General features: G+C 62.9%; 32 protein-coding genes and 1 tRNA gene (1 of these 33 running past the window's edge). 13 read left to right on the top strand and 20 right to left on the bottom strand.

The features are described 5' to 3' along the window. On the top strand, window positions 1-3,249 hold the 3' portion of the coding sequence (locus OJ996_RS10570) for a hypothetical protein (protein WP_264513527.1). 531 nt of this gene lie to the left of the window's left edge; the window shows 3,249 of its 3,780 coding nt (coding positions 532-3,780); the start codon falls outside the window, past its left edge; its stop codon occupies window positions 3,247-3,249. On the opposite strand, the gene OJ996_RS10565 is transcribed toward OJ996_RS10570, so the two are convergent. From OJ996_RS10565 to OJ996_RS10540, 6 genes are all read right to left on the bottom strand, one after another. Next, window positions 3,246-4,268, bottom strand: coding sequence for an ABC transporter permease (locus tag OJ996_RS10565; protein WP_264513526.1), 1,023 nt, complete (start codon window positions 4,266-4,268; stop codon window positions 3,246-3,248). The genes OJ996_RS10570 and OJ996_RS10565 overlap by 4 nt on opposite strands. Continuing rightward, window positions 4,265-5,197, bottom strand: coding sequence for an ABC transporter ATP-binding protein (locus tag OJ996_RS10560; protein WP_264513525.1), 933 nt, complete (start codon window positions 5,195-5,197; stop codon window positions 4,265-4,267). The genes OJ996_RS10565 and OJ996_RS10560 overlap by 4 nt, the downstream gene beginning before the upstream one ends. Window positions 5,198-5,254: 57 nt before the next feature. Then, the gene (locus OJ996_RS10555; RefSeq protein WP_264513524.1) at window positions 5,255-5,596 is read right to left on the bottom strand and encodes a hypothetical protein; all 342 of its coding nucleotides are present in this window, start codon (window positions 5,594-5,596) and stop codon (window positions 5,255-5,257) included. Between the two features lie 16 nt (window positions 5,597-5,612). After that, window positions 5,613-6,446, bottom strand: coding sequence for a hypothetical protein (locus tag OJ996_RS10550; RefSeq protein WP_264513523.1), 834 nt, complete (start codon window positions 6,444-6,446; stop codon window positions 5,613-5,615). After that, complete coding sequence (locus tag OJ996_RS10545; RefSeq protein WP_264513522.1) at window positions 6,443-11,737, bottom strand: cadherin domain-containing protein; 5,295 nt, start codon at window positions 11,735-11,737, stop codon at window positions 6,443-6,445. Before OJ996_RS10545 ends, OJ996_RS10550 begins: the two co-directional genes overlap by 4 nt. Before the next feature lie 376 nt (window positions 11,738-12,113). Next, the gene (locus OJ996_RS10540) at window positions 12,114-20,837 is read right to left on the bottom strand and encodes a Calx-beta domain-containing protein (RefSeq protein ID WP_264513521.1); all 8,724 of its coding nucleotides are present in this window, start codon (window positions 20,835-20,837) and stop codon (window positions 12,114-12,116) included. 191 nt (window positions 20,838-21,028) lie between these two features. Between OJ996_RS10540 and OJ996_RS10535 the strand changes: the two genes are divergently transcribed. Then, window positions 21,029-23,020: a sialate O-acetylesterase gene (locus OJ996_RS10535; RefSeq protein ID WP_264513520.1), complete on the top strand. Its 1,992-nt coding sequence runs from the start codon at window positions 21,029-21,031 to the stop codon at window positions 23,018-23,020. Window positions 23,021-23,030: 10 nt separating this feature from the next. On the opposite strand, the gene OJ996_RS10530 is transcribed toward OJ996_RS10535, so the two are convergent. The 3 genes from OJ996_RS10530 to OJ996_RS10520 are packed head-to-tail and all read right to left on the bottom strand — an operon-like array spanning window position 23,031 to window position 25,522. After that, window positions 23,031-23,684 carry a phosphoribosylanthranilate isomerase gene (locus tag OJ996_RS10530; protein WP_264513519.1) on the bottom strand — a complete coding sequence of 218 codons (654 nt, stop codon included), beginning with the start codon at window positions 23,682-23,684 and terminating at the stop codon, window positions 23,031-23,033. After that, on the bottom strand, window positions 23,684-24,595 hold the full coding sequence (locus OJ996_RS10525) for an alpha/beta hydrolase (protein WP_264513518.1): 912 nt from the start codon (window positions 24,593-24,595) through the stop codon (window positions 23,684-23,686). Before OJ996_RS10525 ends, OJ996_RS10530 begins: the two co-directional genes overlap by 1 nt. Window positions 24,596-24,655: 60 nt before the next feature. Next, window positions 24,656-25,522 (bottom strand): hypothetical protein, encoded by an 867-nt coding sequence (locus OJ996_RS10520; protein WP_264513517.1) that lies wholly within the window; start codon window positions 25,520-25,522, stop codon window positions 24,656-24,658. A gap of 64 nt (window positions 25,523-25,586) precedes the next feature. Here OJ996_RS10520 and OJ996_RS10515 point away from each other — a divergent pair, with 64 nt between their 5' ends. Together OJ996_RS10515 and OJ996_RS10510 are read left to right on the top strand one after the other, a co-directional pair. Then, window positions 25,587-27,644 carry a DUF5722 domain-containing protein gene (locus OJ996_RS10515; protein ID WP_264513516.1) on the top strand — a complete coding sequence of 686 codons (2,058 nt, stop codon included), beginning with the start codon at window positions 25,587-25,589 and terminating at the stop codon, window positions 27,642-27,644. A 255-nt stretch (window positions 27,645-27,899) separates the two neighbouring features. Beyond that, window positions 27,900-34,775, top strand: coding sequence for a PA14 domain-containing protein (locus tag OJ996_RS10510; RefSeq protein ID WP_264513515.1), 6,876 nt, complete (start codon window positions 27,900-27,902; stop codon window positions 34,773-34,775). Between the two features lie 15 nt (window positions 34,776-34,790). Here OJ996_RS10510 and OJ996_RS10505 read toward each other — a convergent pair. Further along, window positions 34,791-34,866 (bottom strand) — tRNA-Thr (locus OJ996_RS10505). A gap of 223 nt (window positions 34,867-35,089) precedes the next feature. On the opposite strand from OJ996_RS10505, the gene OJ996_RS10500 reads away from it, so the two are divergent. The 5 genes from OJ996_RS10500 to ald all read left to right on the top strand — a co-directional run bounded on the left by OJ996_RS10500 (window position 35,090) and on the right by ald (window position 41,861). Beyond that, on the top strand, window positions 35,090-36,874 hold the full coding sequence (locus OJ996_RS10500; protein WP_264513514.1) for a family 78 glycoside hydrolase catalytic domain: 1,785 nt from the start codon (window positions 35,090-35,092) through the stop codon (window positions 36,872-36,874). Window positions 36,875-36,987: 113 nt separating this feature from the next. Further along, window positions 36,988-37,746 (top strand): hypothetical protein, encoded by a 759-nt coding sequence (locus OJ996_RS10495; protein WP_264513513.1) that lies wholly within the window; start codon window positions 36,988-36,990, stop codon window positions 37,744-37,746. Window positions 37,747-37,855: 109 nt separating this feature from the next. Continuing rightward, complete coding sequence (locus tag OJ996_RS10490) at window positions 37,856-39,331, top strand: LamG domain-containing protein (protein ID WP_264513512.1); 1,476 nt, start codon at window positions 37,856-37,858, stop codon at window positions 39,329-39,331. After that, on the top strand, window positions 39,259-40,584 hold the full coding sequence (locus tag OJ996_RS10485) for a sensor histidine kinase (protein WP_264513511.1): 1,326 nt from the start codon (window positions 39,259-39,261) through the stop codon (window positions 40,582-40,584). The genes OJ996_RS10490 and OJ996_RS10485 overlap by 73 nt, the downstream gene beginning before the upstream one ends. Window positions 40,585-40,751: 167 nt before the next feature. Beyond that, entirely contained in the window at window positions 40,752-41,861 is a 1,110-nt protein-coding gene (gene ald, locus OJ996_RS10480; protein ID WP_264513510.1) for an alanine dehydrogenase, read from the top strand. Between the two features lie 45 nt (window positions 41,862-41,906). On the opposite strand, the gene OJ996_RS10475 is transcribed toward ald, so the two are convergent. From OJ996_RS10475 to OJ996_RS10450, 6 genes are all read right to left on the bottom strand, one after another. After that, on the bottom strand, window positions 41,907-42,248 hold the full coding sequence (locus OJ996_RS10475; protein ID WP_264513509.1) for a hypothetical protein: 342 nt from the start codon (window positions 42,246-42,248) through the stop codon (window positions 41,907-41,909). Continuing rightward, window positions 42,245-43,228 (bottom strand): COX15/CtaA family protein, encoded by a 984-nt coding sequence (locus OJ996_RS10470; protein WP_264513508.1) that lies wholly within the window; start codon window positions 43,226-43,228, stop codon window positions 42,245-42,247. The genes OJ996_RS10475 and OJ996_RS10470 overlap by 4 nt, the downstream gene beginning before the upstream one ends. A 52-nt stretch (window positions 43,229-43,280) precedes the next feature. Further along, window positions 43,281-44,456 carry an AI-2E family transporter gene (locus tag OJ996_RS10465; RefSeq protein WP_264513507.1) on the bottom strand — a complete coding sequence of 392 codons (1,176 nt, stop codon included), beginning with the start codon at window positions 44,454-44,456 and terminating at the stop codon, window positions 43,281-43,283. Window positions 44,457-44,558: 102 nt separating this feature from the next. Next, window positions 44,559-44,762: a hypothetical protein gene (locus OJ996_RS10460; RefSeq protein WP_264513506.1), complete on the bottom strand. Its 204-nt coding sequence runs from the start codon at window positions 44,760-44,762 to the stop codon at window positions 44,559-44,561. A 27-nt stretch (window positions 44,763-44,789) separates the two neighbouring features. Further along, on the bottom strand, window positions 44,790-45,806 hold the full coding sequence (locus tag OJ996_RS10455; protein ID WP_264513505.1) for a TIGR01777 family oxidoreductase: 1,017 nt from the start codon (window positions 45,804-45,806) through the stop codon (window positions 44,790-44,792). A gap of 83 nt (window positions 45,807-45,889) precedes the next feature. After that, on the bottom strand, window positions 45,890-46,429 hold the full coding sequence (locus OJ996_RS10450) for a GbsR/MarR family transcriptional regulator (protein WP_264513504.1): 540 nt from the start codon (window positions 46,427-46,429) through the stop codon (window positions 45,890-45,892). A 182-nt stretch (window positions 46,430-46,611) separates the two neighbouring features. Here OJ996_RS10450 and OJ996_RS10445 point away from each other — a divergent pair, with 182 nt between their 5' ends. Continuing rightward, the gene (locus OJ996_RS10445; protein ID WP_264513503.1) at window positions 46,612-49,791 is read left to right on the top strand and encodes a hypothetical protein; all 3,180 of its coding nucleotides are present in this window, start codon (window positions 46,612-46,614) and stop codon (window positions 49,789-49,791) included. Window positions 49,792-49,950: 159 nt separating this feature from the next. Next, on the top strand, window positions 49,951-51,258 hold the full coding sequence (locus OJ996_RS10440) for an SGNH/GDSL hydrolase family protein (RefSeq protein ID WP_264513502.1): 1,308 nt from the start codon (window positions 49,951-49,953) through the stop codon (window positions 51,256-51,258). Window positions 51,259-51,272: 14 nt separating this feature from the next. Here OJ996_RS10440 and OJ996_RS10435 read toward each other — a convergent pair whose 3' ends face one another. The 4 genes from OJ996_RS10435 to OJ996_RS10420 all read right to left on the bottom strand — a co-directional run bounded on the left by OJ996_RS10435 (window position 51,273) and on the right by OJ996_RS10420 (window position 55,720). Next, window positions 51,273-52,196 (bottom strand): ThuA domain-containing protein, encoded by a 924-nt coding sequence (locus OJ996_RS10435; protein ID WP_264513501.1) that lies wholly within the window; start codon window positions 52,194-52,196, stop codon window positions 51,273-51,275. A gap of 92 nt (window positions 52,197-52,288) precedes the next feature. Next, window positions 52,289-53,449: a Gfo/Idh/MocA family protein gene (locus tag OJ996_RS10430; protein ID WP_264513500.1), complete on the bottom strand. Its 1,161-nt coding sequence runs from the start codon at window positions 53,447-53,449 to the stop codon at window positions 52,289-52,291. Window positions 53,450-53,574: 125 nt separating this feature from the next. Continuing rightward, complete coding sequence (locus tag OJ996_RS10425; RefSeq protein WP_264513499.1) at window positions 53,575-54,654, bottom strand: Gfo/Idh/MocA family protein; 1,080 nt, start codon at window positions 54,652-54,654, stop codon at window positions 53,575-53,577. Between the two features lie 13 nt (window positions 54,655-54,667). Continuing rightward, a complete protein-coding gene (locus tag OJ996_RS10420) occupies window positions 54,668-55,720 on the bottom strand; it encodes a sugar phosphate isomerase/epimerase family protein (RefSeq protein ID WP_264513498.1) in 1,053 nt (350 codons plus the stop codon). Window positions 55,721-55,911: 191 nt separating this feature from the next. Here OJ996_RS10420 and OJ996_RS10415 point away from each other — a divergent pair, with 191 nt between their 5' ends. Next, window positions 55,912-57,114 (top strand): bifunctional 3,4-dihydroxy-2-butanone-4-phosphate synthase/GTP cyclohydrolase II, encoded by a 1,203-nt coding sequence (locus OJ996_RS10415; RefSeq protein ID WP_264513497.1) that lies wholly within the window; start codon window positions 55,912-55,914, stop codon window positions 57,112-57,114. Further along, window positions 57,111-57,425 (top strand): L-rhamnose mutarotase, encoded by a 315-nt coding sequence (gene rhaM, locus OJ996_RS10410; protein ID WP_264513496.1) that lies wholly within the window; start codon window positions 57,111-57,113, stop codon window positions 57,423-57,425. Before OJ996_RS10415 ends, rhaM begins: the two co-directional genes overlap by 4 nt. Window positions 57,426-57,671: the final 246 nt, after the last annotated feature.

The raw sequence follows: 57,671 nt of genomic DNA, 5'->3' as shown, positions 1-57,671 counted from the left end.
GGTTTCGAGCATGAGGATGCCATCCGGATCAATGTGAAGCTGGAGGGCGTCGAGGCTCGGACAGACGGCGACACAGGGGATCTGGTTTTCGATTCGAGCGAGGGCAAGCCATCCTTCCGCTACTCCGGGCTCAAGGTGACGGATGCGGATGGCGATCTTCTAGCCGCGAGAATGCAGCCGGGCGATGAGGGGATATGCTTCGTGGTGGATGATCGCGGGGCCCGCTATCCGGTAACTATCGATCCTCTCATCACGAACTTCCGGCAGGAGCTCCGGCCGGAGAGTCCGGGGAGCGGTTCACCTTGGAATCATTTCGGTGCATCCGTGGCGATCGACGAGGATGTGGCTGCGGTGGGCGTGCCGCAAGATCGAACCCGGAGCGACGGAGGAACAGGCAGCGTCTACCTTTTCACGCGGCAGGGGGAGACTTGGACTCAAAGTGGATTCATTTCGCCACCCGAGAATGCCGCATCCGGTTTCGGTGCCTCGGTAGCGATCGAGGGTGACCGTTTGTTGGTCGGAGCTCCGCTCTCGAATCCCGGGGGAGTCACCTCGGCGGGCAGGGCGTATCTATATGTCGAGGAGTCCAATGATTGGCACTACCGCCAGATCATCAGCGTCTCCAATCTCCAGAAGGAGGCACGCTTTGGATACTCGGTGTCGCTTTCGGGTGACCAAGCATTGATCGGAAGTCCGGGGCCTGGCGGGTATGGAGATCCTTTCAGTCAGGGAGTGCCGACAGCGGGTGCGGCCTATGTGATCCAGCGGCAATCGTGGGGATGGGAGACCGTGACCCAACTGCTCCCCCCCGGGGGTGGCGAGCACGGCGACCTGTTCGGGTTCTCCGTGGCCTTGGACGGGAGCCACGCTTTCGTCGGATCGCCTGGCGACATCGCCACCACGACGGAGCATCAGGGGAGCGCCCACATCTTCACCAAGTCCCAGGAGACTTGGGATCTTGCAAGCAGCATCCGTGTTCCGGGAGGCTTCAATCAAGCGGCCTTCGGCTGCGCGGTGGCGGCCGAGGGTAACACCCTGGTGATCGGGGCTCATGGGATTGCCACAAGCTCGCAACTGCCGGATGCACGGGGGAACGTGTACATCTTCACCGGGAGTCTCTCCACTTGGTTCCTGCAGCAGAAGCTCTCCTCAACCCATCCAGCCGATGCTCGCCTTGGTTTCTCCGTGGCCATCGATGGCGACACGGTGATAGCAGGAGCAACCGCGCGACATCCGCAAGAAGCCCATCCTGCAGGGAGTGCCTTGGTCTACACCCGTAGCGGCGTGACATGGACACAGGGGATGCGCTTCGATTCTCAATCGGGACAGGGAGGCGGTAAGTTTGGTGCGGCAGTGGCCATCTCCGGGAACAATCTTTTGATCGGGGCGCCGCAGGAGAGCAGCACGGCTCAGAACCATGCCGGCCGCGTGCACACCTACCGGAGCAGCGGTTCCGACTGGAATTCCTTCGGCACTCTGGTGGCGGAGGAAGGCGGAGATGACTTCCAGTTCGGCTCCTCGGTCGCGATCAGCGGGAATCGGGCCGTGATCGGAACGCCTCAAGAGGATAGCCTGAGCGGTGCGGACGCAGGATGCGCCTATGTCTTCCGGGATGAATCGGGGAGCTGGGTTTTCGAGGACAGGCTGGATCCGGGCGGAGTGATCCAGAAGCAATTCGGTATCTCGGTGGCCTTGGACGGTGACCGTGCCTTGGTGGGGGCTTCCGACTTCGCGGTGGTCTACAAGCGAACTGAAGCAGGATGGAGCCTCGAGGATGCGATCGTTCCGACTGGAGCAACGGGCGGGTTCCTCGGCAGTTCGGTAGCCCTCCTCGGGGGCCGGGCTGTATTCGGCATTCCGTCCACCCTGCCCTTCGGAGTGGATCGTGGCCGGGTGTGGATCTTCGAGCGTGATGAAGATGAGTGGATCCAGAGCGCCGAACTGGTAGCAGCGGGGAATGGCGAGGATGACCATTTCGGGATGTCCGTGGCCCTACGAAGCGGAACCGTGCTGGTCGGCCGACCCGGGCTCGGTGCCGGCAGCGTGCATGTTTTCAGCAAGACGAACGGGGTATGGGGTGAACGAACGAAACTTCAGGCGAGCGATGCAAGCGCCGGGGACCGCTTCGGCTATGCCCTGAGCATAATGAACGGTCGGGCGCTGATCGGCGCACCGTGGAAAGACATCGAAGGAAGCTACGATGCCGGGGCGGTTTACCTCTTCGAGGAAAGTGGAACCAGCTGGTTGCAGCGAACACGTCTGAAGGCACCGGTTCCGGCGCAGTCGGCAAGCTTCGGCGCCGCCGTAGCGGCAGGACATGATCGGGCTTTGATCGGATCACCGGGATATCTGTCTCACCAATTTGTCCTTCCTACCGGCAGAGGTACGGCCGACCTGTTTACTCTGGAAGGCGGGCTCTGGAGCCATGAGATGCGTTTCGCGGCTTCCCATGAAAGCGGGGATTCCTTGGATGGGTTCGGACGTAGCGTGGCCCTAAGCCGGGGAACAGCCTTGGTCGGGGCTTCGCACATGGATCGGACCGATATCGACCAGTCTTATGACAAGCGGTCTGCGGATCAAGGGAGCGTCTTCATCTACCAGTTGGGTTCAGAGGAGGCCTACCTCGTCGAGACTTACGACATGGATCAAGATGGCGGGCTGTCCTTGGCGGAGTGGCAGGAGATTCCCGCGGTGAAGCCGAAGAAAGAGACTGCCTTCCCCCTGATCGATAGCGATGCTTCGGGTTCGCTTTCGGTGGAAGAAATCCTGGCGGCACGATCTGACAAGAAGTTGGCGAAGTCACTGGGGCTCTGGTTGCAGAGGACGGAACTCTTCGTCGAACTTGACGTGTCACGGGATGACGTGATCAGCCGCGCGGAGATCGCGGTGATGTGGAAGCCCGGGACGGCGGAGAAGACGATCGCCAGCTTCTGGAGCCGGATGGGAGGCGGCAGCGGGATGGAGCTGAAGGCATGGATCAAAACCAAGGCAATCCCGAGCATCCCGGGCTATGCGGTGGCGAAGGCAATGAGGACGCAGCGCCGTGAGGTGGCGGCGGATATCGATACGGACGAGGATGAGCGAATCAGCCGCGAGGAGTTCGCGATCCTCTTCAAGCTAGGGACGCCAGCGGCGAAGATCGATGTGGCGTGGATGGCGGCGACTGCAACGCCGAAGGGCGGCGTGGCTCGGGGATCGATTTCGATCCCGGAGTTCGTGGAAGCCGCGAAGCTACCGAAGCTTCCCTAGTAATCGCGGCGACAGAAGATCCAACCGGCCAGGCCGAGGATGCAGGCACCGAAGGCGGCGGAAGTGCCGAAGACGTACCACGCGGAGTGGCGCTCCTCGGCCTTCTTCTGGGCGCCGGCTTGCATGCGGTTTGGCAGGGTACCGGTCATCAGATCGCCCAAGGTGACGCCGGAAAGGAGCGAATCCCGTTTCTCCATCTTGATGAGACGCTTCAGGTAGAGCGTGCAATCCCGGGTCTTGGGAAGCGGACTGCCGATGGTCTCGATGGTGGAGTGAGCCTTCACGACCCAGTCCACCTTCTCGCCCTCCTTATCGGTTTCCTCGACATCGCCCTTCGACCAATCGACCGAGATCCCTGCCTCCGGCACGGTGTGGGCGAAGGTGTAGAACTGCTGTTCGGTAAAGTGGACCAGCCACGAAAGGGCCCAGACCCCGCAAGCGGAGAGCAGGGCGAAGAGGGTGGAACGCGTCCAGATGCCGACGAGGACGGCCACCGAATAAAGCAGGCCGAAGACGAAGGTGACAACCGGCACCGCCCAGAAGATGGTGAGATTCCATTCACCCACACGCCAGCCGATGGCGAGGAAGACCATGAGGGTGAAGAGAGCGACCTGAAGCGCGACAAACAGAAGACCGCCAGCGAACTTGAGCAGGAAAAGCCGGAAGCGGCCCACGGGCTTGGACAACGAGATTCCGATCGAGCCATCCGCGATGAAGTCCGGGAAGATGCCTGCGGTGGACACCACGGCCAACCCCAGGGCAAACCACGCGAGCCAGAGGCCGACGATCCAATCGGTGAAGATCATCACGTAGAAGGCTGCGGCTTCCGGGCTGCCGGACTTCAGGATGGGGTTCTCGAATTCCTTCCAACCGAAGAACATGGTCATGCCCTTCTCGTTGAAACCAATCGAAGCATAGGCCAAGGCGACCAGCATCGAGATGCCGAAGGTGATCCAGAAAAGACGCCGCGCCTGGAGGAGGCGGAAGGAGTCCATGAAAATGGCGATCAAGGCGCTCATGCCGCACCTCCCTTCACTGCCTCGCGGGCGCTGTTCACGGCGGAGAGGAAGAGTTCCTCAAGAGATTGCCGGGCTTCCTTCAACTCGCGGATGATGACACCCGAAGCGCGGAGGGCATCGATGACGCCCTGAATCTCGGAGGCGTCCGAGGCGGGAATGGTGAGCCGATCTCCAGCAACCTGCATGCCCGCGGACTCCAGTTTCTCCCGGATGGCAAGCGGGACAGGGCCTGAAGTACGAAGCTCATAGTGCTTGCCCGCCCCCGTGAGCTCACTGATCGAACCGGAACGGATCATCCTGCCTTGCGAGAGAATGGCGACCTGATCGGCGACTTGCTCGACCTCGCCGAGCAAGTGGCTATTCACGAAGACGGTACGTCCTTCGGCCTTCATGCCCTCGATGATCTTGCGGATCTCGATGCGGCCTTCGGGGTCGACACCATCGGTGGGCTCATCGAGGAAAACGATCTCCGGTTCGTTGACCAAGGCTTGGGCGAGGCCGACGCGCTGCTTCATGCCTTTCGAGTAGGTGCCGACGCGCTTGTCGCCCCAGGCGCCCATGCCTACCAGGTCCAGCAGGCGGGAGATGCGCTGCTTCGCAATCTTGCCAGCCACTCCCGCCATGCCTGCGGAGTAGGCGATCACCTGCCGACCGGTGAGGTAATCGGGAAATTTCGCATGTTCGGGAAGGTAGCCGACCTTGGCGAGGGTGGCTCGGTCGCCGATCTTCTTGCCAAGCAGGGTCCCACGACACTCGGTGGGACGGATGATGGTGAGGAGAGACTTCACCAAGGTGCTCTTGCCTGCGCCGTTCGGGCCGAGGAGGCCGAAGACGCTGCCCTTGGGTGCCAAAAGCGAGACACCGGCCAAGGCCTCGAAGCTGCCGTACCGTTTCCTCAGGTATTCGATCTCCACCGCCGACTCCGTCATATCATCGGGAGTTGAGCGAGGGGGGCGATTTTTGCCAAGTGGGAATCCGCGGTGGATTTACCACCACGCAAAACCGCCCCAACCGGCGAAGCTGAAGCCCGCCAATATCATGAGACCGAGCACCCCGACGGCGGTGAGCCACCAATACCACCTGAGGCCTGTCTTGCGGTGGGGCTTGCCGCCGAACTCGCGCGCGACGAAGTCCTCGTAGTCGAAATCATCGTCCGGGAGGTCCAAGCCGTCGTAGGAGTGATCGCGGGCGGTCCCGCGCTTGCTGCCCGAGGCGGCACTCTGCTGGCGCTTGCGACGCTTGGAGGGCGGATTGCAGTGGGGACAATAGCGCGAGCCGACACGCACTTCCTTGTCGCATCCGGGACAGAGGTAGGTATCCACACTCACAAGGGAAATACTGTACTCAGGGGCCTGGCTGTGCCAGCAGGTTTTCCAATCGGCGGCGGATTTCGGGATCGGAAAAGGCGGCTAGTGCCGCGGCTTTCTCAGAGGCCTCCGCCGACCGCAGATGATCCGCGACGGCAGCCAGCGATTCCAGCCCGAGAGCTTCGTCGGTGCGACCGGTGATCCAAGATGCCACGGCTGGAGCGTCGTCTCCGAGCCAGCGGACCAGGGCCAGCTTCAGCCCGGCGCTGCGGGCTTCTCCCGCCGGGAGAGTCCCAAGCCATTCTGCCGCTGCCGAGGGATCGGCTTGGGACCAGCGCTGGGCGAGTTGGACCGCGGCGCGGTCGCGGGGTCGCCCCGGCTCGATCTCCGCAGTGATCAATTCGGCCGCCCGGACCGGATTCTTTGCCCCGATGACGACCGAGATGCGGCTCAAGGCTTCCTCCCGTTCGGAGGAACCGAGTCCCCTCGCCCACTCCAAGGCTTGGTCGGGGTCCGACTCGGCGAGACGCATCGCGAAATGGGCTGCCAGTTTGGCGCGCTCCGGGCTTTCGGCAGGAAGCTCCGCAAAAGCCTGGCGGGAAAGCTCCGGGTCGACGTCGATGGCATCCCATGCGACCTGCCCGAAAACTTTCGATCGAGCCTCCTGATCGGTTGAGGCAAGCGCGGACTCGAAGGACTCGCGTAGCACCCGCTTGCCAGCAGTCGTGCCGGGCTCGGGATCGCGATTGCTCCGGGTTTCCGAGCGGGGTGCCTTGGAAGATGTTTCCGAGCCCCCGGGGCGACCGGATTTCTTCTCACCACACGAGGCCAGCAGGGAGATGCACAGTGCGAAGTTAAGGATGCGGATCAAGGATCGAGAGTCACGTTGCTGAAGCGGGCTTCGCTCACTGCCGTTTCGGAGCCGCTGCTCACCGCGAGGCCGAAGTAGCAGGTTTCCGGCAGCGCGGCATTGAGGCTGCCGATCTGCACCCAGCTGAGTCCATCGGGACTTTTGAAAGCCGTGATGGTGTTCCCCTGGCGATGCAAGCGGACCCATGCATGGGGCAGAGTGGCGGTCCCGCTGGTGTTCGCGGAGGAATTCCCATTGTAGTTGGTCCGGCGGATCCAGCGGAAGGCTCCTTCACCGGAGAGCCCCAGGAAGACATGCCGGGAATTCGAAGCTAAACTATCCCGGATCATCACTCCGGCGCGGGACAAAGAACCACCCTCCAACGAGACCAGCCGGGCGGTGACTGAGCCATCGCCGCTCAAGGTCTGCCAGACGAATTGGAAGCTATCCTCGCGACCGGACAGATGGCCGGAGCCCGTGACCACGAACTCGCCCTGACCGCTCGCCGCGCCGCTGCCGTCCTCTTGGGAACCCACAGCACTGACGTCCCAAGGCAGCGGCATGCCATCCGCCAAGACCTCGATCAGGAGCGATGCCTCCGCGTGAAGGCCGGCAAGATCCGTAGCACGAACGATGAACGCATGCATCCCGGCCGAACCTGCGGGAGGAATCCCCGAAATGCCTCCATCGGTGGCCACTTGCAGCCATTCGGGACCGTCTTCCTTCGAGTAGACCAAGGAGTCGCCCGCGTCCTCATCCGTCGCGAGCAAGGGATCCGCGATGTAGGGAAGAGATTCCCGCGCAGCGATGCCCGCGATCGGGTTGTTTGCGAATACCGGAGCATCATTCACGTTCTCCACCCCGATGAGCAAAGTCGCTTCGGCTGATGCTCCGCCGGAATCGACCACCCGCACGACGAAGAGGTTCGGACCCACGTCGGCGTTTGTCGGAGTTCCGATGAAAGTCCCGTCCGCGGCTACTTCCAGCCAGTCCGGCCCGGCCAGCTTCTCGAAGAAGTGGATATCCCCGGCATCAGGGTCCGCCACGAAGAGCGCGAGGCTTCCCGCAAAAGGCAGGTCTTCCGTGGCGACATGCCCTTCGATCAGCGGTGAGGTAAAGACGGGAGGATCATTCACCGGAGCCACCGTGATCACGAGAGTTGCATCTGCATAGGCACCTTGGAGATCCGTGACCCGGATCACGAATTCATTTGCACCGGCATCCCCGTCGCCGGGTGTGCCGCTCAAGCCGCCGTCCGCCCCGACTTGAAGCCATTCAGGTCCGGACTGTTTGCTGAAGCCGAGTTGATCACCTGAATCCACATCCCCCGCGGCCCCGCCCAGGAAAGCAGCGAAGGGCTGATTCTCGCTCGCCAGCGGAAGGACGATGGGAAGCTCGATGAAGAAAGGCGGATCATTGATGTTCGCCACCTCAATGGTCAGCTCGATCTCATCGCTGAGACCCTCGGGATCGACGACCCGCAGGACAAAGACATTCGTTCCCACGTTCGCATTGGTCGGAAGCCCGTGAACCGAGCCATCGCTCTCCACCACCAACCAAGCAGGTCCGGAGACCTTCTCATACACGAGCAGGTCGTCCGCATTCGGGTCGCTTGCCGTGAAGAAGGCCGCATAGCCGAGATCCTGGGTGCCGAAATCCGAATAAGTGGAGGACGGGAACTGCGGCGGGAGGTTATCGCTCAAGACCGTGATCGACACGCTGACTTGAGCTGATCGGAGGGGATAAGCGCTGTTCAAGCCCCCGTCCTGCGCGCCGATCGTAAGCAGATGCTGGCCGATGGTGAGCGCCGCCGGATTGGATACAGTGATGACCCCGCTGGAAGGATCGATGGCAAAAGCTCCGGAAAGATTGCCGAAGAGGATCTCGTGGATGGCCTGTTCTCCCTCGGGGTCGCCCGCATGCACCGTCCCAATCACCGTTCCCGTGACTGCGCCCTCAACCAAGGAGAAGGAGTAAGTGCCGCCGAAGACCGGAGCTTCGTTGATGTCGTAGGGAGTGAGGAAGTCTCCGAGAATGACGGTGGGAGAAGCAATGCCAGGCCCGGTCCACGCCACCTGAAGGTGATCGGCGCCCAAGCTCTCCTTGTGAAGCGTCTCAATGTAATAGCGGCTGCCCGCTTCAAGAAGCACCGGATCCGAAGTCTGCGAGGCATACTTGGTCCACTGTCCGTAGTTCGTCCAACCGCTGACGCTGGCGACCTGCACCGCGGTAGCGGCGGTGGCATCCGAACCCAGCTTCAGCTTCGCTTGATCATTGGATGACAGGTGGAAGGTGTAATAGCCGGTAACGGCCGGAGTGAGAAGAGCCCGGATCCGGGAGCCATAGTTATCGCCGGTATTTGGTCCGCTATCGAAAGACACCAAGGTACGGGTCTCGTCAGGCAGATACGGGTAGTTCGCGTTGCCTTCGGTGAGGCCTGCGACACTCGTCCCTTCCACCCCATGCCAAAGTTGCTGCTTCAGCCCGTCGTCCGCCATGAATCCCGCGGGGTGCACGGTAACCGTGATCTCGCCGGCACCGGTCAGGACCGGAGAGCCATCGTCCGTCACCTCGATCGTGAGCGTGTAGGATGGCCGGGACAAGGAGTCGAGAATACCGCGCGATGCGACATGGATCTCACCGCTTGCCGGATCAATGGCGAAGGCTCCCTCCTCATTGCCTGCCGTGATGACAAAGCCGGAATGCGTGTCGGCATCGTTCAAGTCCCGGACCTCCACGATGCCGAGCTTCTGCCCGGCATAGGCATCTTCACCGATGGCGAGCTCCTGCGAGAGAATCTGCGGCGCGTAGTTCTGCAACTTGGGCGCAAGATAAATGCCGCGGAGTAATTGCTTGGGCATTCCCGGTCCCATAAACGCCACCGATACATGATCCGCTCCCACCGATTCCTTGTGGAGGGCGCTAATGAAATAGGCCTGCCCCGCGGCAAGAGAAACCGGGCTCGAACGGAAGGGTGCGGTATCGATCCAGAAGCGGGGATCGGTGGAACTACCCACCGAAGCGATCAGGTTGGCTCCCGCCTGCTCCGGCGAGGAATCCAGCCAAAGCTCGGAGGCACCGTCGGAGGCGATCCAGAAGCGGTAGCTCCCGCTCACCGGAGGGATGAAGTAGCCACCGAGGACACTTCCGTAGTTGTCACCATGCGTGCCGCCATCGAAGTCCGGGAGCAACTCCTGATTGTCCGGTTGATCCGGCCACTTGGCCGCTGCAGTTAGATCCGCCACGGCATAGCCCTCGATGCCCTCGTAGCAGGTGCGAGTCAGTCCCCCGGGGCGATGCCCGTCGGAAACCCCGATGACAGTGAGGCTCACCGTAGCGCTTGAGGAAAGAGGGGGTGAGCCGCGATCGCTGACTTGAACCTGAAGCTCGACGAGAGCGGATCCCTCCACCTCACCGACACCATCGCTGCTTGCCGAGATCACGCCGCTATCGCGATCAATAGCGAACCATCCGGCTTCATTTCCCGCGATGATCTCGTAGGCAGGAAGATCGAAGTGATCGGGATCGGATGACTCTACGGTCAGCAAAGGAGTGCCGGGTCGCGTGCGCTCCAGAACCACCAGCGCGCCGGGAGCAATCGCGGGCGGATCGTTCAGGTCCGTAAGCGTGATCACCACACGGATCGTCTCATCCCGATCGGAGTCCTCCTGATCCGAGATACGGACCAGAAGCTCGACGGTGGCCGGATCATCCCAGCGCGTGGAAAGCGCCTCGAAGTCCAGCAGCGATGTATCCGCCACACTGAGCGCACCGGTGGCGGGATCGATGGTGAAGCCACCGGGTGCCGACAGGATGCTCCAGACCAAGGCGGCGGAGCCGTGATCGCCGCGTGCGGCCACGGAGCCTAACAAAGTGCCCGTTGCACTGTTCTCCGCGATCGTAAAGCGTTCGGGCTTGAGCCCTCCCACGATGCTACCGGAGATGAAGTAGGTACCCATCGACCCGTAGTCGGTATAGCCGTCGAGCAAGGGATTGCCGCGACCGGTGCCGCTGATCTCCAGCAGATATTCACCGGCGGGCAGCTCCATCTGGATACCGGCAGCCAGTTCAAGATCGGGATGCGAGCTAGCGATGTAGTTCCCCGTGGCGAGATCCACGAGCTCTGCCATGACATCCAGATTCGGATTCTGGTCCACGGGCTCCACCTTCAGATCGATGGGGCCGCCGCTGGTGCGGAAGCGGTAGGCATCCACATCGTGACGGGTGGCGATGATCCCCTCCCCTGTCACGCTGTTGTCGGCCAGGATCTCCAAGATCCCCGCATTTTCCTCATCATCGCCGACCTCGTCGGCACGGATCCCGACATGGTTATTGGTGAGGATAATCGCGACATCATCCTGAAAGCGATTGGCCCCGGCATACTCACCCTTCGACCATTGCGTGAGGTTCTCGTAGTAACCCGCGCCCATGATCGGAGCCCAACCGGTCTCCCCCGAGCCGTGGCCGAGGTAGTAGTCTTCGGGTGGCACGGAGCGACCATCATGGCTGAGACCGAGGGTGTGGCCGACCTCGTGCGAGATCACCTCCGCACCATACTTGCCGGTGCTGTAGAAGGCGAAGCAGGGAACATCCGCCACCCAATTGTAGGAGCCGACGAAGGCAACGCCACCGGACCCGGGGGAAGCGGTGGTGGTGGGAGTAATGATGACGTGCTGGCGGCTACCAGGGTCCGCCTCGTCGAAGACTTTCCGATCCGTCGTGATGTTCAGGGTGAAACCCTGGAAGTCTTCGCACACCATCTTCCACACCGTGAAGACCTGCGCATTGGTCACGTTCGGCGAGGCTGCATCGAAATCCCCCCAGGATAGAAACGGCCCCTGCTCGCCATCGAAATCCAGATAGATGACTCCGGCCGCACCCGGCAGGCTCTGGAGCGGGAGGATCTCCTGGTAGGCGGGAATCGGAATGTCCGTGGGGTGCGCCGCGGGCGCTTCCTCCGGTGCGGAAGCCGCAGCGGGCATGCTGTAATTCGCGCAGATCAGCCCATCCCGGGCAGTCTCGACCAGGCGAGGAGCCCCGCCCGGACCGGACGGCTCGACCTTCCAATGGATATCCCCGCTATCGAAAAGGATGTGGCCGACCAATGAACCCGCAGCGCCGGGAAAGGTCTGACGGACAAAGAAGAAGCGGCCCGGCTGCGGCGTGGTGATGCGCCCCTCGATCATGGAAACGCCTGCGGCATCATGACGGCGCGTGAAGACGGAACCCGCGACTGAAACACCGCCAGGCAGATCGATTTGCAAGCCGCGATCCGGAGCGACGCGCTCCAGAAAGTCCACCGGGAGCTCCACGGAACGGGATGCCGGGGGCCGGGAGGCGGAAGCATCCGCCGGAACGGATCGAGCATGGGACTGCCCGGCAAAGGTTCGTGACGCCCCCTCCTTGCTTTGTTGTGACTCTCCGGACGCAGACTCTTGGAGCTCCGGTTCCCGAAGGAAAACGGAAGCAAAGAGGGCCACCAGCAACAAGCCGGTCAGGGTCGCGGCATTCCGCTTCATCGGGGGTGCAGTCAGCAGGGGTTGACCGGCCCGCGCATGATGCAGATTGCCAGCTTTCTAGCAAGTCTTGAAATACAGCGGCTTCCGCCCGCCCAGATAAGTCAAAATCGCGAACGACTTATGGCATTTTTTCACCCTTTCCCCCATCCGACCTGAGCATGGTAGAGTATCACGGGCTCACGCTGACGTTGGTGAATTCCGAGGTATTGAGCACCTCGCCATTCCCGCTGGCGACCGCCATGCCTGCGTAGCAGTTCTCCGGTAGGGCGGCCGTGAGGCTGCCGATCTCGATCCACGCGGTTCCGTTCGAGCTCTTGTAGGCGGTGATCCTGTCGCCGCTACGGACCAAGCGGATCCATGTGGCGGGGACCACGCCGCTGCCGCTCGTGGAGGTCGAGGTATTGCCATTGAGGCTCGTGCGACGGACCCAGCGGTAGGTGGAGTTCCCGTCGAGGCCGATGAAGACGTGGCGCGAGTTCGAGGCAAGGGTGTCCCGGATCATGATGCCTATCCGCGCACTTCCGCCGGTGCTACCCAGCTCCGTAATGCGCGCGGTGATCGAGCCATCACCGCTCATGGTCTGCCATGCGAAGTTCAGGGTATCACTGCGGCCGCTGAGACTCCCCGCACCGCTCACGGTGTAGGTGCCATTGGAATGGGTCACGGACCCGTTCGAAGGAATCGACCCGATGCTATTCGATTGCCAAGGGAGGGGCAGCTCGTCGCCTTCGATCTCGATCAGAAGTGTGGCTTGGGCCGTGGCTCCGGCCCCGTCCTTGGCCTCGACCGTGAAAGTATTCGTCCCTGAGCTACCCGCAGGCGGCGTGCCGGACAGCGATCCATCAGCTGCGATATCAAGCCAGAGAGGCCCGCCGATCTTCGCGTAGGTGAGCGAGTCTCCAGCATCGGCATCCACGGCGGTGCCGGAGAGGGACGAAGCAGTGTAGGCCTGCTCTTCGCTCCCTGTCGGACGAGCAATGGGATCGACGATGAATACCGGAGCGTCGTTCACATTCGCCACAAGCACGGTGAGCGTCACATCATCGTGCGCGTTCGACCAATCCCGCGCACGAACGGTAAAGGAGTTGATGCCCACGTCGGCGTTGCCGGGCGTGCCGGAGAGCGTGCCATCCGGAGCTACGGCGAGCCATGGAGGGCCATCCTCCTTCGAGTAGATCAAGGAGTCGCCCGCATCGATATCGGCGGCCAGCCCGGCCAAGCTGCCCGAGTAAGCGAGATCCTCCGTAGCGGCAGGACCGCTAATCGGATCCGCGGAGAAAGCGGGAGCATCGTTCACATTCGCCACCGCGATCTGGAGCACCGCTTGGTCGGAGGCGCCGGCGGTATCGCGGACTTCGATGGTGACGCTATTGGGTCCGACATCGCCATTGCCCGGGGTGCCGCTCACGCTGCCATTCGGAGCCACGTTGACCCATGGGGCACCGGAGACCTTGAAGTAAGTCAGAGTATCACCGGCATCCACGTCACTGGCGCTGCCGGCGAGGCTCATGGAGTAAGCGAGGTCCTCGGTCGCCGGGCTACCGGTCATGGGATCGGCGGCGAAGACCGGGGTGTCGTTAGTATTGAGCACCTGGATGGTCACCGTGGCGATATCGTTGAGACCCGCGGCATCCGCCACGCGGATCGAGAAGCTATTGGACCCGACATCGCTGTTCGCGGGGGTACCGCTAAGCACTCCGGAAGGAGACACGGCGAGCCAGAGCGGACCACCTAGCTTCGTGTAGGTGAGCCCGTCCCCGAAGTCAGGATCCCCGGCATCTCCCGCGAGTGAAGCGCTATAGACGGTGTCCTCGCTCGCAGCGGCCTTGGCCAGCGGATCCGAGGTGAATGCGGGCGCCCGGTTCGGCACCAGCCCATCATGGAGGCCATCGAGCTCGGCTGCGTTCAGGGCGCGCTCATAGATGCGGACATCATCGATCAGCCCATCGAAGCGCTTGTTGTTGTCGCGATGATCGTAGCCGATCGCGACAGGATGAGAGACGAGTGCCTGGGCCGTGCCAGAACCGGAGGCGGCCTGCACACCATCGATATAGATCCTGCCAGCCGTACCCTCACGCACGGCGGCGAGGTGATGCCACTGGCCGTCATTCACGGCGCCCGCCGTGGTGAGATCGAACTGATAGGCACTGTTATTGTAGATGAAGAAGTTCACCGTGCCGCTCGCATTCACATTCAGCACGTATTGTCCCTGATGACCGGTAGCCCCGGCTTCGCGTTGCTGGATCACGGTGGCCAAGGGCGAACCCGGATCAATTTTCACCCATGCAGCCAGCGTGAGATTGCCGGTGCCTGTGAGGGCGGCGGAGTTGCCGACAAGGATGCCATCATCCAAGCCGTCGAAGTTCAAGGCAGAGCCGCTGATGCCCGTGGCCCATGCCGCGCCGGAGATGGTGCCGTCCTGGGGACGGCCGGTGAAGTCATCGGCAGCGGTGCCCGTGTTATCGTCCAGCTTCCACCAGGCGCGGAGGCTGGCGTAGATGGCGGGCGGCTGCGAAGCGGAGGACTGGGGATTCGTGCCGAGGGCAAGTTCGAGACCGGTATTGAAACCATCCCCATCCGGATCGGCAGAGGGGTCCGCATCGTTAACCGTGATCGAGACGGGAGAGGAAACGACGCCTCCGCCGGAGTAGAGGGCCTTGGCAGTGATGGCGTAGGTTCCCGCGGACGCATTGCTCCAAGCAGCCTGATACGGCGGGCTGGAATCGGAACCAATCAAGGTCCCACCACGATAGAACTCGACCGCAGTGATGGTCTGCGCGCCGCCGGCAAGATTCGCGCCAACGGGGATATTCGAACCCGACTCAAAAGTTGCTCCGGCGAGGGGCGAAGCCACGACGATGGACGGAACCGCAGGAGGAGCATTGAAGTCCGCAGCCGGGGTGAAGGGAAAGAAAGCCGAGGCCGGAATGGCCACGCGGGAAATGCCCGGGCCGGACCAAGCGACGGAGAGGTGATCGCCGCCACCGCCCTCGCGCTGCTGGGCTTCGATCCAGTAAACCTTCCCTGCTTGCAGGGGTATGAGCGCCGATTTCTGGGAACCTTGCGAATCCCAAGCTTGGTAATTGGTGTAGCCATCGACCGAGGCGATCTGGACCTTGCTAGCCGAGCCACCCTCGGTGCCGAGGTAGAGGCGGCAGTCATCGTCGCCTGCAACCCAGAAGGTATAATCTCCGGTGGTAGGCGGCACCAGCAGGCCGGTGAGACGGCGGGAGTAGGTGTCCGCCACGTTTTGTGCACTGGTCAGGTTCGTGAGTGTGCCGGAGTAGTTGGTCGCAGCGCTCCAGTCCTCGTTCCAAAAGGCGGTTTCACCGGCCCAGCGGCGTTCGACCACCTTGTTTGCGGGGGCGTTGCAGACCACGTTTACCGCGCCATCACCGGTGGCTCCTAGATTGTCGGTAGCACGCACCCCGAGCTGGATGCCACCTGGATTGGGCAACGCTGCCGGGGCCAAGAGAGTAACCTGACCGCTGGCGTTGATCGCGAAGAGATTCCCCACATTACCCGCGATGATGGACCAGGACGCGATGCTGCGACCGGAAGCCGGAGTGGCGCTCGCGGTGCCGAGGACGCTACCCGCGGCGGTGGTGGAAGCCGCGCTCACATAGAGCGGGCCGACAGCGGGAGCCGCAGCGTCGAGAAGCGTGATCGTGTGAGTCGAGGGCGAAACGATCTGAGCGCCATTGGCGGAAGCCAGAGCCACCGAGAGGATCTCCGGAGTCTCTCCATTGCTATCCGCCGTGAAGGAAAGCGGAAGCAGTTTCATCTGTTCTCCCGCGGCAAAGCTGAGGGTGCCGGGTGCCAGCGTGAAATCGCTGCCGGAACTCGCGGTGCCAGCCACGGTGTAGTTCACCGTGACCGCCGAACTCCCTGCGGGGCGATCAAGCACCGCCATCAGCAAAGGCTCCCCCGCGTCGCTTTCGCGGCGGGTACTGGAGGCGGTGACGAAGCGAACCGTGCGCGGAACGACATCGGTAGCGGCACCCGCGATAGGGGTGCGGCTGAAGCCCGGTCCCGACCATGCGACGGAAAGATGATCACCGCCACCGCCCTCCTGATGCTGGGCTTCCATGTAATAGGACTGCCCGGCCACGAGATTGATGAGCGCGGATTGCTGGGAATCATTGGCCTCCCAATTCTGGAAGTCGGTGTAAGTGGCTAGGCTGGCAATCAGCACCTTGTTCGCAGCACTCGAGGTGGTGCTGAGATAGAGGCGCGAGGCATCATCCGAGGCGATCCAGAAGCGATACTGACCGGTAGCCGGCGCGACGATCTGGCCGACCAGGCGGCGAGAATAATTGTCCGCCACGTCCAAGGCCGTGGTGAAACCCGGCAGCAAGCCACTGTAGCTAGGAGTAACGCTGCTCCAAGTCTGATTGGTATAAACGGTGCCACCGCTCCAGCGTTCTTCCGTGACGAGAGGCGGAACGGCACCATCGAAGATCAACACGGAGTGCTTGTTGAGTCCGCTGGTCAGCCCGGCTTGGTTGGCGGCTCGAAGTTCCAGAACGGCGGTCTCGGATTGCTCGGAGACGCCATCGTTCTTCACGCGGATCCGGATGTTGCGCGACGTGGTGCCGGGAGCGAAGACCAGCGTGCCGCCTTTGATGATGGCATTGCCGTTGGCCGCGTCGACGAAGCTCCAGTCCACGTCATCGCCGGTCGCCACCCCGCCACCGCCGACATAGTCCACCGTTACGGTGGTTGCCGAGGCTGCCGAAAGCACGACCGGGATATCGCGGAACTCGCCATTCGCATCCGGAATCTCGCTGGTGGCCGAAGTCGAAGCCTGGAAGCCCACGCTGATCGGCAGCGTGTCATTGTCCGCGATCTCAAGGGTGGCGGAGGCAGGACGATCCAGACCATAGCCCGTCCCTGCGGCAATCGTGAGCGTGACCTTTTCGGTGCCTTCCGGCAGCGTGTCATTCACCGGGGTGAAGGTGACGACCTCGCCGAGCTGGGTATCCGGAATGACGACCGAACCGGTGAGACCGGTATAGTCGAGCCCATCGGTAGCTGTGCCGGAGAGAGTATAGTTCACCGTGAGCGCGCCGACGGTGTTGGCGCGGGCGATGTAGAACTTGCCGGTGCTACCGCCTTCCGCGGCACCCGAGTTGTAGGCAGAGACAGCCACGCGGTCGCCGCTGTCGTTGTCACGGATCGCGGCTTCGCCCACGCCGTCATTGTAGACGCGGTAGGCAGCGCCCGGAGTGATGGTGACCTTGATGGTTTCCGTCGGCTCGGGTGTTGTATCGTTGGTGACGGGAATGGTGACGGTCACGTCGTTGGTGCCATTCGCGGGCACTGAGACGGAGCCCGACATGGCGGTGTAATCGCTCCCGGAGGTCGCGGTGCCCGAGACCGTGTAGTTCACGGTGACATTTCCGCTGCCGGACCCGATGGCGCGGAAAACCACAGAGGCGCTGGACCCGCCTTCCACGCCCGCGGCTCCGGCTCGAACGGAGACCACCGGGGTGTCCGCGTTATCGGCGATCGCAAGGGTGGCCTGGAAGGCACTACCGAGGCTGTAGGCGTTGTTGAAGGTCGTAACCGCCAAGGTGACATCTTCCACCGGCTCGCCCAGATCGTCGTTGTAGGGCGTGACGACGACCGGAGCGCTGGCGGATCCGGCGGGGATCGTCGTTTCACCTGTTAGAGGAGCGTAGTCGGTGCCGTGGAAAGCACTTCCCGAAAGGCCATAGTAGACTTTCAGCGGCGCAGCGGTGCTGCCGCTGCGGGTGATGAGGAACATTCCCGAGTCCGGACCAGCTTCGGAAGCCTGGGTATCCACCGCGGCGACGGTGACGACGGGCGAATCATCGTCACTTAGTGAAACCGTGGCCGAGGTGGCAGAGCCATCGCGCAGATAAGACGCGGAAGTGTTGATGGTGGCGGTGATATCCTCCGGCGCCTCGATTACGCTGTCGTTGATCGGAACCACATTAATCGTGGCGGTGCTTTGACCGGCAGGGAAGGTCACGGTCGCGGGGAGAGAGGTGTAATCGCTACCCGCCGTGGCGCTACCGCTCCATGCCACGGAGATGTTCAGCGATGAGGTGGTGGGCCCGACGCGGCGGAACGTGAAAGTGCCATTATCCGCGGGTGACTCGAAGGCATAGGGATCGGTGGGCAGCACCGAGATCTGGGGCAGGCTGGTATCGTTATCGCCCACGGTCATGACCATCGAGTTGAGCGAGTTCGAGAGGTAGTTGCCGTTCGATGCCAACTGGAGCGCGATGGTCTCCGGTCCTTCCTGTGTCGTGTCGTTCACGGCGGCCACGCTCACGGCAAGAGACGCCGAGCCGGCGGGGATCGTGAAGCTACGGTAGGAGCCGTCCGTGGCGTAGTCCGGGTTGAAGGTGTAGTCGGTGGTGCGGGTGGCCGTGCCGCCAACGGGCGAAACGCGGACGACGAGATCCGCGCTGGTATCGCCGGTGCGGGTCAGGGTGAAGGAGCCGTTCGCACCGCCTTCCACCGGATCGGCCGTCTTTGCCAGCGTGACGAAAGTCGAGTTCCCCGCGGTCCAGTTCGCGGTGTTCGCACCACTGACCACGGTGAAAGGATTCGTGAAGGACGGGTTGAAGGTGAAGCCATTGAGAGTGGCCGTCAGGGTCGCCGAGCCGGTGGCTATGCCCGAGAGCGCGTAATTGCCGCTGCTATCGGTGTAGGCATACTTGGTGCCGTTGCTCACGCGGACGTTCGCTAGAGGCGTCGCGTTCCAAGTGATATTGCCGGTGATGGTCTGGCGGCCATGCGAGCCGACGTTGATGACGACATGCCTGCGGGCCGTGCCGCCCTTCATATCGGACACGGTGAGCATCGCGGTGACCTGCGCCGTGGTGGCGAAGCTGCGGGTCACGACCGCGGAGTTCGCGGCGGTCTGGCCGTCGTCGAAGTCCCATTCGTAGGCAAGGGCATCGCCATCCGGATCGCTCGCGGTGGCGGTGAAGGTGACACTGCCGCCGGTGCCGATGGTGGTGGCGCTGGCAGCCAAGCTCAGGGTCGGCGCCTGATTGCCCGGGAAGGGTCCGCGGAAGTAGGCGACATCCAGCGAGGGCGGTGACGATTCGTTCTTCGCGAGGACGGTAAAGTGAATATCGGCTTCGGGATCGGTGAAGGTTCGGCCGACGCGGATGCCACCATCGCCCTTGCCACCGGAGCTGCCCGGGGTGGTATCGATCAGGTGGCCGGCATTGCTGCCCATGCCGCTGTAGATGACCAGCGCCTGGTCCGCGACCTTGGCGGGATGGTATTCGAGATTGTAGCCGCGGATGCTATCCTTCGCGACGCTGAGGCCATAGCGCTTGCCTTCTTCAAGGCGGGGCTGGTCGTAGGCATGGATACGGAAGACGCCGTTGGTCTTCGGCAGATGCAGATAGGTATCCGGCAGCCAGCCGAGCGCGCGCTTGCTGACGGTATTGTAATGAGCACCGAATCCACCGCCGCCGCCCATCACGTCGAAGGAGTTGCCGTATTCCTGATTTTGGCCGTTGCCGTAGGCGGTGCCGTCGCTGGTCTGCCAGAAATTCGCGTGGCTGCGGCCGAGCGAGTGGCCGCACTCGTGGTTGATCACGTCCATGCCACCCCAGCCGAGCCAGACGCTATCTCCCCCGCCCCAGGAGGATCCGGAGCGCAGGCCGCCATTCACGCGGACGATGATGCAATTGTACTGGCTGGGATCGTAGCCGAGCTTGCGGGCCTCCGCGCGAGCTTGGCTCTGCATGGTGCCGAGGCCGTCGACCTCGGTATCCTTGGCAATGTACCAAGCGAGAGTCTGGGGAAGTACGATGAGCGGCGTAACCGTGGCCGTGGTGGTCATCTTCCCGTAGGAGCTTTCGAGGAAGAAGCGGGTGGTATTCCGCATGTCGGCCACCGCCTGGTCCTCGGTGTTCGGCGGGGCCATCTGGTCCGGGTAGGTGGCGCGGATGTAGAGGCAGCGGAAGTTTCCGATCGCGCGCGATGAAGTGCCAGGGAAGGCATCCATGAAGAAGGCGGGACCACCGGGGCCGCTCGCTTGAACGAGAGTGCGGTATCTTTCATCCAGCACCGTGACGTGAGTGCCGTTGCAAAGCGTGATGATTCGCTCACCGACCTCCACCGTGGGCGTGTCCTCGGTGACGACTTCCCCGGAAGCTACTTCCTCGGTGGTTTCGCCGGAGACCGGGCAGACGTCTTCCACCACTGTGCCCGGGGGGATCTCTTCACCGATTTCGAGAGGACGGACCGGGCTCTCCGCCACGGCGAACTCGCGATCAATGGCAACGCCGCGAAGAGGGATCTTCTTGCGCGACATGACCGGCAACATCTCGCCGGATACATGGGCTTTCAGGCTGCGGCCCGGGATCTCGAAGTAACGGAGCGGGCCGGGCACCTCTTCGCCGGGGGCAGGTCGGGCGAGATAGACGTTATAGTCTCCCGTAGCGGATACAGGCTCCTCCAAGGAATCGACGATTTCCTGCGGCAAGTCCTGGCGGATCACGCGCGAGACCGCCCGCTCGAGCGCGAGACGTGGATCGCTCGCGATGAGAGCCTTGAATTCCGGGCGGCGCGCGGCGGAGAGTTCGGCACCCTCCAGCCGCAGAGCCCGCTTCTCCACATCGTCGGCGGCAGTCCAGCGACCGAGCCAGTTGTCGAAGGCATCGATCTTCGCGAAATCCGGTTCAGGGATAGGCTCGCTCACCCATTTGCCGAAGCCGGGAGTGTCCGCGCTTTGCTCAGCAGAAGCAGTCGGCAACACGGGCGCGGGTCGCACGGAAGCAAGCGCGGATCGCGGCGCTACTTCCGGCGTGGCGGGCTTCTCGCGAAGCAGGAACAAGGGTGTAAGGGCGACAACGGAGAGAGCCGTGATCGCAAGGGTGCGACGGGACAGGGACATGGGTTTTTAGCGGGAGAGACCCTTTAAGCCGACACTTTGTCACAGTTACGGCGATAAAAACTGACAGGGCAATCAGCCTTTCCACCATGCGGTTAACAGGATCCTAAAAAATCTCAAGCAAATGAATGACAGGATTTTGGAAGCGATTCGGCGCTGGTAGAACCCGGGGTCCCTCGACGTAATGGGCGCAGATGATCTTCAAGAATCGCTCCCTGATCCTCGCCGTGGCGGCCCTGACCGCGAGCGCCACAGCGGATGTGCGGCTCCCCCATGTCTTCACGGACGGTGCGGTGCTCCAGCGCGACCGCGGCGTGCCGGTGTGGGGTCAAGCTTCGCCGGGCAAGAAGGTGACGGTGAAGTTCGCCGGGCAGGAGAAATCCGCGCAGGCCGGTGGCGACGGGAAGTGGCGTGTCGATCTCGATGCGATGCCTGCCAACGCCGAGCCTCGGGTGATCGAAGTATCCGAAGAAGGCGCCAACCAAGTGCAGGTGAAGGACGTGCTGGTCGGCGAGGTCTGGCTGGCGAGCGGCCAATCGAACATGGAGTGGTCGATCGGAGCATCCCGGAAAGAAGATCAGGACATTGCCGCCAGTGGACCGGTGCCGCTGCTGCGCTTGCTCACGGTGCCGAAGAAGGTGGCCCCCTACCGGCAGGATGATTTCGAAGGCGCGTGGAAGCCGGCGGATCCGGAGACCAGCAAGAGCTTCTCGGCCGTGGCCTACTTCTTCGGTCGTCGCCTGACCGAAGAGCTCGGCGTGCCGGTCGGCTTGATTCACAGCTCCTGGGGCGGTTCACGGATCGAGCCATGGCTCGCCGACGAAGGTCTGGCGGACATCGAAGACCTGCGCGAGATGCGCGAATTCCGCGAAGCTCGCACTCCCGGCACCGAGAAATACGACGAGGCGATGAAGCGCCACGTGGCTGCCACCCGTGGCTGGGTGGATGCCGCGGATCGCGCCTTGAACGAGAAGAAGCCGATCCCGGGCCAACCCCCTGCCCCGCCGGTGCTGCCGGTGGGATCGAACCAAGCGCTCGGCACCTATCAGGCCATGATTCATCCGGTGGTGCCCTACGGCCTGCGCGGCTTCCTGTGGTATCAGGGCGAATCGAATGTCGGGGAGGACTTGCTCTACACACTCAAGATGGAGGCGCTGATCAAAGGCTGGCGGAAGCAATTCGGCGCAGCGGAAGCCCCCTTCTACTTCGTCCAACTCGCCCCGTACAACTACGGCGATAACCGCCAAGGCGCCCTGCAGGGCCTATGGATCGCACAACAGGAAGCCCTGAAAATTCCGAAAACCGGGATGGCGGTGACGATGGACATCGGTAATCCGAAGGACATCCATCCGCGCAACAAATCGGAAGTCGGACGCCGCCTGTCGCTGTGGGCGCTGGCCGATACCTACGGCAAGGAGGGCATCGTGAAGTCGGGCCCGCTGTTCGAGAGCTTCGAAGCAGCCGGAGACTCGATCAAGGTGCGCTTGAAGAACGCTCCGACCGGACTCGCCACGCGCGACCAGCAGGCACCCAGCCATTTCGAAGTCGCGGGACCGGACTGGAATTTCAAGCCTGCCACCGCGGAGATCTCGCCGAACGAGCCGGTCATCACGCTGAAAAGCGCCGAGGTGCCGCAGCCGACCATGGCGCGCTTCGCTTGGTCGCAGATCGCCGAGCCGAACATCATGAACAAGGAAGGTCTGCCTGCCGCAGCCTTCCACACCCACTGGCCGGATGAGCCGGGCATGGGCCGCAACGTGGCGCGCCAGCGCCCCTTCACCTCCAGCGATCCGAATGCCTCCGGCTGGAACGCCGGTCTGACCGACGGCAACTGGTGGGGCGGTGCCGGCACCTGCTTCGCCACCGGCAATGCAGCAGGATTCCCGAAGCACGTGACCATCGATCTCGGCCGCCCGCGCGAAGTGCAGGCGGTGCGCTATGGCGTCCCGGGCTTCGGCTCGACCAAGACGGTGCTCATCTCCGTGAGCGAAAACGGCAAGGACTTCCAGGAAGTGGGCAAGCACGAGTTCGCCGGCAAGACCGAGGCTCGTAGCGAGCAGCGCTTCGACAAGCGGCCGGTGCGTTTCGTACGCGCTACCTTCCCGGACCACCACGAGCGCCAGGATCACTACAGCGAGAACCACTCCTTCCTGAGCGAACTGGAAGTCTACGGGCCGGTGAACTGAGAGCCGGATCTCAGCCGATACCCAGAGCGGCCATGAATTCGCGGAGCTTGGTGGCATCCAAGCTCCCATCGCTCCGCACGCTGCTGCAAAGGTCCAGGCCGAAAGGCTGCACGGCGGCGACGGCATCCGCGACATTGCCGACATTCAAGCCGCCTGCGAGAAAGAGCGGGATGCCGCATTGATCGCGGATCATCCGGCTGATCGACCAGACATGGACACGGCCAGTGCCGCCGAGTTCCTTCACCGCAAGCGTCGGGTTGCCGGAGTCGAGCAAGAGCGCATCGACATGCGGTGAAGCGGCCAGCGCTTGATCCACCGACTCCATGCCGGTGACGTGAATCACCTGCACCAATGAGACCCCGGGCAGAGCCTCGCGCAGCCGGGCGTAGGCACCCGGCTCCACCTCGTCGCAGAGTTGGATCGTGTTCGTCCGGCAATGGCGATGCTGGGCGATGATGGCCTCCGCACGGGTCTCCGAAGTGAGCAGGAAGGTAGCGATCGGCGGCGGCACGGTGGCGGCGATCTCCGCGATGAGGTCCTCTGCAATCACACCCGGCCCGCTAGGCATCGCAGCCACCAATCCGAGAGCGGAAGCACCGCAGGAGATCGCGAGCGCCGCTTCTTCACGGGAGCTGATGCAGCAGATCTTGATGCGCGGCGGCATTAGCGCGCTCCCGATTGTTGAAGAAGGAACTCGATGGCCTCGCTCCCGGTCTTCTCCGGAAGATCCCACATCACTCCGCCATGCCCGACTCCAGGCAGGAGAATGCGCTGACCTTGTCCCGGCTTGCAGGCATCGAGAATCTGCTGGGATTGCCAAGGCGGGATGGTGCTGTCGCGGTCACCGTGGACGAGAAGCAGCTTGCACTTCGTATCCTTCACGCAATCGACCGGGCGGATATTCTTGGGATCGAAGCCAGCGGTGCTATTGACCTTCGCGCGCACCACGGGAACGAGCGGTTGAAGCGTACCGCTGTAGTGATTGCGGGCTTGATGATACATCACGCCGCCAAGATCCGACATCGGCGCAAGCAGGACGGCCGCCTTCACCCTCGAAACGTGAGGAAGGGTCTGCAGCGCCACCGCGGTGCCCATCGAGTAACCCCAGATCACCTCCGGCTCCCGGCGCGGAGTGCCCTTCATGCGCCGGGCCTCCGCCATTACGCGCAGGGTGTCGTCGACTTCCTTGGTGCCGAAGGTCGCGCGCGTCCCACCGGTCTTGCCATGGCCGCGGCTATCCCATGCCACGCAGCGGAAGCCAGCGGCAGAGAGCTTGCGGGCCACGGGAAGCATCTGCTCCTTGCTGTTGCCCAGACCATGGAGCAGCCAAGCGGTGCCGACCCGCTTGGTGCCCGCCGCGGGCTCCAGGCTGTAGCCGGAGATCATGATGCCATCTTTCGCCTGCACTTCGAAGCGTTGGGGCTTCAGCTTGGTTTCGCGCTCCCAGTGTTCCGCATCCGTGGCGCGGCGAGGGACGGTGAGCAGGTCCGCGGCGCGTTTCGTGACGCAGGATGAGCTCGAAAGCGCGAGAAAGAACGCGGCCGCTGCGGGCAAAAGCGTCTTGGGCGAAGACATGCCGGAAGTCATTACCGCCGGCCCGCGCAAGACAAGGGGAAAGCGCGGGACGAAATGCCCTCAACGGCGCAGCTTTTTGAAACTCTCGCGGATCTCCGCGACGGTGCCGATCTTCAGGTGAATGCGGTAGTCGTGCTCGAAGCCGGGCACGACCGCGAGGGTCTGGATCGGGGCAAAGTAAGAGCAACCAATCCCGGCAGGCCCCGCCGCGCCTTGGTAGCGGTAGCAGGTGATGTCCTTCGTGCCGGGAAAGAAAACCCCTAGCCCCCGGCCGTCAGGACCGATGTAGGCCGCCCACTCCTCCGTGCAGCGGCGGTATTCATTTGGCCAAGCCGGAACATCCTCGGAAAGCGCGTCACCGGTCCACGGCTTCTCACCCTTGTAGTAGACCAATTTAGGCAGGGCGTAGTCGACAAACACGGCCGGGAGTTCCTGATGCGTCGCCGGATGATGCTCCTTCCCCTTATAGGTGAAGCGGAAGCGGATCGTGGCTACGTCACCGGAGAGCGTGATCCACTCTTCCATGCGGCAGTCTTCGAGCAACTGCCCCCCGGCCCAGTGAATCGGAATACCCTTCACATAGAGGCTCTCCGCGGTCTTCTTGGCCTCTAGGATCTTGGCGGGCTTGCCCTCGTAGTGGCCGCCCTGCACGGGATTCCAGCGCCAGTCCTTTTCGCCCCACTTGGTACCATCCGGCAACCCGTAGTAGGACTGCTGGACGAAGCGGCCGCGGTCGGCATGATTGAGGAGATTCGGACCGTCCGGCAGTTCGCTGAACCAGAAGATGGAACCGCCGGAGCTCATATCCACGCCGATCTTGATCCTACCGTTATCGAGGAACTCGGTCTTGGAAGCCACCGCGGGTTCTTCCGCAGGCGCCATGGGCGCGATGAACAAAGTGGCGGAGAGCAAAGGGCGTAGCGACATCCCTTCCTGAAACGGATGAAAGAACGGTTTCTTATCAGGCGTCGAAGGTGGGACAATGTTGCGGATGTCATGGAGAGTTGCGGGAATCGCGGTGGCGATGCTGGGAGCAGTCGCTACGGCGGAGCTGAGCTTGAAGCTGGAGCGCTTCGACGGGCCCGCCGCAAGCTTCCGGGAACCGGTGGCCGGGACGGTGGAGATCGAAGGCGCGATGTCCGTGCGGGCCACCCCTTCCGCGACTCCGGCCAAGGGCCCTCAAGTACTAGAGATGGAGTACTTCTGCGCCGGCGGCGTACCGAAGTTCGCGGTGCTGCCGGGCCCGCCTTTCGAGGCGAAGACGGCGAATTGGCTCCCGCCCGTGGGGCATAGCGAAGCGTGGACCTCCTATCGGGCGAGGGTGGACTTCAGCGGTGATTGGCAGCAACTGCGCCTTGATCTCCCCCTCCCCGCCGGACGGGTGCTCCAGGTGCGGAATGCGCGGCTCAGGCCGGAGCGGGCCGGAGAATTTGATCAGGTGGCCAGCTCGGCGAGAGCAGCGGACAAGGCGGTGCTGGAAGCCTATCTGGCCAAGACTTTCCCCGCACGGGTAACGCAGGTCATCGTCGGTAAGGAACAGGTCCGGGTAAGCGGCAGTGTTGTCGGGGAGAGTGGCAATCTGTTCCTCGCCGAGATCCCGATGGAGATCGTGGAAGGTGACCCGCAGGCTTGGGAAACGCTGGTCGAGGTGACAGCAAACGCCGCCGGGGAATTCTCCGCGGAGATGCCACGGCTCCGGCCAAGGGGTAGCAACCAGCACGATCGCCTACTCTCCCGCTGGCAGCTCGTCAGGAAAGAAGGAGACCGGATCACCGCGCTTTCACATGCTCGCTACGCCGACCAGATCGCCTGCCGAAGCCCGCAATTGAAGCCTGCCGAACCGCGCAGCAAAAAGGGACTGGGCGGTTGGCACCGCGGCCTGCTGCCGGATGAATTGAAGGATCTTGGAATCTCCGCGGTGACGGTGAACGTGATGATCCACTCGCTGGTAGCCCTTGAACCCGGGCCGGACACCACGCCCTTCCAATGGCAGGGCCGGACCTACCACGCCCGGGAGAAGGCACTCGAAGACTTCGACCAGACCTTTCTGGAAGCGCAGAAGCACGGCGTGATGGTTTCCGCGATCCTGTTGGTGGCGAACCCGGCGAAGGACGGCAGCCCGGTGGTGAAGAAACTCGGCCATCCGGATGCGGTGGCCGAGGGCATCTTCGCTATGCCGGACGTCACTTCCGGGGAAGGGCTCGCGCTCTACGGAGCGATCCTGAACCTGATGGCCGAACGCTGGTCGCGACCGGATGGCAAGCATGGCCGGGTCCATCATTGGATCATGCACAACGAGGTGGATGCCGGGTGGGTGTGGACGAATGCGGGGGAGAAGACGGACATCGTGTTCATGGATCTCTACCAGCGCTCGATGCGCCTGATGGACCTGATCGCGCGGCAGTATGATCCGAACAGCCGGACCTTCATCTCGCTCACCCATCACTGGGCGAACCGCGGCGAGGCCCGCTGGTATGGCTCACGGCGGCTGCTGGAACTGCTGCGGGACTTCTGCGCTGCCGAGGGGGATTTCCCGTGGGCGCTGGCCTACCATCCCTATCCGCAGAATCTCTTCAACCCGCGGGCATGGGAGGACGGGCAAGCGACCTTCAGCTTCGATAGCGAGAAGATCACCCCGAAGAACTTGGAAGTGCTGGACGCCTATATGAAGCAGCCCGCCTTCCGCTATCAAGGAAAGCTGCGGCCGGTGCACCTGTCCGAGAACGGTTTCAATTCGAAGGACTATTCCGAGAAGGAACTGGCGGATCAGGCGGCAGGCATGGCGCTGGCATGGAAGAAAATGGCAGCCCTTTCCTCGATCGAATCATGGCAATACCACAACTGGATCGACAACCGCCACGAAGGCGGGCTGAAGATCGGTCTGAGGAAATTCCCCGATGATGAGACCGAGCCTCTCGGGAAGAAGCCGATCTGGCATCTCTACCAAGCGCTCGGCACCCGGGATGAGGACAAGCTGGCCAAGCCCTACTTGGAAGTGATCGGGCTGAAGGACTGGTCGGGCGCGCTGCACCGCATGGCGGAAAATTGAGTCATGACTCGATAATGGGCAAAATCGGCTCTTAAGGACTGGGAATCCTTTCCCATTGAGGGGTCCCACTCAAACTGTATGACAACCTAGGCCGTCGACCCGGAAAAATGGCACTAAACCGGAGTGAGACGAGATGGACAAGGGGGGCGTGGAACGCTAGCTCCGCGTTGGGTTTCCAACCCTGTTTGCTTTTCACCCCCAGCCCTGCCCCGGAGTCTCCTGCATCTCCAAGGCAGCTCCCGCTCCCGCCTGCCCATGAAGAACAGCTCAAAAGTCCTCCTCGTCGCCCTTCTGTCAGGTGCCGGGCTTTCCTCTCTTAGCCTCCTGCCCCGGTATGAGGGTGAGATGACCGGGCAGCCGAAAGCGCAGCTGACCAAGAACAGACTGCCGGGTGACAAAGGCAAGGCCGTACAGGTGACGGAACCGGAACTGGACGGCGTGGAAGGCGAAGAATTGTTCCAAGCGATCGGCGGGTTCGAGAAGGGACAGGAGATCAGCCTCCCCCTCCCCGGCGGCGGGTCGAAGGTGGGCCGTCTGAACTACGTGAACCACTACCCGAACGGAGCACGGGCAACGGGCGGGGTGCTGGAAGACGGCACGGGAACTTTCGAGATCGCGGTCGAGCCATGGGGTTACCGTGGATTCATTCTCCAGAAGGAGGAGCGTGCCGCCTACGTCTACTCTAGCGGAGCCGAGGGCCAACTGCAGGTGGCGCGGCGGCCGATCGGCGAGGTGATCTGCGAACCCGAGCCGCACTGGGAGCCACTGGCGAAGGTCGAGGGACCGGACCCGGAGAAGGCGGCGATCTACAACGGTGGCCGCACGGTGGGTATCATCGGTGAGGCGATCCCGATCCTCCATAGCCTGCCACGGGCGGAAGCAGTCGTTTACCTGGACTTCGACGGCGAGGTCATCGAGGGTCACAGTTGGGAAGGTGGTGCCCGGATCGTGGCGCCGGCCTACAATCTGCCCGCAAGCGAGGTGACCGACATGTGGCGGCGCGTGGCCGAGGACTTCGCGCCCTTCGAGGTGAACGTGACCACGGACCTGCAGGCCTACCTGCGCGCACCGCAGGGCCTGCGGATCCGCTGCATCACCACGACGAACAACTTCGCCTCGGCCGGCGGCGTGGCCTTCAACAACACCTTCCGCGAATCCGGCGAACCGGTGTGCTGGAACTTCTATCGCGGCAACGGCGGCGCGGTGGTGATCTCGCACGAGGTCGGCCACACCTTCGGCCTGCATCACGACGACACCACCACGCAGGGCTACTATGGCGGCCACGGTAGCGGCGCGATGTCCTGGGGCCCGATCATGGGTGCCCCCTATAGCCAGAACATCTGCCAATGGAGCAAGGGCGACTATGTGAACGCCGCCCAGCAGCAGGATGACCTCCTGCAGATCGGTGCGGCGGTGGCCCGGCGGGTGGATGACCATTCTCCCTACGCGCTCGATGCCACGCCGCTGGTGATCGCGGCGGGTGGTGCAGCATCCGGCAATGGCGTGATCGCAAGCCCGGATGATGTCGATGCCTTTACCTTTCAAACCGGAGGCGGCAACCTGAACCTCCAGTTCAACGGTGCGCCTAACAGCCCGAACCTGGACATCGAGGCGAAGCTTTACAACGCCGCCGGAACCCTAGTCGCCACGGCGAGCCCGGCGAACCAACTGAGCGCCACGCTCACCGCGAGCCTCGCCAGCGGCAGCTATACCGTGACGGTGGACGGGGTCGGCAACGGGACTTGGGCCAGCAATGGCTACGACGACTACGGCTCGCTGGGTGAATACACGATCAGCGGCACGGTCCCCTCGCCCGGCTGGAAATTCCGGGTGGCGGCGAATGCGCTGAACGGCACCGTACTGGGCACGATTTCTCCCGGCGCGACCGGCTACTCCATCGTGGCGGGAAACACCGGCACCGCCTTCTCGATCCAAAGCGGAACCGGTGTGCTCAGCGTGGCAAATGCGGCAGCACTGACGGGCACCTTCAACCTCACGGTAAACTCCAGTGCCGGCTCTCTGCCCGTGCAAATCCGTGTGGGCCCCTTGCGCGGGGCGAAGCACGAGATCTGGACCGGCCTCGGCGGTGGCGACCTCGGCGGTCTCACCGGTAACGCAAACTACCCTAACAGCCCGAACCTCACCCGCCATGCCGGCAGCCTGCAAGGGTGCTACCAAGGCGACAACTACGGCCAGAAATTCAGCGGCTACCTGCTGCCCGCCGAATCCGGCAATCACGTCTTCTGGACCACGGCGGACGACTTCTGCGAGCTCTGGCTCTCCACGGATGCCAACCCGAACAACAAGGTCCGCGTAGCCTACAATACGGGGAACACCGCGGCAGACAATTGGACCGCACAAGGAAACCAGCAGTCCGCTCCGATCTCTTTGGTGGCCGGGCAGCGCTACTACATCGAGTTCATCCATCGCGAGAACGGCGGCGGCGATCATGCGAGCGTGGCATGGCAGACGCCGACCCAAAATCGCCGCCTGATCGGCACGGAGTATCTGGAATACCCGGGCACCATGCCGAACCGCGCTCCTTGGCTGACGAACATGACTTTCCGCGTGCGCGACGACGCAACCACGGGCACGGTGGTCGGCACGCTGCAGGCGGGCGACTTTGAGCCCGGGTCGGTGCTCTCCGCCTTCACCATCACCGGCGGTAACACCGGCAATGCCTTCGCCCTGAATGCCAGCACCGGCGTGCTCACGGTGAGTGGCGCGCTCTCCTTCGCCACGCTACCGAAGTATCTCCTGGATTTGCGCGTGACCGACAGCGGCGGTCTGCAACGCACCGCTCAGCTCGCGGTGGAAGTGGAACCGCGGGCGGTGAAGCGTGAGTTGTGGACGGGGATCGGCGGAAACGACGTGGTGAACCTCACCAGTCATGCCAACTTTCCTAACAGCCCGAACGCCACGAATTACCAAGCCTTCTTCGAGACCCCGACGAACTTCGCGGACAACTACGGACAGCGTCTGACCGGCTACATCCGTGCTCCGGAGACCGGCAGCTACACCTTCTGGGTCGCCTCGGATGACGATAGCGAGCTGTGGCTGTCCACCACGACGAATGCCGCGAACAAGGTGCGGATCGCCTACGTGGATGGTTCCACTGGCTCACGCGAGTGGGGCAAGTTCCCCTCGCAGCGCTCGGCGAACATCAATCTCGTCGGCGGGCAATTCTACTATGTCGAGGTGCTGCAGAAGGAAGGCGTCGGAGGGGACAATCTGGCGGTGTCATGGTCCGGTCCGGACTTTGGCCAAGTGATCCTCGGTGCGCCGCATGTGACGCAGCAGTTCTACAATCACTCGGCACCGGTCATCAGCGATCGGACCGTTACCGTCTTCGACCGCGAGACCTCGGTAACCACCGTGACCGCGACGGATTGGAGCGATCCGGGTGTGACCTTTGTTTATAGCATTACCGGCGGCAATGCGGACGGAGCCTTCACCATCGATCCGAACACCGGTGTGATCACCGCGACGGGAGCGATGCCGCTCGGCACCCGGGTGCTGACGATTACGGTGACCGAGGTGGGCCCGATTCCCTTGGCGACCACGATCAACCTGACGGTGAACGTGGTCAGGCCCGGCCTGAAGCGCGAGGTCTGGACCGGCCTGCCGGGAGGCCAGGCACTCAGCGGCCTGACCAACTGGCTCTATTTCCCTTACTCCCCGGACCTCACCGGCTACACCCATAATTTCAAGGCACCCACCGGCTATGGCGAAAACTATGGCCAGCGCCTGAGCGGCTACGTGATCCCGCCGGAAACCGGAAACTACACCTTCTGGATCGCCTCCGACGATGCAGGCCAGCTCTCGCTCTCCAGCGATGCGAATCCGGCGAACAGGAAAGTGATCGGCACGGTGAACGGGTCCGTGGGCGAAGAGCAATGGACCGCACAAGGCAACCAGCAGTCCGCCGTGATCCCGCTGGTGGCCGGGCAGCGCTACTACATCGAAGCGTTACAGAAGGAAGGCAACGGCGGCGACCATCTGGCGGTGGCCTGGCAGGGACCGAACTTCGGGCGGACCGTGATCTCCGGGAATCATCTGGAATATCCGGACCTGATGCGCCCGACGCTGCGGCGCGAAGTCTGGAACACCGCGAACCCGGTGGCTTGGACCAGAAATCCGGCAACCAATCTGATGGATTGGGTGAACACGATCTATGCCGAGGGCTTTGAAGCCACCGGTGCGCTATCGGGCAATGCGACCGAAACCGGAGCCGGCACCTGGGGTGCATCCACCGGCTGGGCGCGTAACAACGGCGTCGGGTCGAAGGCCGCGAATGGCGACGCGCTCGCCCTGCTGCCCTTCACTCCCGCGGCCGGCAAGGTCTACACGCTCAGCTTGGAGATCGATCCGACCAACAATCCCGGCTCGACCGATTGGTTCTCGCTCGGCTTCCTGAATCAGCCCGCGAGCAATGCGGCCCTCTATCTGCAATCCTCGGTGTTCCCGAATTACGGCGGCCCCTGGATGCTGGTTCGGGCCAACGGAAACACATCCGGGAACACGGTGCAGGCCTTCTCGAACGGCACCAGCAATCCTCAGAACTCGAATCCGGTGATCAGCGCGGTGGGCACCTACGACACCATTGCGGTAGTGCTCGATACCCGCGGGACGAATTGGATCTCCCGCTACTACGTGAATGGTAGCCAGCGCGCCGCGCACACGCACACGTCAAACCCGACGATCCAGTCCGTCGGTTTCAGCGGCTTCGCCACCGCGAAGGGCAATGTGCGGAACTTCCGTCTCTCGACGAATGACAATCCGGCGCCGGGCAGCGGCGACTTCGATGGCACGCTGATGGCGTTCAAGGGCCCCATCGATTCGGCGGAGAATTTCTCGCAGCGCCTGAGCGGCTTCATCGTGCCGCAGGTTACCGGGTCCTACACCTTCTGGCTGGCTTCCGATGATGACGGCGAGTTGCTGATCTCCACCGACGAGAGCCCTGCGAACCTGAGCAAGATCGCTTCCGTGAACGGCTACGTGAACCCGGAGGCATGGGATGCGCAGCCCTCCCAGCAATCCGCCGCGCGGACGCTGGTGGAAGGCAGGCGCTACTATGTCGAGGTGAGACACCGGGACGGTTCCTTCGGTGATCACGTGGCGGTGGCGTGGCAGGGCCCGGGCATCGCACGACAGATTGTCGCGAACCAGTATCTGGAACACCCCTCTGCACCGGCAGACCGCTCGCTTCTGAAGCGCGAGGTTTGGAACGGGATCACCGGCAATAACATCAGCGACCTCACCGGTGCTGCCACCTACCCGGCCGCTCCGAGTGTCAGCGGTACCCTGGCTGCGAACGCAGGCCTACGCGCCGCCACCGGTGCAGGCGACAACTACGGACAACGCGTTTCCGGCTACCTCGTCGCGCCGGATAGCGGTCGCTACACCTTCTGGATCGCATCCGACGACGGCGGCGAGCTCTGGCTTTCGACTGACGAGAATCCGGCGAACCGGGTACGACTCGCATTCGTGAGCAACTCGGTGGGCGAGATGGCTTGGGATAGCCAGGCTTCACAGAAGTCGGTGCCGGTCGCGCTTGAGGCAGGTCGGCGCTACTACATCGAATTGCTCCACAAAGAAGGCGCCGGTGGCGACTACCTAGCCGCGGCGTGGCAGGGTCCCGGCTTTGCGCGACGGGTGATCCCGAACCAGTTCCTGGAGCATCCGCTGGTGATTCCGGGCAAGGCGTCGATCCGCCGGGAGGTCTGGCTCAATCTGGCCGGCGAACAGGTCACGAATCTCACCTCGGCGCCTCCTTTCGTGGCGGGCACGCCGGGTGCGCGCGGGCGGCTGAATACGTTCGAAACGCCCGAGAACCATGGTGACACCTATGGCCAGCGTTTGGCGGCGCGTTTGGTTGCTCCGGAGTCCGGTGTTTTCAAGTTCTGGATCGCCGGGGATGACAGCACCGAGCTCTGGCTCTCCACTGACAGCAATCCCGCAAACCGGATCCGGATCGCTTACTCGACCGGCTTCACGAATTTCCGCGAGTGGACGAAGTTCCCCACGCAGGAGTCCGCAGGCATCTCGCTCGTCGCGGGAAATACCTATCACATCGAGGCGCTGCACAAGGAGGGATCCTCGCTCGATCACCTCTCGGTGGCCTGGCAGGGACCGTCGTTCTCGCGCCAAGTGCTGGATGGGCGCTGCCTCGACTATCCGGGAACGCCACCTGCCTCCCCCGCCCTCAAGCGCGAGCTGTGGACCGGCATTGGAGGAGAGAGCATCAGCGACCTCACGAATCTGGGGACCTACCCGAACTCGCCCAACCAGACGCTCACGCTCGACAGCTTCGCCGCGCCCTTCAACTGGGGTAATAACTACGGCCAGAAAATCAGCGGCTACCTGATCGCACCGCGCAGTGGCGACTATACCTTCTGGATCGCGAGCGATGACGATGGCGAACTCTGGCTCTCCACGACGGGTGATCCCGCCGCCAAGACCCGGATCGCCTACGCCGATGCCGCCACCGGCTTCGAGAACTGGACCAACAACGCCAGCCAAACCTCCGCGACCATCACACTGACCGCGGGCCAGCGCTGCTACATCGAAGCGCTGCAGAAGGAAGGCGGCGGCGACGACTATCTCTCCGTGGCATGGCAAGGGCCGGGCTTCAGCCGCCAGATCATCCGCAAGGACTTCCTCGAATACCCGGGCCTGCCCCTGGGCGAGACTCAAGGCGGATCACCGATCGCCCCGCCTGCGGTCGATCCGGGTTATACCTTCTGGCTGAACTACCTCGGTCTGTCCGGAAACGACCGCTTGGCGAATGCCGACCCGGATCTCGACGGGATCGTGAACAGCATGGAGTTCGTGCTCGGCGGCAAGCCTTCCGGCCCCGACGCCATCTCGACCACACTGCTGCCTCAGGTCACGCTGGAACCGGCGTGGGTGAACTTCGTCTTCCGCCGCGCGGATGTGGCCTCCACCGTCGGGGCCTACGTGCAATACAGTACCACTCCGGGCAACTGGGTGCGCGCGGAGAACGGTGTGGGCAATGTCCAGATCACCACGGTGGACGATGGATTTGGCGCTGGCATGGATCGGGTGACCGTGCGCATTCCGCGAACCGGGAGCCGGATGTTCGTCCGTCTCAACTCGAACATGCCGTGACGGAGAGATCCCACATGGAGCCGGCTACCAGACTCGAACTGGTGACCTGATGATTACAAATCAACTGCTCTACCAACTGAGCTAAGCCGGCGACACCTGATGTGGGTTCCCGCGGTGGCATGGCCGCCGCGGGCGCAGGGATGTAGCGCGGTCTGCCGCACTGCGAAAGCCTTAATTTCTCAACCCGGCAGGGAGGCCTTGCCCCCCTTTTCGTTGGAGATCCGATTTCTCGCTCACCTCCGGTGGTTTTCGCGGGTTTGATGCATGAAATTCCATCGCCTCCCTTGCCTTGGGAGGCTTGGACCGGCTACTCCATGTCCGTTGAACCCATGCGCCTCCTCTGCTACCTCCTGCTCTCGGTATCGCTCGCATCCGCCTACGAGCGCAGTCCCGTGGTCGTGGCAACGGATTCACCGGAGCGCTCCGATAAAGTCGGCGAAGGGCATTGGTTCCTCGATTTCGGAGAGGCCGCCTTCGGCACAATCGAGATTACCTCGCCCGAAACCCGCGGCGGCAAGGTCACCCTTCACATGGGCGAGATGCTATCGGCAGACGGCAAGCTTGAGCGCAAACCGGGCGGCACCGTGCGCTACCAGAAGCACGAGCTGGCGCTGCGCCCGCGCACGCCGGTCCGTCCTGCTCTAACATGGAGCCCGCCCGGCTGGATGAAAGAGGGCTTCCTGAGTTTGCCGAAGGGCTGCCCCGAAGTGATGCCCTTCCGCTACATCGAGATCGAGGGCGCGCCCGCAAGCTTCTCCCCGGACCAAGTGCGCCGCGTCTCCTGGAGCGTGCCTTTCGATGAAGACGCGTCCGCTTTCGAATCCTCCAGTCCGGAACTCGACGCCGTGTGGAAGCTCTGCAAATACTCCATCAAGGCCACCAGCTTCATGGGCCTCTACGTCGATGGCGACCGCGAACGGAAGCCCTACGAAGCGGACGTGCTGATCAACCAGCTCTCCCACTATTGCGTGGACGCGCATTACGACACCGCACGACTGAGCCACGAATATCTGTTAGAGAAACCGACCTGGCCCACCGAATGGCGCCTGCAATCGGTGATCCTCGCTTGGCACGACTTCCTCTGGTCGGGTGACGACCGTTCGCTCCGCAAGCACTATGCCACGCTCAAGGGCCGGGCCATGATCGAACGCCGGACCAAGGACGGCCTCTTCCTCGGCTGGAACGACGGCGAGCCGAAGGACATCATCGACTGGCCTGCCAACGAACGCGACGGCTACGACATGAAGCCGCCGGTCAAGACGGTCGTCACCGCCTTCCACTACCGGGCCCTCGTGCTGCTGGAAAAAATCGCCACACATCTCGGAAAAACCGCTGATGCCCGTGAGTTCGCCGCGCTAGCCGAGCAGACGAAGAACGCGGTGAACGACCAACTCTGGGATGAAGCACGCGGCTGCTACCGCGACGGCCTTGATCCGAAGAGCGGCCAGACCAGCAACCACGCCTCCGCTCACGCAAACTTCTTTCCGCTGGCTCTCGGACTCGTTCCGGAGGATCGCGTTGGCCGCGTGACCCAACACGTGAAGCAGCGCGGCATGGCCTGCAGCGTCTATGGCGCACAGTTTCTCCTCGATGCCCTCTACGATGCCGGAGAAGCGGGGCATGCCCTCTCCCTCCTGACCTCCCGCTCCCAGCGCTCCTGGCTGAACATGTCGGAGAAGCTCGGCTCCACCATGACGCTCGAAGCGTGGGACCCCGCACTGAAGCCGAACCTCGATTGGAACCACGCCTGGGGTGCCGCACCCGCGAACATCATCGCACGACAGCTGATGGGCATTGAGCCGATCGAACCGGGCTTCAAGCGTTTCCGTGTGCGTCCGCAAACCGCCTCGCTGGAGAGAGCCAAGATCAAGCTCCCCACGCCGAAAGGTGCGATCACTTTGCAGACACAAGGCAGCGAAGCCGCCTCATGGCGTGCAACACTCTCCGTTCCCGCGGGGACCAGTGCTGAGTTCCAAGTGCCCTTCAGCGGTGACTTCATCGCGGAAGGCGAAGGCAAGCCCGTCGAACTCCCAGCGAAGAACGGTCGTGCCATTCTTCTTTTGGAAGCCGGAAACTGGGTGATCAAAGCCCGCCGCTAACAGCTTCCCCATTAAGGGGGAGAGAGGGGAAATAGGATTGAGGAGCAGTGGCATTCGGGGGCTTATCCTGCCCCATTCCGCGATCACCGCGGATCATCGAAACCCGCACTCCCATGTCTCCCCGTTCTCTGATCCTCTCCGGCTTCCTGTTCGCACCGTTGGTGAGCGGCATTTCCCAGGCCGTCGTCATCGACACCTTCAGCGACAACAGTCTGTCCGAATACACCAGCACGCGCGTCCTCGATAACGGCGCGACGAATGCCGACGTCAGCTTCTCTTCATCCACCGGCTCGCTGGTTTCCACCTACGGCAGCGGCACCGGCGCGGCGGAGCAAGTGCTTCTCCTCCGCAATGACTTCAGCCTCGGCGTGGGTCAGACACTCAGCGTCGATACCCTGTTCTCGGCCACCGGCACCCAGATGGACTTCGGCCTCGCAATCTCCGGCGCGGGAGCGATCACCTCCGCCAGCACCGGCGATACCGACACCCGCGATCTCTCGAACTTCCTCGCCATCTACCTCCGTCCCTCGCAAGACGCCGTGCGCGTCACCAGCTCCAACAATGGAGTGGTGACCACCGGCACGGGAGTCCTCGGCACGGCGGAGACACTGGTGGCACAGCTTTACATCACCCGCGTCAGCACCACGCAGTTCACCGTCGGCTACATCGATACCAGCGCCGTGAGCCATGACGCGCTCACGGTGAACTTCACCGCCACCGATCTCGGCAGCCAGATCGGGTTCTACGCGGACCTTCGCGCCACATCCACCAGCTTGGGCAGCTTGGACAATCTCGCGATCGTCCCGGAGCCCGCCGCCACCTTGCTGGGCGCGGTCGGTCTGCTGGCGCTCCTGCGTCGCCGCCGCGACTGAAGCGTCCCGCGGACTGCTGAAATTTTGAAAGCCGGCGACTCGCAGGAGCGTCGGCTTTCTGCCAATCTCGCTACATGCCCGCCCGCATCGCGCCCGTTCTGCTTTTCCGGTGCTGTCTTCCGGTGCTGCTGGCGTCGCCCGCCACCTCCGCACAGGAGGCCCCCGGCCTAACAGAACGGACGATCACACGCTGCACCTCTGGCATCTCGACGAAGCGGCACCACCTTTCGCCGATTCAGCCCGCGAGCCGGCCCCAATGACAGGTTTGCTCAACGGAGCCTTGGCCGGACAGAAAGCGATGACCGGCTTCGATTCCGCGATCTCATTCCGTGCGAGCCAAGGCGGCACACCGGGAAGCTCCGATCTCCGCGGTGCCATCCTCACCGCCGCCTCTGCCCTCGCAAATAGCGCCAGCGATAATGCCCCCACCGGCTTCCGCTACGCGGGAGGAGACGGCGCCTTCACCTTCGAGCTGCTCGTGCGGCCCGATGTGATGCCTCAAGACGCTGAGGTCATTGCCCTCGGCCTCATCTCCATGGATGGAGACGGCAGCGACCGCATCTTCAACTTCCGGATCGAGAAGCAGGGCTTCCTCGCTTTCATCACCCTGCCCCACTGCGGCGCCAGCGGCGGCGGCCTGGCTTCCATCCCGAGCTCCGGCCCCCACGCCTACAAGCCGGGCGAATGGTTCCATGTCGCTGTCACTTACGACGGCAATGCCGGGGTAACCAATAATCTGAAGCTCTACTGGACCCGCATCGATGCAGGAGCTCGCCAAGCGAACCTGATTGGACGAGGAACGCTGTCGAACGATCTCAACGGCAACACCGGCGACTTCGCGATCGGCAATGAAGCGCGCTCCTTCCCCGGCAACGCGGAAGGCGAACCCTTCCCCGACCTGATCGACGAGGTCCGCATCAGTTCGATCGCGCGCGATCCCAGCGACTATCTCTTCGTACCGGAGCTCTCCCGCCGCAGCGCGGGAACCGCGTCCAATGCCGACACCTCCACCTCCAAGCAAGGCCTCGACCTGAAACTGTCGGACGTTCTCGTGGATGGCTCCCCCGCCCCGCTTCCAGCTCCGGGTGAGCCCTTGAAACTCGGCTCCGGATTGAACCGGCTCGATTTCGATTTCGGTATCGAACCCGATCGCATCGATGCGGATGTAAAGCTCCGCTGCCAGCTCGAAGGCATCGATGAACGCTGGCAGGAAACCGAGCGCGGCATGAGCCTGATCTACCAAGCGCTGGATTCCGATCACCGGGTGATCTCGCAGGCAAGCTTCCCCGCAGTAGGCCGGAGCAATGGCTGGGAAACCACGCCGGAAGACTCGGCGATGACATCCCGCAGCGAGCCGGTCTACCTGCCCGCCGGCACCAGCGCGCTCCGCATCTCGCTGAGTTCGGGCTCGCCCGATACCACCGGGCTCATGGTGATCGACAAGCTGGCGCTACGCTCTCCGGGGAGGAGACATCCGCGTGGGCTAGCGGCGAATTCGACTTCGGTACGATCATGCCCTCGCCCGCCGATTCCCCACCCGGCTGGTCACGGCAGGGAGCCGATCCCGCGATCGCCTATCTCGTGAATCGCGACGGAGGCTCCGCACTGGGATTAGTGGATGGAGATCAGGAGAAACACGGCGAGTGGACTGCCACACAGAATTGGCCGAGCGGAAGTGGTAGCGGGCGAACGATGGTCCTCTCTTGGAACGAAGCCTACAACGTCATCGGCGGAGCGCTCAACCGGGCCACATACATCAATGTGCCTGCAGGCGAGTATCACTTCCGGGTGATCGGGCTGGCCGGTGAGAATCAGCCGGGCGGCGAGATTCTCTCGCTACCGATTCAGATCGCGCCGCCCTTCTGGCAGCGGCTTTGGTTCTGGCCCGTGGTCGCGGCGGGTTCGGTGGGGCTCGTCGCGGCCGCGGCGTTCCGTCTGCGCCGGAGATCCCGCCAAAGACTGGAGCGCCTGAGATTCCAGAATGCACTTGAACAGGATCGCAGCCGCATCGCCCGCGACATGCATGATGACCTGGGCACGCGGGTCACGGTGCTGAACATGACCGCCGCGCTCGCAAGGCGTGACATCACCGCCGATCCGGCCAAGGCCGCGCGGCATCTCGACAAGATGACGGAGTCCGCCCGCGAGCTGGTCATCGCCATGGACCATCTGGTCTGGGCCGTGAACCCCGCACACGACACATTGGACCACCTGGCCTCGCATCTCACTCGTCTGGCGGAGGAAATGTTCCGCGATTCCCCGGTACGCTGCCGGCTCGATATTCCGCCCATACTCCCGGCCCACCCTCTCGGCTCGGAGTTCCGCCACCACATCGCGCTCGCGGTGAAGGAATCCTTGCACAACGTGCTGCAGCACGCCGGTCCCTGCCGCACCAACGGCGGCAGCACCGACGCCTTCGCCGACATGATCGATGAAGTCCGCATCAGCTCCATAGCCCGCAGTGCCTTCCAGTTCCTCTTCATCGGCGGCACCGATGGCGACAGCCTGGCGGACGAGTGGGAGCTGCAGGACTTCGGCAATCTCGATCAGACTCCGACCGGTGACTTCGACAAGGACGGCACCGACAATCTCACCGAGTATCGCCTGGGCCTCATCCCGAACGACGGCTCGTCCCGCTTCCAAGCCACCCGCGGCAGCAACGGACTGATCCAATGGCCGAGCGCGACCGGCGTGACCTTCCTCGTTCGTCGCAGCACGAACCTCAGCTCGTGGAGCCCCATCGCCACCGTGCCCGGCACGGCCGGCACTGCCAGCTTCACCGATTCTTCGCCCCCGGCCGGCGGCAAGGCCTTCTACCAGATCCAGCTTCAGGACTGATTTACCCTGGGTTCAAGAAATGGGTAGCCGGGGATCGCACGGGCGGTCCCCAGCATTTTCGTGTATATCCGGGAATTGGCTCGTTCGCTTCCCCATCCCACTCTTTTCCGCAAAGACAAGGCCGGTCTCCGGGTCTAGCGTCAACGCGCACCTTGCCCGGAACCAACATGAACATCGGCATCCCGAAAGAAATCAAAGCCCAGGAACACCGCGTCTCGATGATCCCCACCTCTGCGGGTGAACTCGTGAAGCGCGGCCACCGGGTCTTCGTCCAAGCGGGCGCCGGCACCGGTTCCAGCTACAGCGATGAGCAGTACCTCGCCGCCGGTGCCGAAATCCTGCCGGATGCCGATGCTGTCTTCGCCGCCGCGGAAATGATCGTGAAGGTGAAGGAGCCGCAGCCGGAAGAAATTGCGCGCCTGAAGCCGCACCACATCCTCTTCACCTACCTCCACCTCGCCGCGGGCAAGACCCTCACCGAGACCCTCGTCGCCAGCGGCTGCACCGCCCTCGCCTACGAGACGCTTGAGGTGAACCACCGCCTGCCCCTGCTTGAGCCCATGAGCGAGATCGCCGGACGCATGGCTTCCATCGTCGGCTCCTATCACTTAGCCAAGCACAACGGCGGCCGCGGCACCCTGCTCGGCGGCGTGCCCGGCGTGGCTCCCGGCCGCGTGGTCGTCATCGGCGGCGGCACCGCCGGCGTGAATGCCGCCCGCGTCGCCACCGGCATCGGGGCGGATGTCACCATCCTCGAAGTCGATTTCGAGCGCATGCGCTTCCTCGACATCACCATGACCGGCACCCACACCGTCTACTCCAGCGAAGCAAATCTCGCCGAGCTGCTGCCGCGCGTGGACCTCGTCATCGGTGCCGTGCTTGTCCCCGGCGCCCGCGCACCGAAGCTCATCACCCGCGATATGCTCAAGCTCATGCAGCCGGGCAGCGTCTTCGTGGACATCGCCGTGGATCAAGGCGGCTGCGCCGAAACCACCCGCCCCACCACGCACCAAGCCCCCACCTACGTGGAAGAAGGCGTGATCCACTACTGCGTGGCGAACATGCCGGGTGCCTATGCCCGCACCGCCACCCAAGCTCTCAATAACGTGACCCAGCGCTGGATCACCCTGCTCGCCGACAACGGCGTGGCCGGTGCCTGCAAGATTCGCAAGGAGATCCTCGGCGCGGTCAACTGCGCCGATAGCAAACTCACCTGCGCGCCCGTGGGTGAAGCCCACGGCATCCCGGTGGTGGCGCCGGAAGAGGTGGTAAAATGATAGGACGCAGCGCTTCAGACAACCAAGCGCGGCTGTGACGGCGTGCTACATGGACTGCAGCACGCCCCACGCGATCAGGAACCACACGACGGGGACGATCAAGATCTGCAGAACAATGTAGAGAATCATGCTGCGCATCACCGACCTCTTCGCCCGGTCCGCCGGGATGCGGCGCTGATGGGCTAACAGACGGCCTTCATAGTATCCCAATCCCACCACGAAAATCATCGCGGCCACCTCGACGATGGGGAAGGCGGGGACATACGAACGAAGGTAAGGCTGATTAAGACAAGTGATCAGCAACAAGGGGATCCCGGACGGAAGCATCCAAACCATGATCCGCTGCCCCAGCAGGGCATCATCGGAGGCGGGAGGCTCCGCGTTCATCGCTTTCCTCCCGTGCCGCAGACCCACACGGTCACCAAGGCCAGCAGGATCGCAGACAGGCCCAGGTGAGCCACCTGCACCACCGGGTGGATCTCCACCTGCGACATGATGAGCCCGAGCACCATCTGCGCGATCACCACCGCCAGCGCACCGGTCGCGATCTTTCCGGGCCTGCCTTCGGCCTTCATCCACCACCAAGCCAAGAGCACTGTGCCCAAGATCCCCCAAGAGAAACTGCGGTGCACAAGGTATTCCCACGAGCTCTCCAGAACGCCGATCCACTCTGCACGACCCATCCCCGGATGAGTCTTTGCCAGATGGGTATTCATTTCCCGGATCTGCGTTCCCAGCACGCCCTCCGCGAAGATCAGTAGCAAGAGGATCACGGTGACCATACGCATGCGGAACAAGGCCGGCCCTCCTGCGGGGATTCTCCAGCGGCGCTCAGTGCCTGCCCATGCCGCGTAGCTCAGCGGCAAGATCAGAATCATCGCCAGCGCCATGTGAATGGTCAGCACCCCGGGCTTGAGGTCGCTCGATACCACCTCTTTCCCCATCCACGCATTCACGCCCACCAGGATCACCGAAGCCACCGACGCCGCCACCACCCACGGCCGCCGCCGCTGGCGCGAGAAGGCCAGCACCATCGTTGCCACCGAGAAGAAGCCCACCGGCAGCGAGCTCAGACGGTTGATGTATTCCGTCCACGTGTGGACCGGGTTGAAGTTCTCCAGAATGTGCTCGGGCGTCACCGTCGCCGGATCGCGTCCATAACGCTTCGCCGCGCGCTCGAACTTCGAGAAATCCACTTTCGACAGGTCTACATCTTCCACCTTTGTAGGCGGGATGTAGCGGCCCCAGCACTTCGGCCAATCCGGGCAACCCATCCCTGCCCCGGTGACCCGCACGATCGCGCCCACGAAGATCAGGACGATGACCGAGACAAGGGCGGCAGTGGCGAACTTCTGGAACAGGGTCATGCGCGGCGCGATCATTCCGTCCCCCGCCCCCGGATGCAAACCCGATGCGCGATCAACCGCGACCCGGGACATCCGCCGCACCCGATGGCGTCTCCGCCGCGACCGGGAGATTCTTCAGATCCCCATCCCCCTCAGGCCGCTTGCTTTCCTGGCCGATGGCCACGGCCACCCAGCGGAATTCATCACTGTTATCCAGCACCACCTTCAGGATCATGGTCAGCGGCACCGCCAGCACGATCCCGATCAGCCCCCACAGCCAACCCCAGAAGAACACGCAGACCACCACCACCAGGATCGAAAGGCCGAAGCGTTTCCCCAGCAGCATCGGCTGCACGAAATTATCCAGGAACATGTTGATCAGCCCGTAGCCGGCCGCGACCACCACCATGTCCGCCGGTCCGCCATCTTTCGCGATCAGTGCCAGCAGGATCGGCGGAATCGAGGCGATCGCAGAGCCCACCACCGGGATGAAGTTCATCACGAAGGCTAGGATGCCCCACAGCAGGAAGAAATCCAGACCGGCCACCCAGCAAAGGGTCCCGGCTAGCAGACCGGTGGCCAAGCTGATGATCGTCTTGATGCCCAGATAACGCTGCGTATCCAGCATCGCGCTCGACATCCGGTCGAAGTTCGGCCCCCGCGCCTCGCGGATCGCCCCGAAGCGGCCGCTGAAGCCGTGTGCTTCGAAGAGCATGAAGATGGTGAGCACGATCACCACGCCGAAGGTCGCGAAGAAGGTGAGCACGCGACCCACCACACCGGTGCTGAAGCTCAGGATCGTCGCAAACTTGATGTTCCGCAGCTCGGTCAGGTTCTCGTTCGTCACCTCCTGCACCTTCTCGGCCCCGTCTTCCACGCCCCACTCCTCCAGCTTGCTGGCGAGCGAGGCACTGGCGTCCTGCACCTTGGCGCGCGTGAGATCATAATACTCCGCATCCCACTTCTCCTGCAGGTCGCCGATGATCGTCACCCCCAGCACGATCACTGCCGCCAGGAAGGCGAAGTCCACCAGCACGGTCAGCAGCACCGCAATCGCCGGCGGCATCTTGTGCCGCATCAGCCAGGATGTGACCGGATAGCTGATCGTCGCGATGAAGAAGGCGAGCAGAACCGGCACGAAGAAAGACTGCGCCGCCTTCAGGCCCGCAATCACCACCACGAGGGCGGCAAGCAGCAGCACCATCTGGGTGGCGCGCGGCTTCTTGGGCAGGGTTCCGGGCTCGGCCATGTGGAGGGTGTTGGAGATTACCCGGACTCCAGCGGATTCACAAAGCATTCCTGTGCAAAAAACTCCTGCTTGCCTTCACCCTTTGGCGAAGGGATGGCGAAGCTAGGAATTCAAGGCGTCTTCACCGGATACGGGTCGCGGGCCTCCCTCCCGGCCCCATCTGCGATCCCCTACGGGATCTTCTACCACCGGCAAGATCGTCTCCACCTGCTCCCGGGAACGCTCCTCGGCGGCCTGCATGCAGAAGACCGCGGCAAACATCGTCACACCCAGCAGGGCTAGCACGAGAGGAAGGAGAGCAGTCATTGCCTTGGTCGCGACCAGTGCTTGAAACTATCGGGTGCCGGCAGCCATCCGCCGGCCCGGGGTCCACACCCTCACGCCCGCCGAGCGGCGCTCCGCCTGGTGGAAAAAACCGCCGAGCCCCGGTCTCATCTCCAAATCTGCAAGCGCGCCATCCAGTTTCGGCCAGCGCCAGCGGAAGCCCTCTTCGCGCAGACGGCGGGGATCCGCCCAGCGGCTCTTCAGCACCAGCTCCGTTTCGGTGTGCAGGAGATGGGCACCCAGCTCCAGCATCCACTTCGCCGCCGGTAAACCGAAGGGAGCCCCCTGCTGCTCGCGGAAGGCACGCATCAGCTCGCGGTTCGTCGGCACCTCTGGCGCGGTCAGATTGAATACTCCGTCCAGCAGCGGATCCGCAGCGATGAAGTCGATCGCGGCAATCATGTCCTCCATGTGGATCCAGCTCACCCGCTGTGTCCCCTTCCCCATCGCCCCGCCCAGCCCCCGGCGCGTCAGATGCCGCAGCACCTCGAACACCGTGCCATACTCGTTCGCCAGCACCATCCCGGTCCGCAGCGCCACCTTGCGTGTCTCACCCGGCACCTTCGCGACGAAGAAAGCTTCCTCCCACGCCCGGGCCACATCCACCGAGAAGCCCTCGCCCGGTTCCCCCTGCCACTCGTCCTGCGGGTTGTCCTCCGCATGACGATACCAGGTCGCCGTGCTCGAGTTCATCCACAGCTTCGGCGGGATCCGGCAGCCCGCGATCGCCTCGCCGATCACCCGCGTCGAGTCCAGACGCGATTCCAGGATCTCCTTCCGGTTCCGCGCATCGTAGCGGCAGTTCACGTTGCGCCCTGCCAGATTGATCACCCGCTCCGCCCCCTCCAGCGCCAGCGCCCAAGCACCCACGCTTTTGCCGTCCCACTCCAGGAACATTCCGTCGCCGCTCCAACCGTCCCGGCGACGGGCGATGCAGACCACCTCGCGCCCTGCCCTCTGGTAATGCCGCGCCAGATAACGGCCGATGAAGCCGTTCGCAGCAAAAAGCACAATCTGGGGATTCATTTCAGCCTCCTTGGATTCTAAGTCCTGTTAAGTTACTAATTTTTCAGGATTTTTTGAAAATCGCGGAACGCACGAAAGCGTGCTCAGCCCAGCAGCTTGGCCGCCAACTGGACCGCGAAGCCGTGCTTCATCGACCCTACCCGGTCCGCAACCTTCGAGGCGAAACCGACGAATTCCTCCAGTTGCCGCATCTGGTTGTAGAAGGCCACCGCTTCAGGCGACTTCATCTCGCGGGTGGTCTCGGCGCACTGGTTGAGCACCGCCAGCGCGGGCTCGATCTCGCGCTTCTTACGCTCGCGGGTCACGATCGTGAAAATCTGCCAGACGTCTTTCTCCGCATCAAAAAACTCGCGGCGTTCGCCCTTCTTCACCACCACGCGGACCAAGCCCCAGGCGACCAATTCCTTGAGGTTGGTGTGCGCATTTCCGCGGCTGATTTGGAGCTCGGCCATCACGTCGTCCGTGCTCACCGGCTCTGGCGCCGTCATCAGCAGCGCATGGATCTGTGCCATTGTGCGGTTGATCCCCCACTGCGAGCCCATCGCCCCCCACTGGGCCACAAACTCGTCCCGGGTCGCCTTCAACTGCTCGTGCTCGCCGCTCATCTTGTTTTCACTGAACACTGAAAATTCAGAAACCACAAGCGAAAACCACGATTTCAAGCGCGCGCTTTCAACCGGTGACGGATTGGCCACATTTGTTCGGATGCGCACCGGATTTGGGCGCGTAATCTGCTTTTGCCCTCTCCACCTGAAAAGAAGCTGCCCCCTCCCCGGCGACGAACGACGAAACACTAGGACCCAACATGAACCGAACGCCCCTCAAACTCAATACGTCACTCACAGGGATCTTCAGCCGCATGTCGCTCTGCCACGCTGCCTCCCTCACAGCCATCACCTGCGGCCTGTCGCTCACGGCACAAGCCGCGATTCCAATCACCGGCACCGGAACGTACGCGCAGAACTTCGACACGCTTCAGTCCGCCGCTCCCACTCCGCCAGCGACCAACTATCCTTGGGCAGATAACAGCACGGTGACTGGTTGGTATTCGAACCGGACCGTTTATCTGGTAAACAATGGCGCCGGAAATAGCGGCGGTCTCTATAGCTATGGTACGACTGCCGCCACCGAGCGCGCCTTGGGGTCCGTCGGCTCCGGCTCTGCCAACCCAGTACACATGGCGGTGGTGCTTCAGAACACCAGCGCGGGACCCTTGGAGATCGATTCGATTTCCTATCGCGGGGAACAATGGCGCTACGGCGCTCCCACCGCGGCAAACTCGCTGACCTTCGCCTATGCCGTGTCGAGCAGCGATATCACGACGGCGGACCCGGCTCTTACTTTCAATCCCATCCCCGGCCTCAATTTCGACTCCCCGGTCACCACCGGCACGGCGGGCGCTCTTGATGGGAACGTCGCTCCGAACTTCACCGCCAAGTCCGCAACGACCCAGCTGATCATTCCCGCGGGCCAATACATCATCCTGCGCTGGACGGATACCGACAACGCCGGAGCCGACAACGGCATGGCCATCGACGATCTGTCGGTGAGTTACAAACCGAGCGCCGGTCTCGACACCACCCCGCCAGTGGCCACCTCCTTCTCACCGGCCGATCAAGGTCCTGTCTTCCCCGTCATTACGTTGGAAGGCCTCGCCATCAATTTCTCCGAGCCCATCAAGGCAGGTGCCAGCGGCACCGTGGTGATCAAGAAGGCCTCGGATGACAGCGTGGTTCGCAGCTTCCCGGTGGCTGAAGCCGTGGTGTCGGAATCCACCGCCAGTTACTTTTTCAACGGTCCTTCGCCACTGGTGGCCGGAACCGATTACTACGTCGATATCACCGCTGGCGCGATCGAGGATATCGCCGGTAATGACTTCGCCGGCGTCAGCGGCAAGCTTACTACTCCGGGCAACACCAGTTGGACCTTCAGCACCGCACCGCCTCCGGCGCAGCCGACGGTGGTGATCAACAAGTTCTCCAACGGCAGCCCCGACACGGTCGAACTGCTGGTGACGGGCAACCTGACCCCGGGCGGCACCGTTGACATGCGCGGGATGATCTTGAAGGACTTTTCCAGCACCAATGCCAACGATGGCGGTGGCCGCTTCGAGTTCTCGCAGGATGCTCTCTGGCAGGCCGTGCCCGTGGGCACCTTGATCGTTCTGACCAACGACAACACCGTGACCGATACCACCTCCGCGGACTTCTCCGTGCGTGTTGGTTTGGCAAACACCACCTACTTCACGAACCTCGGCAATACCTTCGACATCGCGACCAGCGAGATCATCATGATCAAGGCGGCAGGCTCCGGAGCTGCCGGCACCACCGGTGGCATCCACATGCTCGTCGGCGGGGCCGAGACTTCCTTCGTGACCAATTTCCCCGGTGCCAAGGTGCTTGCACCGACCGGCGGTAGCGGCGTGGTGGTGAACAACACCACCAGCACGATCACCGACTACATCACCAGCCCGGACACGAACGGCAGCTTGGATGCCACCGGCAGCGTGTCGCTCACCCCGAGCCAGTTCGGCGTGGCGAACACCGGTTCGAATGCAGTCTTCATCGCCGCGCTCCGCGGCCAGACTGCCGGCGACGGCGATGGCGTGGCGGAGATCATCAACGTCACTCCGGGCAGCCCCTTCGCGAATACCGGAATCTTCGGTCGCAGCCAGACCGCCCAGAGCGCGAAGGTGGTCCTCAATGCCTTCATCCCGAGCGTCACGCTCACCAATGCCACGGTCACGGTGCCTTCCATCCTCGGCACGCCGACGACTGGCACGGTGTCGCTCTCGGGTCCGGGCGCTGCCGGTGCCAGCTTCTCGGTCTCCGGGCAGACGATCACGATCAACTCGGCAGCCGTTACGACGGACAACGCGCTTGAGGTGACGATCACCGGCCTTTCGACCCCCGCTCCGAATCTGGTTACGGACAATGGTAACTACACCTTCACCACCCAGACCCGCGCATCCTCCGGCACCTTGGCCAATCTTGGCATCCAGCCAGCCGCGCACGTCATCATCCCGATCAGCTCGATCCGTGACGTGAGCGCCACAGGCGTGCCTCTCGATCTCGGCTCGACGGTGGCCGTCGAAGGGGTCGTCACCGAAGAAAACTTCGGCACCACGAACACCCAAGCCTACATCCAGGACAGCAATGCCGGCGTGAACATCTTCAGCAGCACGGAGCTGGATCCGGAATTGGTTCGAGGCAGCCGCTATGCGGTGCTGGGAACCGTGTTGCAATTCCAAGGCGTGACCGAAGTGGCACCGGCTGCCGCCAGCGATGTCGTGCTGCTCGGCACGGACACGGAACCGGCACCGCAGACGATCGATCTCGCGACCCTGCTTGCCACTCCGGAGGCCTACGAAGGCAAGCTCATCAAGGTGATCAACCTGTCCTTCGTCTCGGTCAATCCCAACAACACCTCCGACATCACGGTGAAGGATGCTGCGGATAACACCATCTCGATGTTCTTCGCAGGCGGATCGACGGCCACTCCGCCGTCGCAGACCACCGGCTATCCAATCAACCTGACCGGCATCCTGTCCCAGTTCGATAGCTCCAATCCCTTCAACTCCGGCTACCAGATCCTGCCGCGTGATCCCTCGGACATCGAGCCCGGCACCGCCCCGAGCGGCTATGCCGGTTGGGCCACCACCAACGGCATCCCCGGCGAACTCCCGACCGGCGACTTCGACAAGGACGGCATCACCAACCTTGTGGAATACGCTCTCGGCCTGAGCCCGACGGTGGGCGGCGGCAGCCCGGGCACCTTCAATGGTTCGACCGTCACCTTCACCAAGGGCGCGGAAGCCATTGCGAACGGCGATGTCGATTGGATCATCCAGACCTCGCCAACTCTCGGGGCCGCGCCGTCGCTCTGGACCAATGTGACCGCCACCGAGGTGGGCAACACGATATCTTACACCCTGCCGACCGGTCAGGGTAAGGTCTTCGTCCGCCTGCTGGTGAACCAACTCTGATCGGCCTGTTTCAAATCATCGGCTCTGGAAGGGCGGTCCGTAAGGGCCGCCCTTCTTCGTTTCCATCTCCGGGAAATTGCGGACCGCCCGTCGCTGTCATTTGGCAAGTGGATGAAGCAGGCTAGATTTAGGCCGGATATGCTTGTCTTCACCCGACTCTTGCTGACTGCCGCTTTCTGCTTGCCCATGTTGGAGGCGGCGGCACTCAACGTTCTCGCGATCGGGGACAGCATGACGGAGGAGTATGCACACGAGGTGACCTTCTCGGCCCCGGATTCCGATCGTTTCAATGCCAACGTCCGCAGTTGGTCCGAGTTGCTCCGGATCCATCGCCCTACCGAGGTGACCCTCGGTCCCTACGAAAACCAAGGTGGAGCCTACGGCGACCTCCGCGGCGGCGGGCATGAATACAATTTCGGCATTCCGGGCACGAACGTGCTGAACTGGGTGAACCTTCTCGGCGGTAGCGGGTCGGGAGATCCGCTGGGCTTTCTCTATCCCGTCACCAAGGAAGCGCTGCAGGACGAGATCTTCCTGACCCCGGTCGTCGTGATCGCCCTCGGCGCAAACGATCTGAAGCAGGAATACAACGACCTCTTCAATGACACCGAGGCTCCTAACTACTTCAACCAGCTCCGCAACCGCCTCAACTCGATCCATGATTGGGTGCGCGCGAACCGGGGCGTCCGTCCTCCGAAGATCGTCGTCTGCACCCTTCCGGACGTAGGAGCCACGCCCCAGATTTCGGGCACCTACAATGTTCCTGCCAAGCAGGCCTCCACGCGGGCGAAGATCGCGGCCTTCAACCAATCGCTCGTCACCTGGGCCGCCACCAAGAATCCGCCGCCCACCATCGCCCGGCTGGATCTGCTGACCGATCGCGTCTTCGACCAAGTCCCCTTCCAGATCAATGGCACCGTCTTCACTCTCTCCGGCAGCATGGAGAACCCGCCCACCCAGGTGTTCTGCAAGGACGGCTTCCACGCCTCGACCGTCGCGCAGGCCTATATCGCCAACGAAATCATCGGCGCCTTGAACACTGCCATGGGCACCTCGATCCGGAAGTTCAGCGACCGCGAGATCCTCCGCAATCTGTTAGGTCTGAATCCGGATCAGCCCTATCTCGCGTGGATCGCGGCTGCCGGATTCACGGGATCAGAGATGGATGCCGATCCCGACCGCGACGGCCTGCCGAATCTGGTGGAGTATCTCTTAGGCACCTCGCCCTCCACCTATAGCCAGCCCTTCAGCGGTCGCTTCGCTCCCGGTCAAAGCCTGCATTGGCCGACGAACGCTACCGGTCTTCGCTTCGGAACCCTCGTTCCGGAGGAGTCTTCCGACCTCCAGAACTGGACTCCGGTGCCCGCCATCCGCACGACCTTTCATGCGGATGGAAGTGTCTCGGTTGTTCCCGCGTCCGGTGCGAGCGAGAGCTTCGTCAGGCTCAAAGCAGGGCCCCGTCCGTGAGCCCCCGGGGAGGATCACTTGTCCACCTTCACCTTATAGTCGCCCAGCGCCCATTGGATGCCGGCGAGGTAGTGGCGGATCACCGTGGGGTGCCAATACATGTCGTGGTTATGACCCAGCGAGCAGTAGAATACGCGGCCCTTGCCCCATGAGCGGGCCCAGGCCACGCCCCAGTCCTTGTCCTCACGCTTGAGGCCCTGGACGTTCATGTCCGACTTTTCGGGATCGAGGCGCAGAAGCATGTGCACCTTCTTCGAGTTGTACGGCTCCTTGAGCTGATAGATCTCCTCCTTGAAGTCCACGTTCTTGCCGTCGAACATCGCCACCAGCGGGTGCTTCTCCTGCCCCGGCTCGACCTTGATCGAGACCTGCGTGCCGGAACCCCAAGGGTGACCGTCGAAGTAGCCGTTGATCATCTCGCCATACTCGCTCCAATTGTAGAAAGTATCCGTGGCGGCGTGAATGCCGATGAAGCCCTTGCCGCCCTTCACGAAGCTCATGAGGCTCTTCTGGAGCCGCTCGACCTTCTTCTCGGCTTCCTTCTTCCCCTTGTCATCCAAGGCATCCCACTCCTGCTTGGAAGGCGCGAAGGGGTCCATGGTGGTGCTCAGGAAGAGGATTCCGTCGAACTGATCGATCGTCTTCGGCTCGAAGTTCTCCAGATCGTCGCTGATGACCGTCTCGAAAGCCCCGGTCTTCTTGCCGAGCTCGGTGAAGGCCAGCTTGCCGGTGGCGATCGACTCGTGGCGGAAGCCCGCCGTCTTCGAGAAGATCAACAGCTTGCGCGCCTTGGCCGGCTTCGCGAAAGCCTCCGCCGGTAGTGCCGGGGCGATCTTGTCGGCGGCGCCGGAAGGCGGTTGCTCGCGGTCGCCCGCGGCGGAAACGAGGAAAAAGGCGGCGGCAGCGCCGGCCAAGGGAAGGATGAGGCTGGGTTTCATGGCAAATCGAAGGAAACTTCGGACTGGGAAAGAGCTACGCCCCTACCCCGGTCCTTCTTTTCTAAATTCCGTGTCTTCCGTAATCGAAATCCTCAATGCCCCGGCTTCGTCCAGGCCGCATTGTTCTGCGCGGACTTCACCGTGGCTTCAATGAAAGCCATGCCTGCCACCCCGTCATCGACGCTCGGGAAGTCGTAGCCCTCGGGACGCGGGAACTTCCCGGCCAGCTCGTCGCGGATCGCTTCGGAAGCGGCGAGGTAGATGTTCGCGAAAGCCTCGATGAAGGCCTCGGGATGACCGAAGGGCAGCCGTGTGAAGGCCGTGGCTTCGGGACCGTTGTAGGAGTTCCCCCGGCGCCAGATCTCGCGCGGCTTGTCGAGGAACTTCACCACCAGTTCGTTCGGATGCTCTTGGTGCCACTCGATCGACCCTTCCGTGCCATAGACCCGGATGTTCAGGTTGTTTTCGTCACCGGTGGAAACCTGCGAGGCATAGATGATCCCCTTGACCCCGTCCTGGTAGCGGACCAGCACGTTGCCATCGTCATCCAGAGTCCGCCCCGGAATGTAGGTGGTTAGCTCCGCTGCCAGTTCCTCGATCTCCAGCCCCGTAATGTAGCGCGCCAAGTTCTCGGCATGCGACCCGATGTCGCCCATGCAGTTCGAGACACCGGAGACATTCGGGTCCATCCGCCAGTTCGCGATCTTGCTCGGCGCGGCCTCCTTGAAGGCGCTGGAAGCGTAGCCCTGCGGATACTCGGCCACCACCTTGAGCAGGCGGCCCAGCTTGCCCGCCTTCACCATCGCCCGGGCTTCCTTCACCATCGGGTAGCCGGTATAATTGTGCGTGAGCGCGAAGACCTTGCCGGACTTCTTCACCAAATCCGCGAACTCCTTCGCCTCCGCCAGCGAAAGCGCCATCGGCTTGTCGCAGATCACGTTGATCCCCGCGGCAAGGAAAGCTTTCGACACCGGCACGTGCAGGTTGTTCCGCACGACAATGGATACGAAGTCGATCCGCTTGTCCGCAGGCAGCGCCGCCTCGGCCTTCGCCATCTCCTCGTGGGAAGTATAGACGCGGGAAGGATCGAGGAACAGGTCCTCGCCGGAGAGCTTGCTCTTCTCGGGATCGGAAGAGAAGCAGCCCGCCACCAGCTCGATCTTGCCATCGAGATTGGCAGCCATGCGGTGCACGCCACCGATGAAGGCGCCCCGGCCACCACCGACCATGCCCATGCGGAGTTTGCGGTTCATAGAAAGAGGAAGAAGAAACTTACCGCTGAGCCGCAAAGTTCGCAGAGGGACGCGGAGAAGAAACGGGAGAAATCTTATCTCCGCGCTCCTCCGCGACCTCTGCGACTCAGCGGTTCATAATGTTGTTAGATTGCCACCGGAGCCTTCGTCTCCGCCGACTTGTAGATCGCGTCGATGATCTTCATCAGCTTCAGCGCCTGGTCCGGCGTGTTGAATGCCTCGGCCGTGCCTTCGATTGCGTGGATGAAGTTCGCGGCGGAAGCACTGCGGCCCATGTCCTCGCACGCTTCGGTCACGATGCTGCGGTTCACGGAGCGGCCACCTTCCTGCACGTAGAGCTCGCAGGTATCGATCGCGGTCTCATCGATGCCGTCGCGGCCGAAGAGACGCTCGACCTTGCCACCGGCCTTGCTGCCTTGGAAGACCACGGAGACTTCCTCGCGCTTGATCATCTCCGCCCAGGAAACCTGAAGCGTCAGCACCTGACCCGTCTTGAAGGTCACGAAACCGTGAGCCGCCGCTTCCACGTCGTTTGTGCCATCGGCACGGTCCGGAATGCCCCAAGGCCCCTTGAAGCCCTTGTCGGTGATGTGATCGTTGAAGGTCTGCGCCAGCACGTGGGCCGGCTCCGGATAGCCCATGAAGTAGAGAGCTAGGTCGATCATGTGCAGCAGGTCGATCACCGGACCACCGCCGGACAGCGCCTTGGTCGTGAACCAACCGCCGAAGCCCGGGATACCCGTGCGGCGGATCCACTTGGCCTGCGCCGAGTTGATCTTACCCACGGTGCCGTCCGCCACATACTCCTTCATCGCGATCGACTCGGGGCGAGCGCGGTTGTTGAAGTTGAACATCAGCTTCTTCCCCGCCGCGTTGGCAGCGTCGATCATCTCCTGCACTTCCGCCGCATTCAGCGCCGGCGGCTTCTCGCTGAAGACGTGCTTGCCGGCCTTCAGGCACTGGATCGCCAGCGGCATGTGGAACTTGTTCGGCACGATGATCGACACGGCGTCGATGTCGCCGTCCGCCAGCATCGCATCCACGCTCTCGAAGGAAGCCGGGATGTCCCAAGCTGCCGCAGCCTTCGCCGCAGCACCCGGTGCCGGATCCGCGACGGCGGTGACGGTGGCTCCGGCCTTGCGGAATCCATCCGCGTGATAGCGCAGCATGCCGCCCGCTCCGATGATACCTACTTTCGTGGACATGAGTGTGAGGAGATTATTGGTTCGATTTGTCGAAGGCGGCGTCGAAAGCGACAGTATTCCGCGGGAAGTCGAGGCCTTTGATGAACGCGCAGCTCTCGGTGGCACCATGGAAGCGGTCCATCCGGCCGTCTTCCCACTCGATCGAGAGCGGACCGTTGTAGCGGGTATCGTTCAGCGCCACGATCACTTCCTCGAAGTTGATGTCGCCGCGGCCCACGCTGCGGAAGTCCCAGTAACGCCGCGCATCGCAGAAATTGGTGTGCCCGCCGAAGACACCCACGGTGCCGTCGCCGTGGCCCCACCACACGTCCTTCATGTGGGCGTGGTGGATGCGCTCGCTGAACTGATAGATGAACTTCACATAGTCCACACCCTGGTAGCCCAGATGGCTCGGGTCGTAGTTGAAGCCGAAACGCTTGTGCCCGCCCACCGCTTCGATCGCGCGCGCCGCCGAAGCGATGTCGAACGCGATCTCCGTCGGGTGCACTTCCAGCGCGAAGTAAACATCCTCTTTCTCGAACGCATCCAGGATCGGCTTGAAGCGCTTCCCGAAGTCGTCGAAGCCCTTCTGGATATACTCCTGGCTGGTCGGCGGGAAGGCATACAGCGCACCCCAGATCGAGGAACCCGTGAACCCGTTCACCACCGTCTTGCCGGAGCCCGCAGGGTGGGAGGACATGTAGTCCTTGCCGGCGTCGAAGAACTTGCGGGCCGCCTTCGCCGTGTCGATCAGCTCCTGCGCAGCGCGCTGGCGCACCCCTTCCGCATCGCCATCGCCCCACACGTGGCCAGGCAGGATCGACTTGTGGCGCTCGTCGATCGGGTCGCAGATCGCCTGCCCCACCAGGTGGTTCGAGATCGCGTAGCAGGCCAGGCCGTGCTTCTTCAGCAGCTCCCAGCGTGCCGGGATGTAGGCCGGATCGTTCAGCGCCGCCTGCACGTCGAAGTGATCGCCCCAGCAGGCCAGCTCCACGCCGTCGAAGCCCATGGCCTTGACCTTCGGGAAAAGTTCCTCCGCTGGAATATCGGCCCACTGGCCGGTGAAAAGAGTGACGGGTCGTGACATAGTCGTGGGGTGGATGGTGCGTGGAGATTGGCGAAGGCCTTTCACCGGGGGAAAGGGAAAATCCCGCCGGACGATGAAATTTGCGACATCCCCCGCTGCCAACCCCATTCTAAACCTCAAACCGATCTTCACCCTTCCCCTCCCCCTCCCTTGACCTCCGGGCAGCCCCGGACGAATCTCCGGCCCAGCCCATGGCCACCCCGCTTGTTTTCAGCCCCATCGAGGAAATCATCGCCGAAGTGGCCGCAGGCCGCATTGTCATCGTCGCGGATGACCCGAACCGCGAGAATGAGGCCGACCTCATCGCCGCCGCCTCCCTCTGCACCCCGGAGATCATCTCCTTCATGGCCGTCCACGGCCGCGGCCTGATCTGCGCTCCCATCACCCAGGAGCGCGCCGAAAAGCTCGATCTCCCACAGATGACCCGCCGCAACCGCGAGGTCCAGCGCACCGCCTTCACCATCTCCGTGGATGCCGCGAAGGGCGTCACCACCGGCATTTCCTCCGCGGATCGCGCCCTCTGCGTCAAGCTGCTGGCCGATCCCGCCGCCGGCCCTGAGGACTTCGTCCACCCCGGCCACGTCTTCCCCATCCAAGCCCGCGATGGCGGCGTCCTCCGCCGCGCCGGCCATACCGAGGCCGCCATCGATCTCGCCCGCCTCGCCGGTCAGGAGCCCGCCGGGGTCATCTGCGAGATCATGAACGAAGACGGCACCATGGGCCGCGTCGGCGATCTCGGCGATTTCCAGGCCGCTCACGGCCTGAAGGCCTGCACCATCGCCCAGCTCATCGAGTGGCGCCGCCGCTCGGAAAAGCTCGTGGTCCGCGAGGAGACCATCGGCCTTCCCACCGATCACGGCGAGTTCACTTGCCACCTCTACCGGATCGAGACGGACAGCTCCCACCACCTCGCCCTCGTCCGCGGAGAGATCGATTCTTCCAAGCCCGTCCTCGTCCGCGTCCACTCGGAATGCCTCACCGGGGATGTCTTCCTCTCCCAGCGCTGCGATTGCGGCGGCCAGCTCGATGCCGCCATGGAGCGCATCTCGAAGGAAGGCGGCGTGCTCCTCTACCTCCGCCAGGAAGGCCGCGGCATCGGCCTCGCCGCCAAGATCCACGCCTACAAGCTCCAAGAGCAGGGTCTCGATACCGTCGAGGCTAATGAGAAGCTCGGCTTCGGCTCGGACCTCCGCGACTACGGCATGGGCGCCCAGATCCTCTACGATCTCGGCGTCCGCCAGATCCGCCTCCTCACCAACAACCCAAAAAAGGTCGTCGGATTGGAAGGCTACAATCTGGAGATCGTCGAGCAGCTCCCCATCAAGCTCCCCGCGAATCCCCACAACGCCCGCTACCTCGAAACGAAGCGCGAGCGCATGGGCCACCGTCTATGATCCGCAAGGCATTCGTCATGTCGGTGAATGCCGGCTGCGAGGAGGAATACGAGCGCCGGCACCGTCCCATCTGGCCGGAGCTCGAAGCCGTCCTTAAGGCGCACGGCGTCCACAACTACTCGATTCACCTCCACCCGGAGACGCGCCAGCTCTTCGGCTACGTGGAGATCGAGAGCGAGGAACGCTGGGCCGCCATCGCCGCCACCGAAGTCTGCCAACGCTGGTGGCAACACATGACCGACCTCATGCCCACCAATTCCGACGCTTCCCCGGTATCTCTCGGCCTGAAGGAACTCTTTCACTTCGAGTGAAACTCCAGAGCCCAAAAGGGGTGACAAGGAGATAGTCCAGGATAAGGAGCAACGCGATGCTGGTGAGAGGCCAACCTTCTCTAAAGCCCCAAAGGGGCGGCAAAGAGATAGCCCAGGGTTGATCTTTCCTCGAAAGTGAGGACACGGGAAGTAGGGTAACTTCCCAGAACCGATGAATCCGAAAGATCCGCTGCGCCCCATCTCCAATCCGGCCAAGCGCAGGCAATACGACGAACAATTCAAGCG

This window comes from Luteolibacter rhizosphaerae (assembly GCF_025950095.1).
Taxonomy (GTDB): domain Bacteria; phylum Verrucomicrobiota; class Verrucomicrobiia; order Verrucomicrobiales; family Akkermansiaceae; genus Haloferula; species Haloferula rhizosphaerae.
This window is presented reverse-complemented; position numbering and strand designations above follow the sequence as displayed.

Bases quoted from the DNA above. Each gene is read 5' to 3' on its own strand.
- OJ996_RS10565 (WP_264513526.1), bottom strand. From the start codon at position 4,268: ATGAGCGCCTTGATCGCCATTTTCATGGACTCCTTCCGCCTCCTCCAG.
- OJ996_RS10560 (WP_264513525.1), bottom strand. From the start codon at position 5,197: ATGACGGAGTCGGCGGTGGAGATCGAATACCTGAGGAAACGGTACGGC.
- OJ996_RS10540 (WP_264513521.1), bottom strand. From the start codon at position 20,837: ATGTCCCTGTCCCGTCGCACCCTTGCGATCACGGCTCTCTCCGTTGTC.
- OJ996_RS10535 (WP_264513520.1), top strand. From the start codon at position 21,029: ATGATCTTCAAGAATCGCTCCCTGATCCTCGCCGTGGCGGCCCTGACC.
- OJ996_RS10530 (WP_264513519.1), bottom strand. From the start codon at position 23,684: ATGCCGCCGCGCATCAAGATCTGCTGCATCAGCTCCCGTGAAGAAGCG.
- OJ996_RS10525 (WP_264513518.1), bottom strand. From the start codon at position 24,595: ATGTCTTCGCCCAAGACGCTTTTGCCCGCAGCGGCCGCGTTCTTTCTC.
- OJ996_RS10520 (WP_264513517.1), bottom strand. From the start codon at position 25,522: ATGTCGCTACGCCCTTTGCTCTCCGCCACTTTGTTCATCGCGCCCATG.
- OJ996_RS10515 (WP_264513516.1), top strand. From the start codon at position 25,587: ATGTCATGGAGAGTTGCGGGAATCGCGGTGGCGATGCTGGGAGCAGTC.
- OJ996_RS10510 (WP_264513515.1), top strand. From the start codon at position 27,900: ATGAAGAACAGCTCAAAAGTCCTCCTCGTCGCCCTTCTGTCAGGTGCC.
- OJ996_RS10500 (WP_264513514.1), top strand. From the start codon at position 35,090: ATGTCCGTTGAACCCATGCGCCTCCTCTGCTACCTCCTGCTCTCGGTA.
- OJ996_RS10495 (WP_264513513.1), top strand. From the start codon at position 36,988: ATGTCTCCCCGTTCTCTGATCCTCTCCGGCTTCCTGTTCGCACCGTTG.
- OJ996_RS10485 (WP_264513511.1), top strand. From the start codon at position 39,259: ATGCCCTCGCCCGCCGATTCCCCACCCGGCTGGTCACGGCAGGGAGCC.
- ald (WP_264513510.1), top strand. From the start codon at position 40,752: ATGAACATCGGCATCCCGAAAGAAATCAAAGCCCAGGAACACCGCGTC.
- OJ996_RS10475 (WP_264513509.1), bottom strand. From the start codon at position 42,248: ATGAACGCGGAGCCTCCCGCCTCCGATGATGCCCTGCTGGGGCAGCGG.
- OJ996_RS10470 (WP_264513508.1), bottom strand. From the start codon at position 43,228: ATGACCCTGTTCCAGAAGTTCGCCACTGCCGCCCTTGTCTCGGTCATC.
- OJ996_RS10465 (WP_264513507.1), bottom strand. From the start codon at position 44,456: ATGGCCGAGCCCGGAACCCTGCCCAAGAAGCCGCGCGCCACCCAGATG.
- OJ996_RS10460 (WP_264513506.1), bottom strand. From the start codon at position 44,762: ATGACTGCTCTCCTTCCTCTCGTGCTAGCCCTGCTGGGTGTGACGATG.
- OJ996_RS10455 (WP_264513505.1), bottom strand. From the start codon at position 45,806: ATGAATCCCCAGATTGTGCTTTTTGCTGCGAACGGCTTCATCGGCCGT.
- OJ996_RS10445 (WP_264513503.1), top strand. From the start codon at position 46,612: ATGAACCGAACGCCCCTCAAACTCAATACGTCACTCACAGGGATCTTC.
- OJ996_RS10435 (WP_264513501.1), bottom strand. From the start codon at position 52,196: ATGAAACCCAGCCTCATCCTTCCCTTGGCCGGCGCTGCCGCCGCCTTT.
- OJ996_RS10430 (WP_264513500.1), bottom strand. From the start codon at position 53,449: ATGAACCGCAAACTCCGCATGGGCATGGTCGGTGGTGGCCGGGGCGCC.
- OJ996_RS10425 (WP_264513499.1), bottom strand. From the start codon at position 54,654: ATGTCCACGAAAGTAGGTATCATCGGAGCGGGCGGCATGCTGCGCTAT.
- OJ996_RS10420 (WP_264513498.1), bottom strand. From the start codon at position 55,720: ATGTCACGACCCGTCACTCTTTTCACCGGCCAGTGGGCCGATATTCCA.
- OJ996_RS10415 (WP_264513497.1), top strand. From the start codon at position 55,912: ATGGCCACCCCGCTTGTTTTCAGCCCCATCGAGGAAATCATCGCCGAA.
- rhaM (WP_264513496.1), top strand. From the start codon at position 57,111: ATGATCCGCAAGGCATTCGTCATGTCGGTGAATGCCGGCTGCGAGGAG.